46 protein-coding genes and 1 pseudogene (2 of these 47 running past the window's edge) are annotated in these 57671 nt (G+C 72.9%); 20 read left to right on the top strand and 27 right to left on the bottom strand.

What is annotated here, in order from left to right; genetic code table 11:
• Both AB0N17_RS27895 and AB0N17_RS27890 read right to left on the bottom strand, forming a co-directional pair.
• Positions 1–680, bottom strand: the start of a protein-coding gene (locus tag AB0N17_RS27895; protein WP_366014264.1) for a serine protease. It extends 1009 nt beyond the left edge of the window; 680 of the gene's 1689 nt are visible here — the first part of the coding sequence; the start codon lies at positions 678–680; the stop codon falls past the left edge of the window.
• 397 nt (positions 681–1077) lie between these two features.
• Entirely contained in the window at positions 1078–1719 is a 642-nt protein-coding gene (locus AB0N17_RS27890) for a phosphoribosyltransferase family protein (RefSeq protein WP_366014263.1), read from the bottom strand.
• Positions 1720–1873: 154 nt separating this feature from the next.
• On the opposite strand from AB0N17_RS27890, the gene AB0N17_RS27885 reads away from it, so the two are divergent.
• On the top strand, positions 1874–2653 hold the full coding sequence (locus AB0N17_RS27885) for a polysaccharide deacetylase family protein (protein WP_366014278.1): 780 nt from the start codon (positions 1874–1876) through the stop codon (positions 2651–2653).
• A gap of 142 nt (positions 2654–2795) precedes the next feature.
• Positions 2796–3236 (top strand): SRPBCC family protein, encoded by a 441-nt coding sequence (locus tag AB0N17_RS27880; RefSeq protein WP_366014262.1) that lies wholly within the window; start codon positions 2796–2798, stop codon positions 3234–3236.
• A gap of 12 nt (positions 3237–3248) precedes the next feature.
• Here the strand turns inward: AB0N17_RS27880 and AB0N17_RS27875 are convergent, their stop codons facing one another.
• The 6 genes from AB0N17_RS27875 to AB0N17_RS27850 form a co-directional block, all read right to left on the bottom strand.
• Positions 3249–3890, bottom strand: coding sequence for a LysE family translocator (locus tag AB0N17_RS27875; protein ID WP_366014261.1), 642 nt, complete (start codon positions 3888–3890; stop codon positions 3249–3251).
• Positions 3891–3947: 57 nt separating this feature from the next.
• A complete protein-coding gene (locus tag AB0N17_RS27870) occupies positions 3948–5099 on the bottom strand; it encodes an XdhC/CoxI family protein (RefSeq protein WP_366014260.1) in 1152 nt (383 codons plus the stop codon).
• A gap of 47 nt (positions 5100–5146) precedes the next feature.
• Entirely contained in the window at positions 5147–6613 is a 1467-nt protein-coding gene (locus AB0N17_RS27865; RefSeq protein WP_366014259.1) for an NCS2 family permease, read from the bottom strand.
• A 210-nt stretch (positions 6614–6823) separates the two neighbouring features.
• Positions 6824–9208, bottom strand: coding sequence for a molybdopterin cofactor-binding domain-containing protein (locus AB0N17_RS27860; protein WP_366014258.1), 2385 nt, complete (start codon positions 9206–9208; stop codon positions 6824–6826).
• A gap of 2 nt (positions 9209–9210) precedes the next feature.
• Positions 9211–9792: a (2Fe-2S)-binding protein gene (locus AB0N17_RS27855; RefSeq protein WP_366014257.1), complete on the bottom strand. Its 582-nt coding sequence runs from the start codon at positions 9790–9792 to the stop codon at positions 9211–9213.
• Positions 9792–10685: a xanthine dehydrogenase family protein subunit M gene (locus AB0N17_RS27850; protein WP_366014256.1), complete on the bottom strand. Its 894-nt coding sequence runs from the start codon at positions 10683–10685 to the stop codon at positions 9792–9794. Before AB0N17_RS27850 ends, AB0N17_RS27855 begins: the two co-directional genes overlap by 1 nt.
• Positions 10686–11030: 345 nt before the next feature.
• Here AB0N17_RS27850 and AB0N17_RS27845 point away from each other — a divergent pair, with 345 nt between their 5' ends.
• Together AB0N17_RS27845 and AB0N17_RS27840 are read left to right on the top strand one after the other, a co-directional pair.
• Positions 11031–12704, top strand: a complete 1674-nt coding sequence (locus AB0N17_RS27845; protein ID WP_366014255.1) for a PucR family transcriptional regulator ligand-binding domain-containing protein — start codon at positions 11031–11033, stop codon at positions 12702–12704.
• 152 nt (positions 12705–12856) lie between these two features.
• Positions 12857–13639, top strand: coding sequence for a hypothetical protein (locus tag AB0N17_RS27840; protein ID WP_366014254.1), 783 nt, complete (start codon positions 12857–12859; stop codon positions 13637–13639).
• Between the two features lie 533 nt (positions 13640–14172).
• Here the strand turns inward: AB0N17_RS27840 and AB0N17_RS27835 are convergent.
• Positions 14173–15015 (bottom strand): GntR family transcriptional regulator, encoded by an 843-nt coding sequence (locus tag AB0N17_RS27835; protein ID WP_366014253.1) that lies wholly within the window; start codon positions 15013–15015, stop codon positions 14173–14175.
• 167 nt (positions 15016–15182) lie between these two features.
• Between AB0N17_RS27835 and AB0N17_RS27830 the strand changes: the two genes are divergently transcribed.
• On the top strand, positions 15183–16025 hold the full coding sequence (locus tag AB0N17_RS27830) for a (2Fe-2S)-binding protein (protein ID WP_366014252.1): 843 nt from the start codon (positions 15183–15185) through the stop codon (positions 16023–16025).
• A 289-nt stretch (positions 16026–16314) separates the two neighbouring features.
• Entirely contained in the window at positions 16315–17364 is a 1050-nt protein-coding gene (locus AB0N17_RS27825) for a DUF2637 domain-containing protein (protein ID WP_366014251.1), read from the top strand.
• A 75-nt stretch (positions 17365–17439) separates the two neighbouring features.
• Here AB0N17_RS27825 and AB0N17_RS27820 read toward each other — a convergent pair whose 3' ends face one another.
• The 3 genes from AB0N17_RS27820 to AB0N17_RS27810 form a co-directional block, all read right to left on the bottom strand.
• Positions 17440–17877 carry an ATP-binding protein gene (locus tag AB0N17_RS27820; protein WP_366014249.1) on the bottom strand — a complete coding sequence of 146 codons (438 nt, stop codon included), beginning with the start codon at positions 17875–17877 and terminating at the stop codon, positions 17440–17442.
• Between the two features lie 344 nt (positions 17878–18221).
• On the bottom strand, positions 18222–19964 hold the full coding sequence (locus tag AB0N17_RS27815; RefSeq protein ID WP_366014248.1) for a pyruvate dehydrogenase: 1743 nt from the start codon (positions 19962–19964) through the stop codon (positions 18222–18224).
• A 68-nt stretch (positions 19965–20032) separates the two neighbouring features.
• Positions 20033–21469: a protein phosphatase 2C domain-containing protein gene (locus tag AB0N17_RS27810; RefSeq protein WP_366014247.1), complete on the bottom strand. Its 1437-nt coding sequence runs from the start codon at positions 21467–21469 to the stop codon at positions 20033–20035.
• A gap of 506 nt (positions 21470–21975) precedes the next feature.
• Between AB0N17_RS27810 and AB0N17_RS27805 the strand changes: the two genes are divergently transcribed.
• Positions 21976–22956 carry a helix-turn-helix domain-containing protein gene (locus AB0N17_RS27805; protein ID WP_366014246.1) on the top strand — a complete coding sequence of 327 codons (981 nt, stop codon included), beginning with the start codon at positions 21976–21978 and terminating at the stop codon, positions 22954–22956.
• A gap of 55 nt (positions 22957–23011) precedes the next feature.
• Here the strand turns inward: AB0N17_RS27805 and AB0N17_RS27800 are convergent, their stop codons facing one another.
• The 7 genes and pseudogenes from AB0N17_RS27800 to AB0N17_RS27770 form a co-directional block, all read right to left on the bottom strand.
• Positions 23012–24202 (bottom strand): SGNH/GDSL hydrolase family protein, encoded by a 1191-nt coding sequence (locus AB0N17_RS27800; RefSeq protein WP_366014245.1) that lies wholly within the window; start codon positions 24200–24202, stop codon positions 23012–23014.
• Between the two features lie 1089 nt (positions 24203–25291).
• A pseudogene (locus AB0N17_RS27795) lies at positions 25292–26688 on the bottom strand (AlkA N-terminal domain-containing protein).
• A gap of 195 nt (positions 26689–26883) precedes the next feature.
• Entirely contained in the window at positions 26884–27990 is a 1107-nt protein-coding gene (gene rsgA / locus AB0N17_RS27790) for a ribosome small subunit-dependent GTPase A (RefSeq protein WP_366014244.1), read from the bottom strand.
• Between the two features lie 299 nt (positions 27991–28289).
• A complete protein-coding gene (locus AB0N17_RS27785; RefSeq protein WP_366014243.1) occupies positions 28290–29306 on the bottom strand; it encodes a caspase family protein in 1017 nt (338 codons plus the stop codon).
• Positions 29307–29370: 64 nt separating this feature from the next.
• Positions 29371–29745, bottom strand: a complete 375-nt coding sequence (locus tag AB0N17_RS27780) for a hypothetical protein (RefSeq protein WP_366014242.1) — start codon at positions 29743–29745, stop codon at positions 29371–29373.
• Positions 29742–30911: a hypothetical protein gene (locus tag AB0N17_RS27775; RefSeq protein ID WP_366014241.1), complete on the bottom strand. Its 1170-nt coding sequence runs from the start codon at positions 30909–30911 to the stop codon at positions 29742–29744. Before AB0N17_RS27775 ends, AB0N17_RS27780 begins: the two co-directional genes overlap by 4 nt.
• Entirely contained in the window at positions 30908–31843 is a 936-nt protein-coding gene (locus AB0N17_RS27770; protein WP_366014240.1) for a hypothetical protein, read from the bottom strand. The genes AB0N17_RS27775 and AB0N17_RS27770 overlap by 4 nt, the downstream gene beginning before the upstream one ends.
• Before the next feature lie 284 nt (positions 31844–32127).
• Here AB0N17_RS27770 and AB0N17_RS27765 point away from each other — a divergent pair, with 284 nt between their 5' ends.
• From AB0N17_RS27765 to AB0N17_RS27755, 3 genes are all read left to right on the top strand, one after another.
• Positions 32128–34656, top strand: coding sequence for a helix-turn-helix domain-containing protein (locus AB0N17_RS27765; RefSeq protein ID WP_366014239.1), 2529 nt, complete (start codon positions 32128–32130; stop codon positions 34654–34656).
• A 223-nt stretch (positions 34657–34879) separates the two neighbouring features.
• Positions 34880–35083, top strand: a complete 204-nt coding sequence (locus tag AB0N17_RS27760; RefSeq protein ID WP_031161015.1) for a cold-shock protein — start codon at positions 34880–34882, stop codon at positions 35081–35083.
• Positions 35084–35299: 216 nt separating this feature from the next.
• Positions 35300–36919 carry a DEAD/DEAH box helicase gene (locus AB0N17_RS27755; protein WP_366014238.1) on the top strand — a complete coding sequence of 540 codons (1620 nt, stop codon included), beginning with the start codon at positions 35300–35302 and terminating at the stop codon, positions 36917–36919.
• 132 nt (positions 36920–37051) lie between these two features.
• Here AB0N17_RS27755 and AB0N17_RS27750 read toward each other — a convergent pair whose 3' ends face one another.
• The 3 genes from AB0N17_RS27750 to AB0N17_RS27740 form a co-directional block, all read right to left on the bottom strand.
• Entirely contained in the window at positions 37052–38560 is a 1509-nt protein-coding gene (locus AB0N17_RS27750; protein WP_366014237.1) for a cellulose binding domain-containing protein, read from the bottom strand.
• Between the two features lie 252 nt (positions 38561–38812).
• The gene (locus tag AB0N17_RS27745) at positions 38813–40156 is read right to left on the bottom strand and encodes a radical SAM protein (RefSeq protein WP_366014236.1); all 1344 of its coding nucleotides are present in this window, start codon (positions 40154–40156) and stop codon (positions 38813–38815) included.
• Positions 40157–40214: 58 nt separating this feature from the next.
• A complete protein-coding gene (locus AB0N17_RS27740; protein WP_366014235.1) occupies positions 40215–40889 on the bottom strand; it encodes a pyridoxamine 5'-phosphate oxidase family protein in 675 nt (224 codons plus the stop codon).
• Positions 40890–41048: 159 nt separating this feature from the next.
• Between AB0N17_RS27740 and AB0N17_RS27735 the strand changes: the two genes are divergently transcribed.
• The 4 genes from AB0N17_RS27735 to AB0N17_RS27720 all read left to right on the top strand — a co-directional run bounded on the left by AB0N17_RS27735 (position 41049) and on the right by AB0N17_RS27720 (position 48642).
• The gene (locus AB0N17_RS27735) at positions 41049–42311 is read left to right on the top strand and encodes an FAD-binding protein (RefSeq protein ID WP_366014234.1); all 1263 of its coding nucleotides are present in this window, start codon (positions 41049–41051) and stop codon (positions 42309–42311) included.
• Positions 42312–42460: 149 nt separating this feature from the next.
• Complete coding sequence (locus tag AB0N17_RS27730; protein ID WP_366014233.1) at positions 42461–43771, top strand: ROK family transcriptional regulator; 1311 nt, start codon at positions 42461–42463, stop codon at positions 43769–43771.
• Between the two features lie 62 nt (positions 43772–43833).
• Positions 43834–45642 carry a glycoside hydrolase gene (locus tag AB0N17_RS27725; RefSeq protein WP_366014232.1) on the top strand — a complete coding sequence of 603 codons (1809 nt, stop codon included), beginning with the start codon at positions 43834–43836 and terminating at the stop codon, positions 45640–45642.
• A gap of 108 nt (positions 45643–45750) precedes the next feature.
• Positions 45751–48642, top strand: coding sequence for a glycoside hydrolase family 2 TIM barrel-domain containing protein (locus tag AB0N17_RS27720; protein ID WP_366014231.1), 2892 nt, complete (start codon positions 45751–45753; stop codon positions 48640–48642).
• 122 nt (positions 48643–48764) lie between these two features.
• Here the strand turns inward: AB0N17_RS27720 and AB0N17_RS27715 are convergent, their stop codons facing one another.
• Complete coding sequence (locus tag AB0N17_RS27715; protein ID WP_366014230.1) at positions 48765–50012, bottom strand: MFS transporter; 1248 nt, start codon at positions 50010–50012, stop codon at positions 48765–48767.
• A gap of 185 nt (positions 50013–50197) precedes the next feature.
• Here AB0N17_RS27715 and AB0N17_RS27710 point away from each other — a divergent pair, with 185 nt between their 5' ends.
• The gene (locus tag AB0N17_RS27710) at positions 50198–50788 is read left to right on the top strand and encodes a TetR-like C-terminal domain-containing protein (protein ID WP_366014229.1); all 591 of its coding nucleotides are present in this window, start codon (positions 50198–50200) and stop codon (positions 50786–50788) included.
• Positions 50785–51501 (top strand): alpha/beta hydrolase, encoded by a 717-nt coding sequence (locus tag AB0N17_RS27705; protein WP_366014228.1) that lies wholly within the window; start codon positions 50785–50787, stop codon positions 51499–51501. Before AB0N17_RS27710 ends, AB0N17_RS27705 begins: the two co-directional genes overlap by 4 nt.
• On the opposite strand, the gene AB0N17_RS27700 is transcribed toward AB0N17_RS27705, so the two are convergent.
• The 4 genes from AB0N17_RS27700 to AB0N17_RS27685 form a co-directional block, all read right to left on the bottom strand.
• The gene (locus tag AB0N17_RS27700) at positions 51435–52244 is read right to left on the bottom strand and encodes an isocitrate lyase/phosphoenolpyruvate mutase family protein (protein ID WP_366014227.1); all 810 of its coding nucleotides are present in this window, start codon (positions 52242–52244) and stop codon (positions 51435–51437) included. The genes AB0N17_RS27705 and AB0N17_RS27700 overlap by 67 nt on opposite strands.
• A gap of 222 nt (positions 52245–52466) precedes the next feature.
• Positions 52467–52835, bottom strand: coding sequence for a VOC family protein (locus AB0N17_RS27695; RefSeq protein WP_366014226.1), 369 nt, complete (start codon positions 52833–52835; stop codon positions 52467–52469).
• A 113-nt stretch (positions 52836–52948) separates the two neighbouring features.
• The gene (locus AB0N17_RS27690; RefSeq protein ID WP_366014277.1) at positions 52949–54673 is read right to left on the bottom strand and encodes a DUF2264 domain-containing protein; all 1725 of its coding nucleotides are present in this window, start codon (positions 54671–54673) and stop codon (positions 52949–52951) included.
• Between the two features lie 200 nt (positions 54674–54873).
• Positions 54874–55353, bottom strand: coding sequence for a MarR family transcriptional regulator (locus AB0N17_RS27685; protein WP_366014225.1), 480 nt, complete (start codon positions 55351–55353; stop codon positions 54874–54876).
• 101 nt (positions 55354–55454) lie between these two features.
• Here AB0N17_RS27685 and AB0N17_RS27680 point away from each other — a divergent pair, with 101 nt between their 5' ends.
• From AB0N17_RS27680 to AB0N17_RS27665, 4 genes are all read left to right on the top strand, one after another.
• Positions 55455–56336, top strand: coding sequence for an NmrA/HSCARG family protein (locus AB0N17_RS27680; RefSeq protein ID WP_366014224.1), 882 nt, complete (start codon positions 55455–55457; stop codon positions 56334–56336).
• Between the two features lie 172 nt (positions 56337–56508).
• A complete protein-coding gene (locus AB0N17_RS27675) occupies positions 56509–56952 on the top strand; it encodes a MarR family winged helix-turn-helix transcriptional regulator (RefSeq protein WP_366014223.1) in 444 nt (147 codons plus the stop codon).
• A gap of 11 nt (positions 56953–56963) precedes the next feature.
• Positions 56964–57503, top strand: coding sequence for a helix-turn-helix domain-containing protein (locus AB0N17_RS27670; protein ID WP_366014222.1), 540 nt, complete (start codon positions 56964–56966; stop codon positions 57501–57503).
• A gap of 17 nt (positions 57504–57520) precedes the next feature.
• Positions 57521–57671 carry the 5' end (the start) of an MFS transporter gene (locus AB0N17_RS27665; RefSeq protein ID WP_366014276.1) on the top strand. It continues 1130 nt past the right edge of the window, so the window shows 151 of its 1281 coding nt (coding positions 1–151); the start codon lies at positions 57521–57523; its stop codon lies beyond the right edge, outside the window.

Genomic DNA, 57671 nt, shown 5'->3' with positions numbered 1-57671 from the left:
GCGGTGTCCGGGCCGGTCCTCAGCCGCGGGTCGACGGCCTCGGCGCCGTCGGTCCAGGCGGCGACCTGCGGCAGGTGGCTGAGGATGGTCTCGGTGGGGCTCATGTAGCTGAAGGCGGAGCCCGGGCCGCTGTCCACGCTGAGGACGACGCCGATCACCCGGTCGGTGGTGTCGTCGACAACTCCCCCGCCGCTGAAGCCGGGGGCGGCCAGTTCGCCCGGGGTCAGCGGGCGCAGCTGCACCTGGCTGTCCCGGCCGCGGGCGGCGACCAGGGTGGCGCCGTGCCACCGCCCGCCGTCGTCGCCGTCCGGGAATCCGTACATGCTCACGGGTCCGTGCGGCGAGGCGAGCCGGTACAGGCGGGTGGTGTGCTCGGCGGGCAGGGGCGTGGCCAGGCGGAGCAGGGCGAGGTCGCCGCTGCGGTCGCCGGAGGCGTCCTGCTGCTGTGGCACGTGCTCGTCCGCGCGGACACCGGCGGCCACCGCGTCGAGCCCGCGCACGCCGACGAGGCGGACCGCGTAGGGGCGTCCGGGCACGACGACGTGGGCGGCGGTGAGCACCCGGTCGGGGGCGAGCAGCACCCCGGCCCCCAGGACCCGCCCGTCCGGCGACTCGATGCGCGCGATCCAGGACGGTGTCCGTAACCGCGACTTGACGGCTCGTTCCCCCGTGCACGTCATGGCCCCGAGGTTACTCCGTGTACCGGCCCGGTACTACTGGTGTGCACGGGGTCGTGACGACGGGACGAGGGCCGGGGCGGGCGGGTGCCCGGTGGGGCGGCTGCGCCCGTGCACCGCCCGCGCCGGTGGCGTCACCGGGACCGTTCACCCGAGACCCCTCCGGTCACCGCACCGTACGCCCGAGACCCCTCCGGTCACCGCACCGTACGCCCGAGGCCCCTCCGGTCACCGCACCGTACGCCCCCTGAACACGGCCGTAGCCGTGCCGGCACCTCCCGGACCACAGCCGAAGCCGTGCCGGCAGCCCCCGGACGACCACGGCGCCCTCGGCCCCCTTCGCCCCTTCGCCCCTTCGCCCCCGAGCGGTACGGTCGCCGCTGCCGCGCCGGTCGCGGTGTCAGTGCCCGCGCAAAGCGGCCAGCACCTCGCTGTCGGTGAGCTGTTCGAAGTCGTCGTACCACTGGCCCACGGCCATGAAGCCGGCCGGCCGGTGCGGGCACAGGACCGTGTCGGCTTCGGCGGCGAGCGAGTCGAGGGAGTCGGGGGCGCCGACGGGGACGGCCAGGACGAGGTGCGCGGGGCCGCGGCGCCGGACGTGACGCAGGGCCGCGCGGGCGGTGGCGCCGGTGGCCAGTCCGTCGTCGACGACGATCACCGTGCGCCCGGCCAGGTCGGGGGGCGGCCGGTCGCCACGGTAGCGCTCCTCGCGGCGGCGCAGCTCGCGCCGCTCGCGGTCCACCACCGGGGCGAGGGAGTCCTCGGTGAGGCCGAGCCGGTCGAGGGTGTCGGCGTCGAAGAGAGGCGGGTCGTCCGCGACCAGCGCGCCGACGGCGAACTCCTCGTGGTGCGGGGCCCCGATCTTGCGGACGACGAGCACGTCGAGCGGGGCGTCGAGGGCCCGCGCGACCGGCTCGGCGACGGCGATGCCGCCGCGCGGCAGGGCGAGTACGACGGGGTCGGCGAGGTCGCCCTTCGCACGCAGGTCGGTGAGCAGTCCGGCGAGTTCCCGTCCGGCTTCGGCGCGGTCCCGGAAGCGCATGGCTGGTCCTCCTCCGCGGTGCCTCTCCCTCCATGGTGCTACGGCGGTGACACACTCCGGAAATTCGAACGCCCGCTCTATAAACTGAGTGTATAGTCCCGGCATGCCTCATTCGAGCGAGACGATCACGACCACGAAGCACGCGACCCGGAAGATGCGCGAAGCCGCCCGGAGGTTGCGTCCGGCCGCGCTCGCGTCGGCCGCGGCCTGCCTGGCCCTCACGCTGTCCGGCTGTGCGCAGGTCGACACGACCGCCCCGAGCACCGCCCGCGCCGAGGCGGCCCACGCCGGGGCGCACGGGGCACCGGCGGGATTCGGGTCCGTCGACTGCCGCCAGGCCAAGTGCATCGCGCTCACCTTCGACGCGGGCCCCAGCGAAAACTCCGCGCGGCTGCTCGACATCCTCAAGGAGAAGAAGGTCCCGGCCACCTTCTTCCTGCTGGGCAAGCGGCACATCGACAAGTACCCGGAGCTGGTCAGGCGGATGGCGGCCGAGGGCCACGAGGTCGCGAGCCACACCTGGGACCACAAGATCCTCACGCGGATATCGGACGCGCAGATACGCGAGGAGCTGAAGCGGCCGGACGACGCCATCGAGCGGCTCATCGGGCGCAGGCCCACGCTGATGCGCCCGCCGCAGGGCCGCACCGACAGCAACGTGCACCGGATCGCCAAGGAGGAGGGTCTGGCGGAGGTGCTGTGGAGCGTGACCGCCAAGGACTACACGACGAACGACTCCGCGCTGATCACCAAGCGGGTCCTCGACCAGGCCTCACGGGACGGGATCATCCTGCTGCACGACATCTACCCGGGCACCGTGCCCGCCGTGCCCGGCATCATCGACGCGCTGAAGCAGCGCGGCTACGTCTTCGTGACGGTCCCTCAGCTGCTGGCCCCCGGCAAGGCCGAACCAGGCAAGGTCTACCGGCCCTGAGACCGGGCCGGCCGGACCGAGCCCGCCGTGCCGGACCGCCCGGCGCCGGACCGCCCGGCACGGGACCGCCCGGCACTGGGCCGGCCGGGTGAGGCGACGGCGAACGGGCAGGCGAGCGGCGCCCATTGCCTACGATCGTGCCGTGCCCACCTTCTCCATCGAACGCACGGCCCCCCTCGCCCCGGACGAGGCATGGCGCCGGCTCACGCAGTGGCCCCGCCACGCCGACGCGGTACCGCTGACCCGGGTCCGGGTGCTCACCCCCGACCCGACCCGGGAGGGCACGCGTTTCGTCGCCCGTTCCGGTGTCGGCCCGTTCACCGTCGACGACGTCATGGAGGTGACGGTCTGGCGCCCGCCCGCCGACGGCGAGCCGGGCCTGTGCCGCCTGGAGAAACGCGGCCGGGTGGTCCTGGGCTGGGCCGAGATCGAGGTCGGGCCCGGGCCCGGCGGCCGCAGCCGGGTGGTGTGGCGCGAGGAGCTGCGGGTGCGCTTCCTGCCCCGCGCCTTCGACGGCGTCCTGGAGCACACGGCCCGCGCGATGTTCGGGCGGGCCGCGAACCACCTCCTGCGACGGTCCTGAAGGGCCGGTTCCTCAGTCCTTGCGGCCCGTGGCGGCGACCGTCACGCCCAGGCCGATCATCGTCAGCCCGCCGACCCCGCCGACCGCGGACAGCCGCCGGGGCGAACGGGCGAACCAGTTCCGGGCGGCCGAGGCGACCAGGCCCCAGAGGCTGTCCGAGGCGAGCGCGATGACGTTGAAGACCAGGCCCAGCAGCAGCATCTGCACCGGCACGCTCCCCTGGTCGCGGTCCACGAACTGGGGCAGTACGGCGGCGAAGAACACCATCGTCTTGGGGTTGGCGATTCCGACCGCGAACCCCTCCCAGAGGGTGCGCACGCCGCCGTGCGCCGGGCTGCCGGACTCCGTGAACGCGGCTCGCAGCGAGCCGCGCTGCCGCCATGCCCTGATCCCGAGGTACACCAGGTAGGCGGCGCCCGCGAGCTTCAGCACGGTGAAGACGAGGACGGAGCGCTCGACGACGGAGCCGATGCCGAGCGCGACGGCCGCGACGAGGACGTACGCGCCGAGCGTGTTGCCGACGACGGTGGTCAGCGCGGCACGGCGGCCGTGCGCCAGCGCCCGTCCGATCACGAAGAGCACGCTCGGACCGGGTACGACGATCAGCAGGAAGGACAGGGCCGCGAAGGCGAGCAGCCGGTCGGTGGACAGCATGGCCTCATGCAACACAGGGGCCGGAGCCGGCGGCAAGCCGTTTTCCCGGGGTCCGGGTCACGCCACCGAGCCGATCCGCCCCGCCGGCAGGGACACCGGGTCGTGGTGGATCGGGGTGTGCGCCCCGGTCAGCGAGATCCCGCTGCCGCCGCGCCGGTGCGCGACGATCTCCGCGCCGATGGACAGGGCCGTCTCCTCCGGCGTACGGGCGCCGAGGTCGAGGCCGATCGGGGAGCGCAGCCGGGCCAGTTCGAGTTCGGTGACGCCGACGTCGCGCAGGCGCTGGTTGCGCTCCAGGTGGGTGCGGCGGGAGCCCATGGCGCCGACGTAGGCGACCGGCAGCCGCAGCGCCAGCTTCAGCAGCGGGACGTCGAACTTGGCGTCGTGCGTGAGGACGCACAGGACGGTACGGCCGTCGACCTCGGTGCGCTCCAGGTACTGGTGCGGCCACTCGACGACGATCTCGTCGGCGTCGGGGAAGCGGGTCCTCGTGGCGAAGACCGGGCGGGCGTCGCACACGGTGACGTGGTAACCGAGGAACTTGCCGACGCGGACCAGCGCCGACGCGAAGTCGATGGCGCCGAAGACGATCATGCGGGGTGCGGGGACGGAGGATTCGACGAGGACGGTGAGCGGCGAGCCGCAGCGCGAGCCCTGCTCCCCGATCTCCAGGGTGCCGGTGCGGCCCGCGTCCAGGAAGGCGCCGGCCTCGGCGGCGACGGTGCGGTCCAGTTCGGGGTGGGCGCCGAAGCCGCCGTCCCGGGAGCCGTCGGGGCGGACCAGGAGGGCCCGGCCCCGCAGCTGCGCCGGTCCCTCCACGATCCGCGCGACCGCCGCCGCCTCCCCACGGGCGGCGGCGGCCAGCGCGGCCGCGACCACCGGCCGGGCGGGACCGTCCGCCCGGACCGGTGTGACGAGGATGTCGATGACGCCGCCGCAGGTGAGCCCGACGGCGAAGGCATCCTCGTCGCTGTAGCCGAAGCGTTCGAGCACGGTCTCCCCGTCCTCGAGCGCCTGCCGGCACAGCTCGTACACGGCGCCCTCCACGCATCCGCCGGAGACCGAACCGATGGCCGTGCCTTCGCTGTCGACGGCGAGCGCGGCGCCCGGCTGCCGGGGCGCGCTCCCGCCGACGGCCACCACGGTGGCGACGGCGAAGTCACGCCCCTGCTCGACCCACCGGTTCAGCTCGTCGGCGATGTCCAGCATGTTCGGCCTCCTGATCTGGTCACGCGGATGCGTGGAGGGCCCGGGCGTCAGTGGACGCCCAGCACGGCCCGGAGCGGATGGAGTGAGAAGTAGACGAGGAAGAGCGCCGTCAGACCCCACATGAAGGCGCCGATCTCCCGCCACTTGCCCTGCGCGAGCTTGATGACGACGTAGGAGATGACACCGGCGGCGACACCGGGGGTGATGGAGTAGGTGAACGGCATGATCACGACGGTCAGGAAGACCGGAATCGCGACGGACCGGTCGGCCCAGTCCACATGACGGGCGTTCATCATCATCATGGCGCCGATGGTCACGAGGGCGGCCGAGGCCACCTCGCGCGGCACGATCGCCGTGATCGGGGTGAAGAAGAGGCAGAGGGCGAAGAACCCGCCGGTGACGACCGAGGCCAGACCGGTACGGGCGCCCTCGCCGACGCCGGTCGCGGACTCGACGAACACGGACTGGCCGGAACCGCCCACGACACCGCCGACGACACCGCCGGCCCCGTCGATGAACAGCGCCTTGGACAGGCCGGGCATACGCCCCTGGGAGTCGGCGAGGTTGGCCTCGGCGCCGATGCCGATGATGGTGGCCATCGCGTCGAAGAAGCCCGCGAGGACCAGGGTGAAGACGATGAAGGTGACCGTCATGTAGCCGACGTCGCCCAGGCCGCCGAAGGACACCTTGCCGATGAGCGAGAAGTCCGGCATCGACACGGCGCTGCCGTGCAGTGCGGGACCCTCGCCGTTGGCCCAGGCCTTGTCGTCGGTGAGACCGGTCGCGTTGACGATCATCGCGAGGACGGTGCCGGTGACGATGCCGATGAGGATGGCGCCGGGGACCTTGCGGGACTGGAGCGCGAAGATGAGCAGCAGGGTGACGGCGAAGAGCAGGACGGGCCAGCCGACGAGCTCACCGCCGTTGCCCAGGGTGACCGGGGTCGCCGTGCCTGCGTGCACGAAACCGGCCTTGACCAGGCCGATGAACGCGATGAACAGGCCGATGCCGATCGTGATGCCGTGCTTGAGCGGCAGCGGGATCGCGTTCATGATCATCTCGCGGAGACCGGTGACCACCAGGAGCATGATCACGACGCCGTAGGCGACGCACATGCCGAGTCCCTGGGCCCACGTCAGGTCCTTGGTTCCCATGACCAGGCCGGCCAGTACACCGGACACGGAGAGTCCGGCGGCCATGGCGAGCGGCACCTTGCCGAACCAGCCCATGAGGAGAGTGGTGGCCGCCGCCCCGAGCGCGGTGGCCGTGATCAGAGCCTTCTGGCTCAGTGAGTCGCCGGACCTGTCCGCGCCACTGAGGATCACGGGGTTGAGCAGAAGGATGTACGCCATCGCCATGAAGGTGGTGACGCCACCGCGGACCTCGGTCCCGAAGGTGGATCCTCTTTCGGATATGTGGAAGTACCGGTCGAGCCACGACCTACCGGCCGGCGGACGCGAACCCGCGCCCGCTTCTTCGGCGGTGGTCGTCGGCTCCACTGACTGCTGGGTCATGGGGGCCATCTCCCAAGGTTCAAAGGGGCACCCGTACAACCGTCCTGACGGTCACGGGATTTGGGAATGGACGACCCGGGGGACGGCCCGAGACGAACGTATTTCCTGGTACTTCAAGGACCGCGAGCGGTGCGGAACTCAAAGAGGTTCCTCCGGGCGGCGCGGCGGAGTGTGTGACGTTCCCGGCGCCGCCCGGAGAGCTGTGGGGTGTTACACGGTCCCCGTGAGGTGCTCGGGCCGTACCGGAGTGCGGTTGAGTTCCAGCCCGGTCGCGTTCCGGATCGCCGCGAGGACGGCCGGGGTGGACGACAGGGTCGGGGCCTCGCCGATGCCACGGAGCCCGTACGGGGCGTGGTCGTCGGCGAGTTCGAGCACGTCGACCGGGATGGTCGGCGTGTCGAGGATCGTGGGGATCAGGTAGTCCGTGAAGGAGGGGTTCCTGACCTTGGCCGTCTTGGGGTCGACGATGATCTCCTCCATCACGGCCACGCCCAGGCCCTGGGTCGTGCCGCCCTGGATCTGGCCGATGACGGAGAGCGGGTTGAGCGCCTTGCCGACGTCCTGGGCGCAGGCCAGTTCGATGACCTTGACCAGGCCGAGCTCGGTGTCGACCTCGACGACCGCGCGGTGGGCGGCGAAGGAGTACTGGACGTGTCCGTTGCCCTGGCCGGTGCGCAGGTCGAAGGCCTCGGTCGGCCGGTGCCGCCACTCCTCCTCGATCTCCACGACCTCGCCCTCCAGGACGTCGGCCAGGTCGCCGAGGACCTCGCCGCCGTCGGTGACGACCTTGCCGCCCTCCAGCAGGAGTTCGGCGGTCGCCCAGGCCGGGTGGTAGGAGCCGAACTTTCGGCGCCCGATCTCCAGGACCTTCTCGCGGACCAGCTCACAGGTGTTCTTCACGGCGCCGCCGGTGACGTACGTCTGCCGGGAGGCCGAGGTGGAGCCGGCGGAGCCGACCTGGGTGTCGGCCGGGTGGATGGTCACCTGGGTGACGCCCAGCTCCGTGCGGGCGATCTGGGCGTGGACGGTGACACCGCCCTGGCCGACCTCCGCCATCGCGGTGTGCACGGTCACGACCGGCTCGCCGCCGATGACCTCCATGCGCACCTTGGCGGTGGAGTAGTCGTCGAAGCCCTCGGAGAAGCCGACGTTCTTGATGCCGACGGCGATGCCGACGCCGCGTACGACGCTCTCGCCGTGCGTGGTGTTGGACAGACCGCCGGGCAGCTGCCGGACGTCGGCGCCCTCGCTGGACTCCCACTGGCGCTCCGGCGGCATCGGCATCGCCTTGACGCGGCGCAGCAGTTCGGCGACCGGGGCCGGGGAGTCGACCGGCTGCCCGGTCGGCATGATCGTGCCCTGTTCCATCGCGTTCAGCTGCCGGAACTCCACCGGGTCCATGCCCAGCTTCTTCGCCAGCTTGTCCATCTGCGCCTCGTAGGCGAAGCACGCCTGGACCGCGCCGAAGCCGCGCATGGCGCCGCAGGGCGGGTTGTTGCTGTAGAGGGCGATGGCCTCGATGTCGACGTCGTCGACGACGTAGGGGCCGACGCTCAGCGAGGAGGCGTTGCCGACGACCGCCGGGGAGGCGGAGGCGTAGGCGCCGCCGTCCAGGACGATCTTGCACTTCATGTGCGTGAGCTTGCCGTCCTTGGTGGCGCCGTGCTCGTAGTAGAGCTTCGCCGGGTGCCGGTGGACGTGTCCGAAGAAGGACTCGAACCGGTTGTAGACGATCTTGACGGGCTTGCCGGTGCGCAGCGCGAGCAGGCAGGCGTGGATCTGCATCGACAGGTCCTCGCGGCCGCCGAACGCGCCGCCGACGCCGGAGAGCGTCATGCGCACCTTCTCCTCGGGCAGGCCGAGGACGGGGGCGATCTGCTTGAGGTCCGAGTGCAGCCACTGGGTGGCGACGTAGAGGTGGACTCCGCCGTCCTCCTCGGGCACGGCGAGGCCGGACTCGGGGCCGAGGAAGGCCTGGTCCTGCATGCCGAAGGTGTACTCGCCCTCGACGATCACGTCGGCCCGCTTGCGCGCCTCCTCCACGTTGCCGCGGATGATCGGCTGGCGGTGCACGATGTTCGGGTGCGGGACGTGGCCCGAGTGATGGTCGTCGCGGTTCTCGTGCACGAGGATCGCGTCCGGTGCGGTCGCGGAGGCCTCGTCGGTGATGACCGGGAGTTCCCGGTAGTCGACCTTGATCTTGGCGGCGGCGCGGCGGGCCGTCTCCGGGTGGTCCGCGGCGACGAGCGCGACCGGCTCGCCGTGGTGGCGTACCTTGCCGTGCGCGAGGACCGGGGTGTCCTGGATCTCCAGGCCGTAGTTCTTCACGTCGGCGGGCAGGTCGTCGTAGGTCAGGACGGCGTACACGCCCGCCATGGCGAGGGCCTCGGAGATGTCGATCGAGACGATCTCGGCGTGCGCGACGGTGGAGCGCAGGATCTGGCCCCACAGCATGTCCTCGTGCCACATGTCGGACGAGTACGCGAACTCACCGGTGACCTTGAGGGTGCCGTCGGGGCGCAGCGTGGACTCGCCGATGCCGCCCTTGGTCTGGGATCCCTGCGTGATCTTCGTAGGGGCGCCGTTGGTGGGCATCGTCAGACCTCCTCGGACTGGCGGGCGGCCGCCAGGCGGACCGCGTCCATGATCTTCTCGTAGCCCGTGCAGCGGCACAGGTTGCCCGACAGCGCCTCGCGGATGTCCGCGTCGGACGGGTTCGGGTTGCGCTCCAGGAGTTCGTCGGAGGCGACGAGCAGGCCCGGGGTGCAGAAGCCGCACTGGACGGCGCCGGCGTCGATGAACGCCTGCTGGATCGGCGAGAGTTCGGTGCCCTCACCGGTCTGGGAGTCGGTGCCCTTGGCCTCCCACTGCTGGGCGTCCTGGAGCGTCGTACCGCAGGCGCCGGACGCGCAGCCGCCCTCGGCGCGCTGCCTGGCGAAGTCCGCCAGGCCCTCGACGGTCACGACGTCGCGGCCCTCGGCCTGCCCGGCGGCGACCAGGCAGGAGCAGACCGGGACGCCGTCCAGGCGCACGGTGCAGGAGCCGCACTCGCCCTGCTCGCAGGCGTTCTTCGAGCCCGGCAGGCCGAGGCGCTCGCGCAGGACGTACAGCAGGGACTCGCCCTCCCAGACGTCGTCGGCCTCCTGCGGACGTCCGTTGACGGTGAAGTTGACGCGCATTACGCAGCTCCCTCAGATGCGCGGCGGGCGCCGCGGTAGGACTCCCAGGTCCAGGTGAGCGTCCGGCGGGCCATCACGCCGACCGCGTGGCGGCGGTAGCTCGCGGTGCCCCGGACGTCGTCGATCGGGTTGCAGGACCCGGAGCACAGCTCCGCGAACTGCTTGGCGACCGACGGGGTGATGATCTTTCCGTTGTCCCAGAAGCCGCCCTCCTCCAGGGCCGCGTTCAGGAACTCCTCGGCGGCCTTGGCCCGCACCGGGGTCGGGGCGGCCGAGCCGATGCCGGTCCGGACGGTACGGGTCTCGGGGTGCAGGGCGAGCCCGAAGGCGCACACGGCGATGACCATGGCGTTGCGGGTGCCGACCTTCGAGTACTGCTGCGGGCCGTCCGCCTTCTTGACGTGCACGGCGCGGATCAGCTCGTCGGGCTGGAGCGCGTTGCGCTTGACGCCCGTGTAGAACTCGTCGATCGGGATCAGGCGGGTGCCGCGGGCCGCCGACTCCGCCTCGACCTCGGCGCCGGCCGCGAGGAGCGCGGGGTGGGCGTCACCGGCGGGCGAGGCCGTGCCGAGGTTGCCGCCGACGCCGCCGCGGTTGCGGATCTGCGGGGAGGCGACCGTGTGCGAGGCGAGCGCGAGGCCCGGCAGCTCGGCACGGAGGTTTTCCATGATCTTCGTGTACGGGACGGAGGCACCCAGCCGTACGCTCTCCTCGCCGACCTCCCACTCGGTGAGGTCGCCGATGCGGTTCAGGTCGAGCAGGTACTCGGGCCGGCGGTGGTCGAAGTTGATCTCGACCATCACATCGGTGCCACCCGCAATCGGCACAGCGGTGGGGTGCTCTGCCTTAGCGGCGAGCGCCTCCTCCCAGCTGGCGGGGCGAAGGAAGTCCATGACCGGCTCTCTTCTTCTTCGTCTCGTGGGTCGTGCATATTGAGCCAATCCGTGTGCGGCGGGCCCGGCTCGTTCATGTGCTGTTAACGCGGAGTGGACTCAGTACACCGCTCCGTACTCCGGCGGGGTCAGTCACCGAAACCATGAAGGAGTTGGCTGGCCAGGCCAGGCATCTTGTAGATTCGTATGAACGGGGGTCATCGGTAACCTCTCCGTTTTCCTGGAGAAACGCAGGAAACACCGCGGAGACCCCGGCGTGCGCCCCTTGTGCGCCCTGCTCCGGGCGCCTCCCGCACATCCCCAAGATCCATCGTAGGTTTCGAGACAAAGAACGGCGGCGACGAGATGCGGCTGCGCGCACTGCTGGACACCGACGCGCTGGGCCTGCGGCTGCTCGGCGGCGAGGACGAGCTGGACCGCTCGGTACGCGGTGTCATGACCACCGACCTGCGCGACCCGAGTCGCTACTTGTCCGGCGGTGAGCTGGTGCTCACGGGACTGGCCTGGCGCCGGGACGCCGACGACTCCGAGCCGTTCGTGCGCACCCTCGTGCAGGCCGGGGTGGCGGCCCTCGCGGCCGGCGAGGCCGAGCTGGGCGACGTGCCGGACGACCTGGTGCTGGCCTGCGCGCGGCACCGGCTGCCGCTGTTCGCGGTGCACGAGTCGGTGGCGTTCGCGACGATCACCGAACACGTCGTCCGGCAGGTCTCCGGCGAGCGCGCCGGGGACCTGGCGGCCGTGGTGGACCGGCACCGCAGGATGATGACCTCGGGCCCGGCGGGCGGCGGCCCGGACGTGGTCCTGGACCTGCTCGGCTCCGACCTGGACCTGCGCGCCTGGGTGCTCTCGCCCACCGGCCGGCTGATCGCCGGCTCCAAGGCCACGGCCCCGGCGCTGCCCGCCGAGACCTGCGCGAAGCTCGCCGCCGAGCACCTGGCCGCCACCCGCACCGGCCGGCGCGGCCCGCACCGGTTCCCGCTGGGCGGTGCGACGTACTCGCTCTTCCCGATCCGCTCCTCCGGCCGCTCCCCGCAGGCCTCCCGCGACGTGCGCGAGACGGTGCTGTCGGACTGGCTGCTGGCCGTCGAGGCGGACGCCGGCGACTGGCCCGAGGAGCGCCTGGACCTGCTCCAGGGCGTCACCCAGCTGATCGCGGTCGAGCGGGACCGCCGGGACGCGGCCCGCACGGTCCGGCGCCGGCTCGCCCAGGAGGTGCTGGAGCTGGTGCAGACGGGTGCCGCGCCCGCCGAGATCGCGGCCCGCCTGCGGGTGGCCGCCCCGGTGCTGCTGCCCGGGCTCGGCGCCGCCCCGCACTGGCAGGTGGTCGTGGCGCGCGTGGAGTGGGACGGCGACGGCGTCGAGGGCGGCCCGGTCGCCCAGTCCCTGCTGGAGGAGGTGCTGGTCGACCCGCTGGCGACCGGCCCGGAGCCGTCGGACCGGATCGCCGTGGCACACACCGGCGACGAGGCGATCGCCCTGGTCCCGCTGCCCGCCGTCTCCTCCGAGCACGACGGCTCCGAGACCGGCCTGCTGGCCGACGCGCTGCTGCAGTCCGTGCGGGAGCCGCTGTCGGCCGGCCTCGACGGCGACGGCCGGCTCACCCTCGGCGTCAGCGCGGCCGTGCACTCGGCGGAAGGGCTGCGCGGCGCCCTGGAGGAGGCCCGGCACGCCCGCCGGGTGGCCGCGGCCCGCCCCGGCCGGGTCTGCGCGGCCGGCCACCAGGAACTGGCCAGCCACGTCCTGCTGCTGCCGTTCGTCCCCGACGACGTCCGCCGCGCCTTCACGGCCCGTCTGCTCGATCCGCTGAAGGACTACGACCGCCGGCACCGGGCCGAGCTGATCCCGACCCTGGAGGCGTTCCTGGACTGCGACGGCTCCTGGACCCGCTGTGCCACCCGGCTCCACCTGCACGTCAACACCCTGCGCTACCGGGTGGGCCGCATCGAGCAGTTGACGGGACGGGACCTGTCGCGCCTGGAGGACAAGCTGGACTTCTTCCTCGCGCTGCGCATGAGCTGAGGTCAGTGGGGGCGCGCGGCGGCCAAACCCGGTCACGCCCCCGCCCCACGACTTTGTGAAATCTTTCACCCACCCTCTTGGCCCGGCGCCGCGATCAGTGCTGGAATGCGGCCACCACTCAACAGCTCGATGGCGTGCTCGGGGAGGGCAACGTGGCGCATACCGCCATGTCTGGTAACGGAACGACCGCCGGTGACGATCCGCTCCAGACCGCGGTGTGGCGGCTGCGCTCGCGGGCCTGCTGGGCGGACGCGGCGGCCCTGCTGCCACCCGACACGCCCGGGTCGGCCCTGCAGCGGGCCACGCTGCTGGTCGAGCGGTGCCTGTACACCGAGCGGGGCTGGGAGGACGCGGAGGACGCCCTGCGGACGGCCGAGGCGCAGGCGCACACCGACGAGGAGCGGGGGGCCGCCGCCTGCGAGCGCGGCCAACTCGCCTACGCGGCGACGCTGCACGGGGTGCGGGACCGGGCCGACGAGGCGCGGGCCGCGCTGGGCCGCGCGGCGGCGCTGATCCCTCCGGGGGCGGCGGGGCGGGCCCTGCTGGACTTCCGCCGGGGGCTGCTCGCCGAGAACCTGACCCGCTCCCCGCAGGCGGCGCGGGCCGCGTACCGCCGGGCCCACGCGGGCGCCGCCGCGCACGCGGACCCGTTGCTGCTGTCGTTCACCTGGCGGCACCTGGCCGGACTGGCCCTGCGGGACGGCGAGGTGACGGAGGCCCGGCACGGGTTCGCCGAATCGCTGCGCATCCGCGAGGAGTTGGGCTACCTGGTGGGCACGGCGCCCGCGCTCGCCTCCCTGGCCGACGCGGAGTCCGAACCGGAGGCCTCACGCCTGCGCGAGGAGGCCCGCCGGCTGTTCCGGCTCCTGGGCGGCGTACCGACCTGGCTGGCCCGCCAGTTGGCCCCGCCGGCACCGGGCGCCGCCACGGCCTGACGCCCGGCCTCCGCCAGACGCTCACCGGCACCGGAGCGTCGCGGGCCCACGACGCCCTGCGGGAAGCCCCCCCCCGGAGGGGGAACAGCGGGGCTCGGGGTCGTCTCGGGGTACGGGGCCGTGACGATGCGCGGGACCGTGACGATGCGCAGGGCCGTGACGATGCGCAGGGCCGTGACGATGCGCAGGGCCGTGACGATGCGCAGGGCCGTGACGATGCGCGGGACCGTGACGATGCGCGGGACCGTGACGATGCGCGTGACCGGCCGGTACCTCGATGCGCGGCCGCGCCGCGTGAGCACGACCGGCCGGGACCGGCCCGCACCCGCCGGGGGGGCGACCGGAACCGGGGCGGAGCCGCCCCGCTCAGTTCGCGCCGGCGAAGTGCTCCCCGACGAGCGCCCGCACCACGTCCAGGTCCCGGTCGATCAGCACGTCCAGCAGGGCCACATGCTCCGCCGCGTGAGCACGACCGGCCGGGACCGGCCCGCACCCGCCGGGGGGCGACCGGAACCGGGGCGGAGCCGACCCGCTCAGTTCGCGCCGGCGAAGTGCTCCCCGACGAGCGCCCGCACCACGTCCAGGTCCCGGTCGATCAGCGCGTCCAGCAGGGCCACATGCTCCGCCGCGTCCGCCACCAGCTCGGCCCGCCCGTGCCGCACCGGTCCCCCGACCAGCGGCCACTGGGCGCGCCGGTGCAGGTCCTCCGCGATCCGGACCAGCTGCCCGTTGCCCGACAGGCCGAGCAGGGCCCGGTGGAAGGCCCGGTCGGACTCCGCGTACGTCGCCGCGCAGCCGGAGGCCGCCGCGCGGACCGTCTCCTCCGCGAGCGGCCGGAGTCCGGCCCACCGCTCGGCCGGCACGGTGCGGGCGAGCCGCAGCATCACCGGCACCTCGATCAGCGCCCGGACCTCCGCCAGTTCGGCCAGCTCCCGGGTCCCCCGCTCCACGACCCGGAAGCCGCGGTTGGGCACGACCTCGACGGCGCCCTCCAGGGCCAGCTGCTGCATCGCCTCCCGCACGGGCGTCGCCGAGACACCGAAGCGCTCGCCCAGCACCGGCGCCGAGTAGACCTCGCCCGGTTTCAGCTCGCCCGCCACCAGCGCGGTGCGCAGCGCGTCCAGGATCTGCCCGCGCACCGAGGACCGCTGCACCGGGGACCGCTGCGCCGAGACCTGTGACACCGGCAGCCACGGCTGCGGGATCGGCGGCTCGCTGTGGGTGTGCTCACCCCGCGCCCCCGGCGACCCCTCGCCCCGTTCCCGGACGCCGTCCGGGGCGGCCGGCACGCGCTGCTGCCGCGGCACCCGGGCCACGCCCGGCGCCCCGCCCTCCGGTACGCCCGCCCCGGCGGAACCCTGCACGCCCTGCTTCACGGGTCCTCCCGGCGGCTTGTCGGTACTTGGGGTCATTAACGACGGCTTGTCACTTGTCCGTCAAGCACCTTAGGGGCACCGGGCGGGACTTCCAATTCAGGCACGAGTTACTAAGGTTAGGCTTACCTGCGTCGCCCTGACCGTGATCAAGGATCGGTGGTTCCGTCATGCCCGCCGCACCCTCGCCCCTCGCCGCCGCCTACGACCGCCTCACCGCGGCCTGCCCGGGCCTGGCCGTCACCGAGCTGGACCCGCACGCCCCGGCACCCGGGGGCGGGGCCTGGACGGGCGCCGCGGGGCTCGCGGCGGGCGGTGCGGAGCTGGACGCCTTCCTCGCCCGGGACGAGGCACAGGTGCTGCGGGACCACGGCCGGCGGGCCCGCCCCGACGTCGTGGCGAGCTTCGGCCTGCACCGCTACGCCTGGCCCGCCTGCCTGCTGATCACCGTGCCGTGGTTCCTGCTGCGCCGGGTGCCCCGGCTGCCCGTGACGCATGTCTCGTACGACCGCGCCGCCGGACGGATGGCCGTGCGCCGTCCGGTGTCGTTCTCCTGCCTGCCCGGCGACCCGGCGGCGGCGCTGCCGGGCGCCGTCGTCGTACCGGACGAGGAGGCGCTGCGGGCCGAGGTGCGGGCGGCGGCCGCCGAGCACCTGGAACCGGTGCTGGCCGCCTTCGGGCCGCGGATGCGCAGGCGCGGGCGGGCGCTGTGGGGCATGGCGACGGACGAGATCGTGGAGGGGCTCTGGTACGTCGCCCACCTGCTCGGCGAGACCGAGGAGCGGCGGGCCGTGCGGGAGCTGGAGCTGCTGCTGCCCGGCTCGACCCGGCCGTACGCCGGCTCCGCCGCGTTCCGCGTGCTGACCGGCCCGGACGGCGAACCGCTGCCCACCCGCGACCGGGTGAGCTGCTGCATGTTCTACACCGTGCGCCCCGAGGACACCTGCGTCACGTGCCCGCGCACCTGCGACGCCGACCGGATCGCGAAACTCACGGCTGCTGCGGCGGCTTGAGGGACCGTCAGGGAAGGAGCACGCCCCCGACCCGCTAAGATCGCCGCGGTCCCGGACAAGTGATTCACACCTTCCTCACCCGCCACGGGAACTTTTCCGGGAACCACCCGTACGGGTAGTCTTATTCGAACTCAACTCCCGCCCCTCACGCGGCAGTTCGAGCAGAACGCCGCCTCGGGCATCCCCTTGCACGTTATTGGCGGCCTCTTGCCCCGAAACCCCCTGAGGGCCGTCGGGAGTGGGCCACTATGGCGGGCGTTACGCCCTATCCCAATGCAAGGGACCCCTGATGAGACTGACCGACATATCGCTGAACTGGCTGCTTCCGGGCGCCGTGCTGCTCCTGGGGATGCTGGCGGCGGTGGCGGTGCTCGCGCGCGGCAAGCGCACCTCCGGGGAGAGTGCGAGTGCCGACGACTCGTGGGAGCGCAGCGAGGAGCGCCGGCGGCGCAAGGAGGCCGTCTACGGCACCGCCTCCTACGTGCTCCTGTTCTGCTGTGCGGCGGTGGCGGCAGCCCTGTCCTTCCACGGCCTGGTCGGCTTCGGCGAACAGAACCTGGGGCTGACCGACGGCTGGCAGTACCTGGTGCCGTTCGGCCTGGACGGCGCGGCGATGTTCTGCTCCGTGCTCGCGGTGCGCGAGGCCAGCCACGGTGACGCGGCCCTCGGCTCCCGGATGCTCGTGTGGATGTTCGCCGCGGCGGCCGCCTGGTTCAACTGGGTGCACGCGCCCCGGGGCGCCGACCACGCGGGCGCGCCGCAGTTCTTCTCCGGCATGTCCCTGTCGGCGGCCGTCCTGTTCGACCGGGCGCTGAAGCAGACCCGCCGGGCCGCGCTGCGCGAGCAGGGCCTGGTGCCGCGTCCGCTGCCGCAGATCCGTGTGGTCCGCTGGATGCGGGCCCCCCGCGAGACCTACCGGGCCTGGTCGCTGATGCTCCTGGAGGGCGTGCGCAGCCTCGACGAGGCGGTCGAGGAGGTCCGCGAGGACAAGCGGCAGAAGGACGAGACGCGGCAGCGGCGGCGCGACCAGGAGCGCCTGGACCGGGCCCAGCTCAAGGCCATCAGCCGCGGCCACCGCGGCTTCGTCGGCCGGACCGTCGGCCGACAGGTCGAGGTCGAGGTGCAGGCGGTCGAGCGCGGCCCGTCCCCGGCCACCGCGGAGCCTGCCATATCTACCGCGGAGCAACTGCCCGTACGCGCGCGTCCCTCCCTGCAGCCGGTCCGGAGCGGGTCTGAGCCGGTGACCGTCGACCTCACGGCGGAGGACGACACCATGGCCCTGCCACGCCTGGACTCCCTGGAGCGCAAGCTGAAGGACCTCGAGCAGCAGTTCGGCTAGCCCGGCCGATACAAGGGCTCGATCCGGGCCGGGGGCGTGACCACGCGGGTCACGCCCCCGGCCCGTGTCCGCCGCTCACGCGGCCTCGGCGCCCAGCTCGAACCAGACCGATTTGCCGACCCCGTGCGGCCGTACGCCCCAGGCGTCCGCGAGGGACTGCACCAGCACCAGGCCCCGGCCGTGGGTGTCGTCCTGCGCGTCCGGCGCGCGCAGCTCGGGTCTGCGGGCCATGAAGTCCCGTACCTCCACGCGCAGTCCGCCCGGTTCGACGACGGCCGTGAGGACCGCCTCGTCGTCGGTGTGGAGCAGCGCGTTGGTGACGAGTTCGCTGGTGAGCAGTTCGGCGATCTCCGAGCGGCCCGGCTTGCCCCAGTGCCGCAGCAGTTCGCGCAGTTCCCGGCGCGCCTCGGGCACCGCCCTCAGGTCCGCCCGGCCCAGCCTGCGCCGGAACCGGTGCGCGTGTTCCGTGATGGTGTCGGCCTCTTCCCCCGCCTTCGCCGGGAACACCCCCATGGTCCCGGATCCGCCCCCTCGCGCCTGCCTCTTCATGACCCCCGCCCGCACGCCGCCGGTCCCTGCCCCTCCTGGTCGAACACGTTCACGGGGGATGCTTGCCCAGCAGGCTCCCGGGCAGTCCTGACCCCGGCCCGATGGCGGTCGGTTCGGCCACGGCCGTACGGTGTCCGGGCCGGCCGCCCGGCCGGGCCGCAGCCGTGTCCCGGGCCTCCCGCACACCCCTGGGCGCCCCCGACGCCCCGGTACGGCAGGGCAGTTGCGCCCGGCACCGGCTGTCGGCACGCCGTCACGTCCCGTGAAAGTGGCCGAAAATCGATCACGGGTGCGCCTCCCCGCGCGTGTCAGGGCCGGGGCACGTTGCGCAGGTTGGAGCGGGCCATCTGGAGCATGCGGCCGACTCCGCCGTCCAGCACGATCTTCGACGCGGACAGGGCGAACCCGGTGACCATGTCGGCGCTGATCTTCGGCGGGATGGAAAGGGCGTTGGGATCGGTGACGATGTCCACCAGTGCCGGGCCCTTGTGTCTGAAGGCGTCCTTCAGGGCCCCGGCGAGCTGCTTGGGCTTCTCCACCCGTACCCCGTAGGCGCCGCAGGCCCGCGCGACGGCGGCGAAGTCGGGGTTGGTGTTGGTGGTGCCGTACGAGGGCAGCCCGGCGACCAGCATCTCCAACTCGACCATTCCGAGGGAGGAGTTGTTGAACAGTACGACCTTCACGGGGAGGTCGTACTGCACGAGCGTCAGGAAGTCGCCCATCAGCATGGAGAATCCGCCGTCGCCGGACAGGGAGACCACCTGCCGGCGCCGGTCGGTGAACTGGGCGCCGATCGCCATGGGCAGCGCGTTCGCCATCGAGCCGTGCGAGAACGAACCGATGATCCGGCGCCGCCCGTTGGGCGAGAGGTACCGGGCTGCCCAGACGTTGCACATGCCGGTGTCGACGGTGAAGACCGCCTGGTCGTCGGCGGTCTCGTCCAGCACCGCCGCCACGTACTCGGGGTGGATCGGGACGTGCTTGTCGACCTTCCTGGTGTACGCCTTGACGACGCCCTCCAGCGCGTCGGCGTGCTTCTTCAGCATCCGGTCGAGGAAACGCCGGTTCGTCTTCTCCTTCACCCGCGGGATCAGACAGCGCAGCGTCTCCCGGACGTCCCCCCAGACGGCGAGGTCCAGCCGGGAGCGGCGGCCGAGCACCTCGGGCCGCACGTCGATCTGCGCGATCCGCACGTCGTCGGGCAGGAAGGCGTTGTACGGGAAGTCGGTCCCGAGCAGGATCAGCAGATCGCACTCGTGGGTGGCCTCGTAGGCGGCGCCGTAGCCGAGCAGCCCGCTCATGCCGACGTCGAACTTGTTGTCGTACTGGATGAACTCCTTGCCGCGCAGGGCGTGTCCCACCGGCGACTTGACCTTCTGAGCGAACTCCATCACCTCGGCGTGCGCGCCGGCCGTGCCCGCGCCGCAGAACAGGGTGACCTTCCCGGCCGTGTCGATCATCTCCACCAGGGCGTCGATCTCGGCGTCGCCGGGCCGGACGGTGGGCCGGGAGGTGACGAGGGCGCTCTGCGGGGCCTTCTCCGGGGCCGGTTCGTCGGCGATGTCACCGGGCAGCGCGACCACGCTCACCCCGCTCCGGCCGACGGCGTGCTGGATGGCGGTCTGCAGCAGCCGGGGCATCTGCCGCGGACTGGAGATCAGCTCGCTGTAGTGGCTGCACTCCTGGAACAGCCGGTCCGGGTGGGTCTCCTGGAAGTAGCCGAGCCCGATCTCGCCGGAGGGGATGTGCGAGGCGAGCGCGAGCACCGGGGCCATGGAACGGTGCGCGTCGTACAGGCCGTTGATCAGGTGCAGGTTGCCCGGGCCGCAGGAACCGGCGCAGGCCGCCAGCTTCCCGGTGACCTGGGCCTCCGCGCCGGCCGCGAAGGCGGCGGTCTCCTCGTGGCGGACGTGGATCCAGTCGATGGCGGCGTTGCGGCGGACGGCGTCCACGACCGGGTTCAGGCTGTCGCCGACGACGCCGTACAGACGGCGCACCCCGGCGCGGACGAGGATGTCGACGAACTGCTCGGCGACGTTCTGTTTGGCCATGACCGCCGTCTGCCCCTTCGCTGTCCGGGATACGACCCTGTCGTCCCATGAAGTCACAGGGGCGGCGGTTACGCCTCCCACACGGCCGCCGCCGTACGGTCGTCGGCGTACCCCTTCACCCGCACCTGCACGTCGGCGAGGAACGCGGCGAGACCGGGCGCGGCACGGCCGGACCAGCGGCGGGCCAGATAGGCGCAGAGGGCGGGTTCACCGCGCAGCGGCTCGGCCAGGCCCGCGCTGCACATCACCAGCGCATCACCCGGGTGGGCTACCGAGGCGCGGAACCGGAACGGTTCGCGGGGCGGCTCGGCGGGCGGACCCGCCTGCTCGAACGGGCTCGGTGGGGTCGGGATGCCGAGGTCCATGGTGAGCCGGTCGCCCTCGGGGGTCCGGTCCGGCCGTGTGCCGAGGCCGCCTTCGGCGGGTGCGCCGGCGGCGCCCGTGACGGGTGGCTGCGGCTCGATGTCCTGCCACTCGCCGTCCCGCAGCCGGAACAGCCCGCCCTCGCCGACGCCGAAGAACACCCGTGCACGGCAGTCCCGGTCGGCGGGCAGCAGCAGACAGCGCAGCCCCGCCGTGTACTCCTCGGGGTCGATGCCCTGCTCGGCCGCGCTCGCCCGGAGCCTGCCGAGGGTGCGGTCGGTCAGCCGGTGCAGCCCCGACTTCAGGTCGCCGCGCCGGCCCGCCCTCACGTCCGCCACGAGCCGCTGATGGCTGCGGCCGACGGCCCGTCCGATCCACCGGCACGCCTCGGCCGCCGCCAGGTGCGCGCCCGGCGTGCCCCGGGCGCCGGTCGCCATCGCGACCAGGACCAGCGCCTGCTCCCCCGTGCCGAACCGCGCGGTGAGCAGCGCGTCCCGGCGCGGCTCGCCCCGGTACCGCGCCGAGTCCCCGCGCAACGACACGGCCCGCAGCGTGCACGCCCCGTACCGGGCGCCGTCCAGGACGGTGTCCGCGACCAGCTCGCCCAGGTCGTCCGGGTCGGCGGCCGGGAGCGCGGTGGGTTCGGGGTCGTAGGTGGGGGGCCCGGAGCCGACGTAGTCGAGGGAGGTGGAGGGCGGGGGCGGCGGGATCGGCGGTACGGCCGGCGCGGGGGCGGACTCGGGCATCCCCAGGGGTGCGGTGAGCGGCGCGGGTGGTGCGGAGGGCGGCGCGGGAGGCTCGGTGGGCGCGGGAGGCGGGGTGACCGGTTCCGGCGGCTCGACGGGTGCCGCTCCTCCGGCCGGCGGGGCGCCGAGCGGGTCCGGGGCCGGGCGCTGGGCCGGCACGGACGGCTCCCGGGGCGGTGGTCCGCTGCCGCCGACGCCCTCCCCGCCGGTGTCCGGTGTCCTGTCGGGCGGCGGCGGCTCTGTCGGCCGTCCCGCCACCGCGCTGCGCGCCGAGCTGAAGCGGTCGTCCAGGGAATCGGGTGCGGCCGTCGGTCCGGTGTCCTCGGCGGAGTCGTCGTACAACTGCCCCCACCAGTCGTCGTCCCGACGGGCGGGACTTCCCCCCTGCTGGCTCATGTCCCTGATTGTCCACCGCACGGGCCGCGGGGAAACGGGGCATCGGGAAAATACGGCGCCCTCGCCCGCCTCGAACGGCGCATCGAGTGACGTCCCGAACTGCCGTACGACAGACGGTGGATGGCCACCGGGCGGGACGGCGGGTGTCCACCGGGCGAGACCGTGGGTGGCCGCCGGGCGGTCCCACCCCCCACGGGAGGACCGCCCGGCGGCATCCGAAGTGGCCCGGCCCCGGATCCCCTTCGTGTGTGCGCACACGTCCGGGCCCGGGCCACCGTCCGGGGACCGTGCCGCGGCGGGCACCGGTCCGATGGCCGGATCATGGCGTGTTTTCCCGGGACGCGGCCGTGAGCCGGCCGCACGGCCTCGCGTCCCGCGGTGCCGCCACCTTGGCAGACGCACCGTCGGTACGGCGATGATGTCCTGCGGCGGGTTTGCGCCGTGACCGCTTTCCGCCATCCGGTGGTGTTTCCGTCGAGGTGTTCCCAGGGGAGGGACGAGAGCCGATGCTGGCGGCGATAGGGCTGGACGAGACGCACGAGGCGGCGTACCGGGCGCTGGTGTCCGCCGGCGCGGCCGACGTATCCGATCTGGCGCGGCACCTGACGCTGGCCGAGCAGGACACCGAGCGGGCGCTGCGCGGACTGGAACGGCAGGGCCTCGCGGCCCGCTCCTCGGCGCGCCCGGGCCGCTGGGTGGCGGCCCCGCCCGGGGTGGCGCTGGGCGCGCTGCTCACCCGGCAGCGGCACGAACTGGAACAGGCCGAGCTGGCGGCGGCGGTGCTCGCGGAGGAGTACCGGGCGGCGGCGGCCGAGCCGGCGGTGCACGACCTGGTGGAGGTGGTGACCGGCGCCCCGGCGGTCGCCCAGCGCTTCCTGCAGCTGCAGCTGGGCGCGGCCGACGAGGTGTGCGCCCTGGTCACCGGCAACCCGGTGGTCGTGTCCGGCATGGAGAACGAGGCGGAGGAGCAGGCGGCCGGGCGCGGGGTGCGCTACCGGGTCGTGGTGGAGCGGGCGGTGCTGGAACTGCCGCACGGGCTCACCGAGCTGACGGCGGCGCTGGGCCGCGACGAGCGGGTGCGGGTGGTGGAACGGGTGCCGACGAAGCTGGTGGTGGCCGACCGCTCGCTGGCGATGGTGCCGCTGACCTCACGGACGGCGGAACCGGCCGCGCTGGTGGTGCACGCCAGCGGACTGCTGGAGCTGCTGTCCGGGCTGTTCGAGTCGGTGTGGCGGGAGGCGCTGCCGCTGCGCCTGGGCGCCGACGGGGTGAGCGAGGAGCGGCCGGACGGCCCGGACGGCACCGATCTGGAGGTGCTGTCGCTGCTGCTGGCCGGGCTGACCGACGCGAGCGTGGCCAAGCAGCTCGACCTGGGCCTGCGGACCGTGCAGCGCCGGGTGAAACGGCTGATGGAGCTGGCCGGGGTGTCGACCCGGCTGCAACTGGGCTGGCACGCCCGCGAACGCGGCTGGGTGACCCGCTCCTAGACGCCCGCCGGCCAGCCCGCGCGGTGCCCGTCGGTGCCGGCGGGCCGCCGGTCGGTCACCGGTGCGCGGTGAGCGCCGCGCGCACCGTCTCGGCGACGGCGGCCATGCCCGCGTCGTTGAAGTGCAGGTGGTCGCCGGGGTCGTAGGCCGTGCGGATGCGGGTCGGGTCGGCCGGGTCGCGCACGGCGGTGTCCGCGTCGGCGACCGCGTCGAAGGCGCCGCCGGTGCGGATGAAGGCGTTCACCTGCCGGCGTACGGCCTCGCCCGCGGCGGTGTAGGCGGGGAAGCCGCCGTACGGGGTGAGGGTGACGCCGACGACCCGGATGCCGCGGGCGTGGGCGCGGGCGACGAGCGTGCGGTAGGCGTCGGCGTAGGCGGTGACGTCGTCGGCCACCGGGGTGCCCTTGATGTCGTTGATGCCCTCCAGGACGACCAGCTGCCGGACCCCGGCCCGGTCCAGGGCGTCGGCGTCCAGCCGGGCGAGGGCGCGCGGGCCGACGCCGTCACGCAGCAGCCGGTTGCCGCCGATGCCGGCGTTGAGCACACCGAGCCGGTCCCGGCGCAGCCGCTCGGCGAGCCGGTCGGGCCAGCGGTGGTTGGTGTCGGGGGTGGAGCCGTTCCCGTCGGTGAGGGAGTCGCCGAACGCGACGACGCTGCCCGCGGCGGTGCCGAGGACGTCGACGCCGGTGACGTAGTACCAGCGGCTGATGGTGGTCGTGTACGCGGTCCCCGCCTCGTCGGCGGCCCGGCCCGCGCCGGCCGGGGCGATGTAGCTGGTCTGCAGGGCGGTCTGGTGGAAGGTCGCCAGCCCGTCGTCGTCGGGGGTGTACACGGTGACGAGGAGGTCGGCGCCCGCGGCCACGGGCAGCCGCACCGGGTCGGAGACCGTGTCCTCGCCGGGCGGGACGGTGACGGTGGCGGCGCCGCCGAAGGTGGCGGTGTGCAGGGTGCCGGGCTCGGCGCCGGGGCCGGCGGCCCAGCGCGGGGCGACGGTGACCGCTCCGAGCCGCAGCGGCCTGGTGCCGAGCCGGTTGCTGAGCCGGACCCGCACGGCGGTGCCGCCGACGCTGAGGTGGACGACGTTGCGGACGGCGGCGCCGGGCAGCGCGGGAGCGGTTCCCGACGGGGCCGTCTCCCAGCTGCCGGTCCAGCTCGGCGGGGCCGCCGGTGCGGCGGCGGCCGCCGTCGTCGTGCCCGGCAGCGCCGCCAGCAGGAGAACCGCGAGAACCCGTCCGACCTTGGCCATGTGTACGCCGCCCTTCCGCGCTGCTCGTCGGAGGCGACCGTGCCACACGGCGGAGCCGCGCCCCCGGAACCCCGGAAAGGGTCCACCCGCTCGGCGCAACAGGGGGTGAGGCGCGGGCCGGACCAACGCACCGTCGGCAGGCCGCGCTCGGCGGTGTCCATGAAGTCCAGCACCAGGCGGTTGGTCCGCTCCGCGTGGTCGATCTGCGGTCCGTGACCGGCGACGCCCTCGCCGCTCAGCCGTTCATCAGGGACCCCGACGCCGCGGAGGCCACGGTGACGGCGCTGCTCGGGCAGGCGGCGGATGCCGGTCTGCTCCGGGACGGAGTGGATCCCGGGGCCGAGGCGGCCGGACTGCTGGCCCGGTCCGCGGGGCTCGGCACCGGCGTCCTGGTCGGCCGGCGCAGCCCGGAGTCGGCCACCGGCGTGCTCACCTACCACCTGGACCGCGTCTTCCTCCCCCAGCCGGCCGGCGCGCCCCCGCGGCACCGGTGGCCGGCCTTCCGCCGGAACACCCGCGGCACCCCGGTCGGCGGCCCGTTCGCACCGGCCGCCGGGGGACCGCAGCGCACGCGGGGCGGCAGGGTGCACCGGGCGGCCCTCCTGCCACTCGGGACCCGCGCGGGGCGCGTGCCGGTCGACGCGGGCGGGCTCACCGGGGCCGGCGGGCTCACCGGGACGACGGCTCCGTCCGGCGCCGGCGCCGTACGGCGGCGCGGCCGGACGGTTCACGGCCTCCCCCGCCTCCCGGCCCGGCACAAACAAGGCAGGACCGGCACCCACGCTCACCCACCGCGCGCCGATCCACGCACCGCCCTCACCCCGGCCCCGGCCCCGGCCCCGGCTCCGGCTCTGGATGCGGCTCCGGCTCTGGATGCGGCGCCGGCGCCGTACGGTGGCGCGGCCGGACGGTCCACGGCCTCCCCCGCCTCCCGGCCCGGCACAAACAAGGCAGGACCGGCACCCACGCTCACCCACCGCGCGCCGATCCACGCACCGCCCTCACCGTGGCTCCGGCTCCCGGCGCCGTACGGCGGCTCGGCCGGCACGGCCTCCGTACGGCAGCGCGGTCTGGATCAGGGCGCGGCCGTCACCAGGGGCGCTCTCCCGCCACCCGCAGGTGCTGCACGGCGTACGACCGCCACGGCCGCCAGGCATCGGGGACGTCGGCGCCGGGCGGGGCCACGTCCGGGTCGCCGAGGGCACGGGTCCGGAGGGCGGCGACGGTGGCCGGGTCCATGCCGGGCAGGGCCAGCAGGGTCTCCTGGGCGTCCTCCCGGTCGGCGCCCGGGTCCAGCCGCAGGGTGCCGTCGGCGACGGCCGCGGCGAGCGCGCCCAGCGGGCCGTGGGGCTCGGCCCCGCGGCGAGGACGGCGGCCTCCGGGAAGAGGTGCGTCAGGCTGCCGCAGGGCGCGTCGAGCGCCTTGCCGTACCGCCGCACCAGCGCCTGGGCGCCCTCCCGGCCGGCCAGGGCGCGCACGGCGGGCTCCAGCGGGTCCACGGCACCCGGCGAGCGCAGCCCGGGCCGAGCTGCGACCAGCCGGGCGAGCCGGGGATCGGCGCCGAGCCGCTCGTCGACGGCGTACGGATCGGCGTCGAGGTCGAACAGCCGGCGCAGCCGCTGCACGGCGGTGGTGAGGTCCCGGGGGTCGGTGAGGTGCAGCCGCGCGTCGAGCCAGCCGCCCGGTCGGGTACCGGTTCCGGCCCGCGCGGTCCGTACCGGCTCCTCGACGGCGACCAGCGCGGTACCGTACGGCAGCCGCAGGGTGCGCCGGTAGGTACGGCCGCCCGGCGTCCCGGACACCTCCTCGACCCCGGCCACCGCCTCCCGTTCGAGCTGGTCGAAGACGGCGGCGGACTGATAGGGGCCCCGGTGGGCGAGGCGCAGCGGGATGCCCGCGGCCGGCGTGGCCCGGCGGGCGCCGCGGCCGCGGGGGGCGGCGGCCCGCACCTCGGTCGGTGTCGCGTCGTACACCTCGCGGATCGTGTCGTTGAACTGGCGCACGCTGGCGAACCCGGACGCGAAGGCGATCTCGGTGACCGGCAGGTCCGTGGTCTGCAGCAGCACCCGCGCGGTGTGCGCCCGCTGGGCCCGGGCGAGCGCGACGGGCCCGGCGCCCAGCTCTGCGGTGAGCTGCCGCTGCACCTGCCGGGCGCTGTAGCCGAGCCGCGTGGCGAGCCCGGCGACGCCCTCACGGTCCACGACGCCGTCGCCGATCAGGCGCATGGCCCGGCCGACGACGTCCGCGCGCACGTTCCACTCCGCCGAGCCCGGCACTGCGTCCGGGCGGCACCGCCGGCAGGCCCGGAACCCGGAGCCCTGCGCGGCGGCGGCCGTCGCGAAGAACCGCACGTTGCGCCGTTTCGGCGTCACCGCCGGGCAGCTGGGCCGGCAGTAGATCCCGGTGGTCTCGACGGCGAAGAAGAACGCTCCGTCGAACCGGCCGTCCCGGCTGCGCACGGCCTCGTACCTGGTGTCCTCGTCCATCACGGTTCCAGTGTGGGACGGGGACCGAGGGCCGGGCCAGCGGAAATCGGACATGCACCCGGCCCGCGTCGCCGGCCGTCCGCCCGGGCCCGGCGGTCAGCCCGTCAGGGGGTCAGGGGGTCAGGGGTCAGGCCGTCGGCGGGCCGGCCCGTCACGTCCGATGCGCTTCACCATGTCCGCCTCGCCTCCGTCGGGTTACCTCCGGCGCCCGCGCTTGGCGTCCATCGCCGCCCGCCCCTCGGCGCCCTTGCGCTTCCACTCCCGCCGCAGCTCCGCACGGACCCTCGCATCGGTCTTGGCGACGATCCACTGGTTCTCGCGCATCAGCTTGCGGTAGCTCTCCAGCCGCCGTCCGGGAAGTTCCCCCTCCTCGACGGCGGAGCGCACCGCGCAGCCCGGCTCGCTCTCGTGCGCGCAGTCGTGGAAACGGCACCGCCCGGCCAGTTCCTCGATCTCGGCGAACACCTGCCCGACGCCGCTCCCGGCGTCGTACAGGCCGACGCCCCGCAGCCCGGGGGTGTCGATGAGCACGCCGCCGGTGGGCAGGGCGAGCAGGTTGCGGGTGGTCGTGGTGTGCCGGCCCTTGCCGTCGATGTCCCGGGCGGCCCGTACGTCCATGACGTCGTCGCCGACGAGGGCGTTGGCCAGGGTGGACTTGCCCGCGCCGGACTGGCCGAGCAGCACGCTCGTCCCGGAGCCGACGAGGCCGGTGAGCACGCCGAGCCCCTCGCCGTGCAGGGCGCTGACGGTCAGCACCGGCACGCCGGGCGCCGTGGTCTCCACGTCCTGGACGAGGTGGCCCAGGGTGACCGGGTCCGGTACGAGGTCGGCCTTGGTGAGGACGACGACGGGCTGCGCGCCGGACTCCCAGGCGAGCGCCAGGAAGCGCTCGACGCGGGCGAGGTCCAGCTCGACCGCGAGGGACACGGCGACGACGGCGTGGTCGACGTTGGCGGCGAGGATCTGCCCGTCGGACCGCTTGGAGGAGGTGGAGCGGACGAAGGCGGTGCGGCGCGGCAGATACGCGCGGACGTAGCGGGGGTTGCCGCCGGGGTCGACGGCGACCCAGTCGCCGGTGCACACCACCCGCATCGGGTCGTGCGGGGTGACGAAGGCGGTGTCGGCACGGACGACCCCGCCGGCCGTCATGACGTCGCACAGGCCACGGTCGACCCGTACGACACGGCCGGGCAGGAGGCCCTGCTCGGCGTACGGAGCGAACTCCGACTCCCAGACCTCGTCCCAGCCATAAGGGGCGAGCGGGTGCGACGAAGTCGAAGTCGGATGAGCAGAGGAAGACAAGGGGTGACCCTTCACATGGGTGGCCCCGGCACCGTGCCCTCGGACACGGAACGAAACGGGTGAGGTCAGCCGGCGGCCACAGGGGTGGACTTGACGAACTTTCGGATGCGGGCAATGCCCGTCACAGCGACAGTCATCGGTCAACACCTCCCAGGAGACAGCCGGCGGACAGCGGCGCTACGGAGCGGCCGCGGGAACGAGCACGACCCTAGCCACCCACCGCCACGAGGCACCAGCGGTTTTTTCAGCACGGCACCTCGGCATGGCGAGGTCGCTCCGGCGCGCGGTCGGTGATGCGATCAGGCGGTACGGCCCTGCCAGTGGTCGTGGCTGGCTCGTACCGCGTCGAGTTCCGCATCGCCCGGGGGCGCGATGGACTCCCAGTCGGCGACGATCCGCTTCAGCAGGGCGCAGGCTCGGCCCGGTTCGCCGGACTCACCCGTCGCGGCGGCGTACGCGTGCCGGTAGAGCAGTGTTTCGCGGTGGGTCGGGCCGAGTTCCCTCACCGCGTCGGTGACGATGTCCTCGAAGAGGCGGACCGCCTGCGCCACGCGCCGAGGGCGTCCTGTGAGCCCGAGCGCCTTGACCTGCTCGGCGAAGCGTGCGCGTGCGAGCAGTCCCTGGCCGGTGCATGCCGTCCCGTGGGCGGGATTGCGGGCCAGGGCGAGGTCGCCGCTGGCACCGAAGGCCCGCTGCACGGGGGGCGGGAGGCCGGCGCCGGGAAGGATGACGGCGAGGCGGCGATAGATCGTGGTGAGGTCGAGGTGCTCGGGCTCTTCCGGTACGCCTTCGGTCAGCAACCTCAGCAGCTCGCCGGTGAATCCGGTGTACTCCTGGCTCTCGGGGCTCAGCGCCTTCCTGTTGCGGCCCACCGCGGTCAGCAGATGAATGTCGGCTGCTTGCGGGGCATCGAGGGCCCGGCCGGCGGAGCAGCAGTCGATGACGGCGACTTTGTGCGCGGCCCGTACCCGCCGCATGGCCTGGAAGACGGCGGCGACCGGCAGTGAGGTGTGCTCCGTGCTCTTCTCGTCGTCCACCGAGCCGGGCAGAGCCAGGCACAGCCGCTCGTCCTCGCCCAGCATGCCGTGCCCCGCGAAGTAGAAGAGACACAGGTCGAGTTCATCGCCGGCGGTGGCCGGAAGCAAGGTCAACGCATCGGCGGGAACCTGCGGGTCGATCCGGCAGTGCACGGCGCTGGGGTCGAGCAGACCGAGCGGCCCGGTGAGCGCGGCGGCGAGGCCGGCGACGTTCGCCACCGCCTGCGGAAGCGGTGGCAGCGTGCTCGGCACGACATGGGTGGCCGTACCGATCAGCACCGCGGCCGACCTCGGTCGGCCCGGGAGGAGCGGAGGCCATCCCCTCGGGATCACGACGCCCCGCTCAGCTCCGGTCACCGGGGTACAGGAACTGCCGCATCTGCTGCTGTACGGCAGCGGCTTCCTGCGCGGTGCCCGCCGACAGCTCGATCCGGGTGCCGTCCGGCCTGGTCACCTTGAAGCTCACCCGCCGGGACCTGGCCCGCTCGGTGACCCAGACGGCGAGCCCGCCGACCAGAGCGTCCAACAGCGGGCCCACGGCGCTCAGTACCTCCGCGGCATCCGCCACACCGCCCTGTTCGCCCGGTGCGGGCGGCACCATGCGGAGCCGGGTCGAGCCGCTCAGGTCCTCGTCGTCGTTCAGCCACTTGGCGAGGGAGCGGGCGAGTTCGTCGGCCTCGTTCACGTGGCCCACGAACTCGAAGACGATCGTGTTCAAGAAAGGTCTCCTCCTCGGAATGTCGGAGCGTGCGGGTCGCCTTGTCCGGGCACGGTGGCCGGCTGTTCCCGTGCCGCACCGCCCCGACGGGCCGTGGCGAACAGCGCCGGACGGCCCGGGATCTCATAGGGGAAACGAAAGGCGGCCGAAGCCTGCGGCAGGTCGACCAAGTCGGCCAGGACCCTCTCCCGCTCACCCAGCGGCTGAGGCACCTCCTGCCGGTAGGTGGCGTCCAGCCAGGTGCGGTGCAGGCCGGCGACGTTGGCCCAGGCCTGCGCGGTCTCATGTGCGGGGACCACTCTGGCCACTGCCCTGCCCTCGGCCGTGGCGGCGGGAGGACAGACCGTGGCCGCCACCAGCTCGGCAAGGTGCAGTGGGACCGTGGCCGCGGCGGCCAGCGAGATCCGCATCCGGTAGGTGCGGCCGGACAGGGTGCGCAGCGCATCCTGGTAGAGCGACGTGGCCCCCGGCGCGAAGGGGTCGGGCGCTACGTACTGCTGGAAGACGGGGTTCGGCCGGCCCGGCTGGGAGAGCCTGCCGTATTCCCGGGTCAAGAAGCGCACGTAGGAGACCAGGTCCTGGGGCGGTGCATAAGGCTCGACACACACGCCGATCACCGTCGGAGTCTCTTGGCGGGCCAGCGCATCCCACACCGGCTCCCAGCTGACCGCCTCCCCGACGAGTGGGGCGACCGCCACCCCGAGGGGGAAATCAGTGTCCCGGCGGCTCAACCAGGCCCAGGTGACGAGCTTGCGCACCTCGGCGAGACCCAGCGGGGCTCGCTCGAAGGGCACGAGCGCCGCGTACAGTTCCCCGGTGTCCTCGATCGGCTCGGCACGCACGTGGCGGGGAGCGATCGCCAGGGTGGCGCGCAGGGCGCCGACGGCGGCCGCGGCCGCGGCGGCATCCGCTCCGTACGCCCGGCACAACAGAGTGCAGGAGACGCCGTCCGCGGGCGAGTTGCTGTACCGGATCTCGAAGCTGCGCCCGTCGGGCCTCCAGTGCTGTGACAGCCAGACCTGTTCGAGGGAGGCCGCCTCGATGCGCCGCTGGGTTTCCGGCAAGCCGACGAAGGCGCCGTTCTCGGAGATGGCCGGTTCCGGTTCGAGCCGCAGCCCGGCCCAGGCCCAGGCTCCCCCCGGACCGGCAGAGACGAGTGTGCTCATTCGCCGTTGAGGTGCCCGGCATCCGCACCCCACTGTGGACGCCCTGGTTGTTCCGGGAACTGCCCGACGCCCGGGGAGACGGTCGGTGGGGCGACCGGGGAGACGGTCGGTGGGGCGACCGGGGGCGGTGGGACATGCCCCGGAAAGGGCTGACGGACATGCCCGGGCCCCTGCGGCACACTCTCGATGGCGACCATCAGCCCTTCACGGCACGCCAGATGGACGGCCTCGCGCATGGCGCGGGCTCCTTCGCTGCGCAGCATCTGATGCTCGATACCGTTCTCGCCCCTGAAGCTGCGCACCAGGTCGCCGAGGAACTGGCCGACGAGTTCCGTACCTCGGCGTGAGCGCCACATCATCCAGCCCAGATAGAGACTGCTGCCGTAGTTGAACACGGAGACGTAGGCCGTGTACGAGCGCTCGCTGAGCGTCATCCGGGTGCCGAAGCTTCTCGGAGAGATCGGGTAGCCGCGGGTGCCGAGGGTGCCCGCGATCGTCGCGTAGACCGTTTCGGCCCGCTCGTAGCGGTCGGCGAGCAGTACGCGCCACTCGCCCACAGGCTCGGCCACCCTGGACACGAGCAGCACGACCCAGAAGGCGGCGAACGCGGCCAGCGACGCGAACATCAGCAAGGCGGTGGCGCTGCCGATGCTGTTCGGGGGCTCTGCGTCATTGCCGAGGGAAGGGGAGGAGGAGGTCGCCCACTCACCCAGGCCCGACAGCAGGAGGACGCAACCGATGTAGCCGGGGACCAGGTAAACGAGGAACGAGATAACGGCGGCCCGCAGCCACAGCCGGAAAATGATCTTTCCGTCGACGCTCTCGTTGAGGGCCATCTCGATGTGCTGGTGGCGCAGAGTCTTGTCGAGATACGCGGCATTGCCGTCACCGCCCCGCCAGCCGGGAAGCGGCGCGCCGTCACCAGTGATCACGGATGGCCCCCGAGACCGCCACGACGAACCGAGCCGCCGTGCCCGGCATCCGACGAATGCGTGGACTCCCTCGTCCTTGTCACCATGACTCCCGTGCTCTCCCTTTCCTGCTCGTGAGATTTCCCTGCGGACGGCCCGACGGCCGTCATCCGCACACGCCTCCGCCGGTCCTGCTCAGCGGAGCGATTGACCTTGAGCTTGGGAGACGGCGAGGGTTGTTCGCCACTCCGCACGAGCAGCCATAATCAACCGATCAATCTGAACGTCCGAGGGGATGGGAAGAGTTGGCAGGCAGGCCGGGGCGCCGGGAACAGCCGCTCGATCCACAGGCGGGTCCGCTGGAACGCTTCGCGCTGGGGCTGCGCGCACTCCGTGACAGGGCCGGACTCACCTACACGGCGATGGCCGACGAGGCCCATTTCTCCCCCAGCACCCTGTCCCAGGCCGCCGCTGGGCAGCGGCTGCCCACCCGAGAGGTACTCCGTGCCTACGTCCGTGCCTGCGGCGGGGATCCGCATGCGTGGGACGAGCGCTGGGAGCAGGTACGGCGCGGACTGTACGGGCCTGAGGTGCAAGAGAACGCCGTCCACGCCGTCCACGCCGTCCCGTACGACTTCGGTCAGGTGGAAGCCACCAGTTTCGTGGGCCGTGAGCCCGAGCTGGCCGCCGGCGGTGCCCTGTTGGAGCAATGCCGGCTGGTCACGCTGGTCGGGACCGGCGGTGTGGGCAAGACGCGGCTGGCCAAGCGCATCGTCCGTGAGGTGGCTGATCGATTCGCGGACGGCACGTACTGTGCGGAGCTGGCCGATCTCGGCAGCGACCACGCCGTCGCCGAGGCGGTCGCCTCCGCCGTCGGCGTGCTTGCCGGGTCGAGGCAGGACCCGTTGTCCGCACTGGCCGGGGCGTTACGGGGACGTAGCGTCCTCATCCTGCTCGACAACTGTGAGCATGTATTGGACGGATGCGTGCGTACCGTCCGGGACTTGCTCGCGCTCTTGCCGGACCTACGCGTCCTCGCCACCAGCCGGCAGCCCCTCGACATCGGTGCCGAGCACGTGCTGCAGGTGAGACCCCTGGGTCTGCCTGCCCTGGTGAAGGGGGGCCCGCACGAGACGGCCGCCGTGGACGAGGGGGCCGTGACCTCGCCGGCCGTGACCCTCTTCGTGGACCGCGCCGAGGCTGCCGTCCCGGGTTTCCGGGGCAGCGAGGCGAACGGGCACACCGTTGCTCGTGTGTGCCAGAGGCTGGACGGCCTGCCCCTCGCCCTGGAGATCGCCGCACGACGGCTGCGCACCCTGACCGTCGACGAACTTCTGGAACGACTCGACCACCGGTTCCGCCTGCTCGGCCCGGGCTGCGGCGACCGCGCCGCACACCCTCGCCACCAGGCGCTGCGCGCGCTCTTCGACTGGAGCTACGAGCTGTGCACCGAGGCCGAGCGAACGGCCTGGCAGCAGCTGTCGCTGTGCTCCGGCGGTGTGCTGCTCACCGATGCCGAGCAACTCTGCGGACGCGTCGACGATGGCGGGGGCCCCGACGACTCCGCACCTGACGACGCTTTCGACGCCCTGGCCGGGCTCGTGGACAAGTCACTCCTCACCAGCGTCGAAACAGGCGGCCGCACCCGCCTGTACATGCTCGAAACCGTTCGTGCGTACGGGCAGGAACGCCTGGTGGAGAGCGGCCGAGCGCAGCTCGCTCTGCGGCGCCATCGTGCGTGGTATCTCGGTCTTGCCGCACAGGCGGGAGCCGCTTACGGCTCCTTCGAACAGGCCGAGTGGCTGCGCCGCCTGCGCCCCGAGCACCCCAACCTGCGGCAGATCGTCACCGCACCGCCACCGGCCGGTGAGCCCGCGGAGGCCGTGCTGCGCGCGTCCCTCGGCTTCTGGCTGCACTGTCTGACGTCGGCCAATGTGGGAGAGGGCGCACACTGGATGCGGAAGATCCTCGAACGGCATCCCCGACCGCCCTCCCCCGAGGCCACCGCCACCTGGTGCCGAGCCGCATGGGTCGCCGGCTTCTTGCTGCTCCTCCACGGAGATCACGACAGCACCCACGAGGTGATCCGCCGCAGCGAACAAGTCCTCGGCGACATGCCCACCGCGTCCGGCCCGGCGAACTCCCCTGCGCAGCGGGAGACCAGGGCCGAACTCACCGCCGCGTTCCTGCAGTTGCGGAGCCTCGCGGCACTGGTCACCGGGGACACGGAGACCGCGGCACGGCACGCGGACTCCTCCCTGGCGGCCGGGCACTGGTCCGCCCCGCTGCTGACACGACAGCAGTGCATCGCCCAACTCGGCTTCGCCGCCGTTCTCCAGGGCGACCGCACTCGCTCCACCACCCTGCTCGAACAAGCACTGGCGCTGTCCGAGGCCCAGGGAAACGCCTGGCACGCGTGCTACCTGCTGTGGGCCCTCGCCGTCGACCACGGCGAAGCCGGGCAACCGGAGATCGCCCTGCAACTCCTCCACCGTGCGCTCCAGCACACCAGGAAGATCGACGAACACCTGGGAGAAGCGACGCTCAGCGAGACCCTGGCCTGGGTACTCTCCTCCCACGGCGACGCACGCTCGGCGGCGGTCCTGCTGGGAGCGGTGGACCGCGTGTGGCACCCGTCCGGCACTCCTCGGCTCTTCGGTTTCGCCCTCTTGACCGCCCACCGGGAACGCGGGCTCGAAAATGCCCGCAGGTCACTAGGCGAGATCGAGTACACGCGTGCGTACCAGGAAGGCCAGAGCCTCGGTCTTCGCCGTGCGCTGGAGAGGACGATCCGGGACAACGCCTACGTGCTTCCGGGAGCTGATCCGGGCTGAGGCATCCGGGCCGACACGGCATCCGCGCAGGTGAGGGCTGTGTCTTGCGAGGCGCCGCTCAGGGACGCGGTGTCGGCCCGCCGAGGTGTGCTAAGGTTTCGGAGTTGCAGTTGTGGTACCCATGAACCTATGTGCGCCTGACAGGAATGTTTTCCCTTCAGGCGCATTATTTGTTTTACCGGCGTCTCCGGATGGGGCCTCTGCCTACAGAACGGAGAAGGTCATGGCACAGGGAACCGTGAAGTGGTTCAACGCCGAAAAGGGTTTCGGCTTCATCGCGCAGGACGGCGGCGGCCCCGACGTCTTCGCCCACTACTCGAACATCGCGACCCAGGGCTTCCGTGAGCTCCAGGAGGGCCAGCGGGTCTCCTTCGACGTCACGCAGGGCCAGAAGGGCCCGCAGGCGGAGAACATCGTCCCCGCCTGACAGCCGGACGCGTATCCACTCACCGGGGTCCGCACCGTCACGGTGCGGACCTCGGTTTGTGCTGTTTCCAGGAAGGCAGATCACCGCATGTCCCGCAGGCCCCAGAAGTCGAACCGGCGCGCCTCGTCGTCCCCACCGTCCACGTCGTCGCCGAGGGAATTCCGGCTGCCGGAGAGCACGACACCCGCGCTTCCCCCCGTCGAGGACTTCGCCGGTATGGAGATGCCCGCGGGACTGCTCAAGACCCTCACCGCCCAGGGCGTCACCACCCCGTTTCCCATCCAGGCCGCCACGCTGCCCAACTCGCTCGCCGGCCGGGACCTGTTGGGACGGGGACGCACCGGCTCGGGCAAGACGCTCGCGTTCGGGCTGGCGCTGCTGGCCCGCACGGCCGGGCTGCGCGCTGAGCCCAAGGCGCCCCTCGCCCTCGTGCTGGTGCCCACCCGGGAACTCGCCCAGCAGGTGACGGACGCGCTGACCCCCTACGCGACGGCGGTGAACCTCAAGCTGGCCACCGTGGTCGGCGGACTGTCCATCGCCAAGCAGGCCGGTGCGCTGCGGCGCGGCGCCGAGGTGCTCGTGGCGACTCCGGGCCGGCTCAACGACCTGGTGGAGCAGGGGCACTGCGTGCTCGACGACGTTCGCATCACGGTGCTGGACGAAGCCGACCAGATGACCGACATGGGCTTCCTGCCGCAGATCACCAAGCTGATCCAGCGCGTACGGCCCGACGGGCAGCGGATGCTCTTCTCGGCCACCCTGGACCGCAACATCGACCGTCTGGTGCAGCGCTTCCTGACCGATCCCGTGGTGCACTCCGTGGACCCGTCCGCGGGAGCGGTGACCACCATGGAGCACCACGTGCTCCACGTCCTGGACGAGACCGACAAGAAGGCGGTCACCACGCGCATCGCCGCCCGTGACGGCCGGGTCATCCTCTTCCTGGACACCAAGAGGTCCGCCGACCGGCTCGCCAAGCGGCTCCTGGCCGTCGGTGTGCGCGCCGCGGCACTGCACGGAGGCCGCTCCCAGCCGCAGCGCAATCGCACCCTGGAACAGTTCAAGAACGGCCAGGTCACGGCGCTGGTGGCGACGAACGTCGCGGCCCGGGGCATACATGTCGACGACCTCGACCTCGTCGTGAACGTCGATCCCCCCACCGATCACAAGGACTACGTCCACCGGGGCGGCCGCACGGCCCGCGCCGGCGGCTCCGGCAGCGTGGTCACGCTGGTCCTGCCGGACCAGAAGCGGGACGTCACCCGGCTCATGTCGGACGCGGGCATCCGCCCCCGGACGGCCCGCGTCACGTCGAGCGATCCGGCGCTGGCCACCCTCACCGGTGCCCGCGAGCCCTCCGGCGTGCCCGTCGTCATCGAGCTCCCCCGGCCGGCGACACCGAGCGCGTCCGGCCCGGACCGGAAGACCGACGCCAAGCCCGGCCGGCGGTCCGGCCGCCGGCGCCGCAGCGGCGACGGCCCCGCGGCGGCGGGTGCTGCCACCCAGGCGGGTAGTGCCACCCAGGCGGGAAGCCGGGGCTCCGACCGCCGGGGCTCCGCCGGGACGGCGGCGCCCGGTGGCGCTTCCGCGGGCGGCGGGCGCGGTTCCGCCCGCCGGGCGGGAGCCGCCAGTGCCTCGGGCGGTGCCGGCGGCACGGGCGGCCGCGGTGCCGACCGCCGGGCCGCGTCCGGTGCGGCGAGCGGCGCCGCGGCCGACAAGAACGCCCGCGGATCCCGCCGGCGCGCGACGTCCGGCGGAGCCACCGGCGGCGCCGGGGCCACCGGCGGCCGTACCTCCGACCGCCGGGGCGGCCGCCGCACCTCGGCCGGCCAGTAGCACCTCACCCGCCGGGTGGGGTGCCGGGCACCCCGCGCCCGGTCGGTGCCCCTGCGCCCGGTCGGTGCCCCTGCGCCGGTCGGTCACCCGGGCACCGGCCCGCGCCGGTCGGCCGGACGCCGGCCGGGCCGTTCAGTTCACCGAGCAGGGCGCCCCGTTCAGCGTGAAGTCGTACGGCGCACGGTTCCCGCCCTGCCAGGAGGCGATGAAGCCGAAGGACAGGGTGCCGTGTGCGGCGACGGTGCTGTCGTAGTCGGCGGCGGTGGCGGTGACGCGGGAGCCGTTCTGATGGGCGGTGGCGTCCCACATCCGGCCGACCTGCTGGCCGTCGCGGAAGGACCAGGACATGCTCCAGCCGGTGAGGGCCTTGGCGGTGGTGGCGGTGACGGTGGCCTGGAAGCCGTCGGGCCACTGGTCCACCAGGTCGTAGGTGACGTGGCAGGCGGGCTCTTCGGTGCCCGCGGGGCCGCCCGGGCCACCGGGGCGCGGGGCGGCGGAGGTACTGCCCTGCGGCTCGGGGTCGGGGCGCCCGCGGCCCGCTTCCGTCGTCCGGGCCGCTCCCGCCGTCCGGGCGGCTCCCGTCTTCGGGACGGGGGCGGAGGGGGTGGGCGAGGGCGAACGGGTCACCGCCGGGCGGGTCGTGGCGGTGCCCGGGACGTCCGGGTCGGCGACCGGCCGGCTGTCGTCGCGGGCTGCGGCGGTATCGCCGCCGGAGCCGCCGAACGGCATCAGCGACACGCCGAGCGCCAGCGCCGACAGCAGTACGGCGGCCGCGAGCAGACCGTGCCGCAGCGCCTTGCCGCGGCCCGTGCCCTCCTCGGGCTCGCCGGGGCCGGTGGCGCCGGGGCGGCCCGCGCCGAGCCGGACCTCGGCGGCGCGGCGGCGGCGTTCCAGATAGGCGAGACCGCCCCAGCCGATCACCCCGCCCGCCAGCGCGGCGGGCAGTCCGCCGCCGTGCAGGCGCAGACAGGCGCCGGCCTCGGCGCACCGCGCACAGGTCGCGAGGTGCCGGGAGAGGTCGTCGGGGGTCTCGGCGGCGGGCGAGCGGGTGACCGCGTCCAGCAGGCGGGCGTAGGAGCGGCACTCCGCGTCCATCGGACTGTCGAGGTGGGCGCGGTGACAGCGGTCGCGGAACAGGGTGCGGACCGCGTCGAGTTCGTCGCCTGCGGTGGCCGGGTCCAGACCGAGCCGCCGGGCGACGGTGCGCAGGGGCAGCGACTCCACCTCGGCCAGCCACAGCAGCGAGGCGTCGGCCTCCTGCAGGTCCCGCAGGCCCCGCAGCGCGACCGGCCGCTGCAGCGGCGGTCCGGAAAAGCGGGCGGCCTTCCCGGAGTTGAGCCACAGCCGGAGGTCGGGGTCGAGCCGGTCCCCGTGCCCGTCGGCCTCCCAGGCGGCAGCGGTGTCGCGTACGGCGGTGAGCAGCGCCGGGACGGCCGGCAGCCGTACGGCGCGCCGCCCCGCCCCGCGCACCGGGGCGGCGGCCCGCAGCTCGCGCATGCCGAGCGTGAACGCCTCGGTCGCCAGCTGATGGGCCGTCAGGGACCCGGCGGTGCACAGGTCCGCGTACGAGAGCACCGCGTCCCAGCACTCCGAGAACAGCTCGGTCTCGGTGGCGTCCTGGGGGGTCGGCAGGTCGGGCATGGGACTCCTGCATCCACGTGCGAGGTCAACTCATCATAGAGAGACGGGAGTTGCATGGAACCCCGCGGCAGGACACCGAGCCTTTCACGTCGCCGACACAACTGACAAGCGGCCTGTTCGCATCCGGTCACCGAACGTGTCGGGGCGGATGCGCGCCGCTGCGAGCCCACAACTCCGCCCTTCGATACGGACGCGGGGGCGGTCCGTCTCACCGCCCCCGGCGGTCCGGTGCGCGCCGCCCGATGCGCGCACTCAGGCCTCGGCCGGTTCCTCCGCGGCTTCGCCCGCCGGTTCGGCCGCGGGGAGGCTGTCCATGAAGGAGCTGACGGAGAAGACCGCGCGGCCGGGCCCGGGCGGGCCGTAGCCGGGCGGGGAGGACAGGCCGAAGTCGTCCATGGTGGCGCGGTAGGCCTCCAGCAGCCGGATGTGGTACTCCAGCGGCGCGCCCTGCGGGTTGGCCTTGCCCAGCGGGGTGGTGGGCTCCGGGCACCAGGTGGTGAAGCGGGGCGTGATGCCGTGCGACATGAAGAAGCGCAGCCCCTCCGTGGTGGAGGCGATGGCCTCGTCCACGGTGGTGAAGCCGAACGGCTCCGCCATCTCCACGCCGGCCACGAAGTTCGGGATCACGTTGCGCGCGCCGAACACGTCGGCGGAGTCCAGGATCCGCTTGTGCCACTCGTCCCGGCCGACGTAGCGCTCCTTGCCGGGGCAGTACAGCTCGAACAGCCGCCGGTCCCACACCTCGAAGTTGGGGTGGTAGATCTGCACGCCGTAGTCCTTGAACCGCTGCACGTCCGCCTTGGACAGCGCCTGCGCCACGACCTTGCCGATCCAGCGGCCCGGGAAGCGCTCCTCGATGGCCTTGGCGTACAGGCCGTAGAAGTCGGCCTCGTCCCGTCCGGCGACCGTCTTGGTGATCGCTCCGCCGGTCAGCGTGTACGCGGTGGACGCCTTCTGGGTGTCGTACCGGTCGATGATCTCCAGGGCTTCGAGGACCTCCTCGACGTCCTTGACCCCTGTGTACGGCCGGCCGGCGGCCTTGTGCTGGCGCCAGTTGTGGTTGATGTCGCAGTACTGGCACTCCTCCTTGGCGCCGAAGTACTGGCAGACCCGGAAGACGGTCAGGTAGATCAGGTAGCCCCACTGGATGGTGGGGGCCACCTCCATCACGGACTTCCCGTTGGAGAGGGTGTGCCGGTAGTACTCCGGCATGGGCGGCACTCCGACGTCGGCGATGCGCCGGCCGTCCAGGTAGAGACCGAGCCGCCCCTCCTCGTCGGCGGCGACCCGGTACGGCGAGGCGGGGTTCACCCGTACGGAGACCACCGTGCGGCGCAGGTCGTACGGGCCGCCCGTGAGGATGATCTCCTCCGGGGGCCGGCGCAGCGCGGCCTCGCCCAGCTCGGGCAGGGTGCCGTGGTCGAAGGAGAAGATGAAGTACGACTTCGGCTTGACGTCGCCGTCCTCGTTGTCACTGAGGGCGGAGCGGTCGAAGGCGACACCGCCCCGGAGCAGGTCCTCCTTGAAAACGGCTTCCCGTGGCACATGCGGGAACCGCTCCATCAGATCCTCGACCAGCGCGGTGCGACTGCCCATCCGTCTTTCTCCTCCCGGCTCAGGCGTTCGCCTCTCACCGTATGCCCCCGCCTCCGGCTCAGCCGTGCCGGGTCCCCGCGCGGCGCGCGAGGTGGTCCGGTACGGCGATGCCGGGCGGCAGCGCCGGGTCGGGCCGCGGGGCGCCCCAGGCCGTGGTGAGCGGCAGGACGCCCGCCCACAGGCCGAGGGCCGCATCGGGGCCGTCGCCGTCGTCCGGGGCGCCGGCGCGGATCTTCACGGAGGCCTCTTCGAGGGAGAGGGCGAGGAGGGTGGTGGCGGCCAGCTCCTTGCGGTTCGGGCGGCGGGCGTACGACCACTGGCCCGGCGCGGAGTGCTCGGTGAGCAGGCGCAGACCCTCCAGCTTCTCCTCGGGGTCGGTGACCTTGCGGGCCGTGCCGTGGATCATGGCGCTGCGGTAGTTCACACCGTGCTCGAAGACGGACCGGGCGACGACGAGCCCGTCGACGTGCGTGACGGTCACGCACACCGGTACGTCCGGGGCGAGACTGCGGCTGGCCACGGAGCCGTGCAGGTACAGCCACCGGTCGTCCCGGCCGTACACCGTGGGCACGACGACCGGGCGCCCCTCGGTCACCACGCCCAGATGGCAGACGAACCCGGCGTCGAGGATCGCCTCCAGCTCCGACCGGTCCAGGCTGCCCTGCTCGCGCAGACGGCGGTGGCGGGTGCGGTCGGTGACCGGGAGGCGAGCGGAAAGCGGTTCCGTGGTCATGGGCCGTAACGATATGCGATATCACCAGATCATCGCTAGAGAATTTGCGAATATCGCATCAGTGCGCCGCATGAACGACGAAATCCGCAGAGTGCCCTTACAGCGCCTCACTCCGGTGAGAAGGTCGCCGGACACGCACTCTCCGGGAGGACCGCACGGATGACAGAGGCAGCGCAGACCGCGGGACCAGTCACCAACTGGGCGCGCACCATCACCTACACCGCCAAGGAGTTCCACCGGCCGCGCACGCTCGACGCGCTCAGGGCACTGGTCTCGGCCGGGGCGCGGGTGCGGGTGCTGGGCAGCGGGCACTCCTTCAACCGGATCGCCGACCCGGGCGCGGACGGCGTCCTGGTCTCCACCGCCGCTCTGCCGCCGGTGCTCGAGGTGGACACGGCGGCGCGCACGGTACGGGTGTCGGGCGGGGTCCGCTACGCCGAACTGGCCGACGCGGTGCACGCGCACGGCCTCGCCCTGCCCAACATGGCGTCGCTGCCGCACATCTCGGTGGCCGGGTCGGTGGCGACCGGCACCCACGGCTCGGGCGTCGGCAACGCGCCGCTGGCATCGGCCGTCCGGGAGGTGGAGCTGGTCGTCGCGGACGGTTCGACGGTGACGATCACCCGGGGTGACGCGCGCTTCGACGGCGCCGTGACCTCGCTGGGCGCGCTCGGCGTCGTCACCGCGCTCACCCTGGACCTGGAGCCGGCCTACCGGGTGGAACAGCACCTGTTCACCGAACTCCCGCTGTACGGGCTGGACTTCGACGCCGTGATGGCCGCCGGGTACAGCGTCAGTCTGTTCACCGACTGGCGGGAGCCGGGCTTCCGGCAGGTGTGGGTCAAGCGGCGCACCGACCGGCCGGCGCTGCGTTTCCCATGGGCGGCGCCCGCGACGGGGCCGCTGCACCCGGTGCCGGGCATGCCGGCGACCTACTGCACCGAGCAGCAGGGCGTGCCCGGGCCGTGGCACGAGCGGCTGCCGCACTTCCGGGCGGAGTTCACGCCGAGCAGCGGGGAGGAGATCCAGTCGGAGTATCTGCTGCCGCGGTCGACCGCGGTCGATGCACTGTATGCAATCGACGGTATCCGGTCGACGGTCGCCGGTGTACTGCAGACCTGCGAGGTGCGGACGGTCGCCGCCGACGCGCAGTGGCTCAGCCCGGCGCACGGGCGGGACTCGGTCGCGCTGCACTTCACCTGGGTGCGGGACGAGGCGGCCGTACGGCCGGTGGTACGGCGGCTGGAGGAGGCGCTGGCGCCGTTCGAACCGCGCCCGCACTGGGGGAAGGTGTACGACATCCCGTCGACGGTCGTCCGTGGACGGTATGCACGCCTCGACGACTTCCGGACCCTCGCCCGCTCCCTCGACCCGGCCGGCATCTTCACCAACGCCTTCGTACGAAACCTGCTCGACGACTGACGGAGGCCTCCCGCTCTCGGACTCCCGCCGCTTCCTCCACCCCCTTTCCTAACCCCTTGTCGAAAGTCCCTCCCAGCCCCTAGCCTGGCGCCCGCGCCGGTGCTCGACGTGGCATCGGCCCGGCCTGGACGGGAGGGAGGGGCAGCCGCGTGAAGCGCACATCACGTGACATCCGCACCGCGAACCGCTACGAGGTGCTGCGCCAGATCATCGCCGAATCCCCGACGTCCCGGCAGGAGTTGGCCGCCGCCACCGGGCTGAGCCTGGCCACGGTCGCCACGCTCGTCGGCGAGCTGCTGGACCTGCGCATGATCACCGAGGTCGGGTTCGAGGACTCATCCGGCGGCCGGCCGCGCGGCCTGGTCGCCGTCAACGCGTCGGGCGGTGCGCTGATCGGCGTGGACATCGCCGAGACGTACGTCCACGTCGAACTGTTCGACCTTGCCCTGAACGTGCTGGCCCGCGCCGAGGAGGACATACGGCCGGGTGAGAGCCGCCCGGAGCGGGTGGTCGGCCATGTGGCCGCCGCCGTCGGCTCGGTCGTCGCCCAGGCCGGGGTCGAGGCGGCGCGCGTCCTCGGCGTCGGGGTGAGCGTGCCGGGCCAGGTGGACCGGGACACCGGCGTCGCCGTGTACGCCCCCAACTTCGACTGGCGCGACGTACCGCTGCTCGACCTGCTCGCCGAGCACATCACCTTCCCGCTGTACCTGGACAACCCGCTGCGCGCCTGCACGGTGGCCGAGCTGTGGTTCGGGGCGGCGCGGGGCCGCGGGGACGCCGTGGTGGTGAACCTCGGCACCGGGGTCGGCGCCGGGCTGGCCCTCGGCGGCGGGCTGCACCGGGGCGTGAGCAACAGTGCCGGCGAGTGGGGGCACACCACGCTCGTGCTCGACGGACGGCTGTGCCACTGCGGCGACCACGGCTGTGTCGAGACGTACGTCGGCGCCCCCGGCATCATGCAGAACCTGCGCGAACTGAGCCCTCGGTCCGCCCTGTTGCACCCCGAGGACCAGACCGCCACCATCGCCGCGCTGGCCCGTGCGGTCGCCGCGAACGACCCCGTCGCGGTCAAGGTCGTCCAGGACACCGCCCGTTACCTCGGCGCCGGTGTCTCCGATCTGATCAACCTCCTCAACCCCGAAGTGGTCGTGCTCAGCAGCTGGGTGGCCTCCCGGCTGGGCGAGCCGCTGCTGGACGAGGTCCGCCGGGCCGTCGCCCGGCACGCGCTGCGCCGGCCGCTGGCTGCCACCGAGATCGTCCTCTCCCCGATCCCCACCGACCCGGTGTCCCTCGGCGCGGCCACGTTCGCGCTGGAGGGCGCGCTGCAGTCCGTCGGGCTGCGGGGCTCGAAGCGTCCCTCGAAAGAAACGAACACGCAGGCGGGCACCGGCAACGGCATCACCGACGACACCATCAGGCGCACCACCCCCGCAAGGAGCCGTACCGCACCGCCTTCATGACGACGGAAGGGTTGCACGTGTCTCAGCCCCGCACCGCTCACCTCCGCGCAAGGTCCCTGCTGATGGCGGTCCCGGCCGCGCTGGCCGTCACCGCGGCCCTGCTCACCGCCCCGGCCGCGGGTGCCACCGACGCCCCGGCCGCCGCGGAGGTCTCCCCGCACGCCGCCCAGACGATCGACGACATCGGCGTCTCGGGCGCCTGGTGGGTCAACGACCTCCAGCACTTCGACCCCGCGGTCCAGGCCCGGGTCGCCCGGCTCCTCTTCTCCCCGCAGGGGCTGGACCTGAGCGCGTACCGCTACAACATCGGCGGCGGCGGTACCGCGGTCACCACCCCCGCACGCGCCGCCGAGGACTTCCTCGCACCCGACGGCTCCTACGACTGGAGCAGGGACGAGGGCGGCCGCACGTTCCTCACGTACGCCGCGCGGTACGGCGTCGAGGACCTGATCGGCTTCGTCAACAGCGCCCCCGCCCGGTGGACGACGAACGGCAAGAGCTGCGGCGGCCGGCTGAAGGCGGAGAACGAGGCCGACTTCGCCACGTACGTCGCGGACGTCACGGACCACTTCGCGCGCCAGGGCGTGAAGTTCGACTACATCAGCCCGTTCAACGAGCCGGACAACAGCTTCGCCGACTGCGGCCAGGAAGGCATGCCGGTCCCGGTCGAGCAGCGTGACGACATCGTGCGCGCGCTGGGCGCCGAGCAGCGGGCCCGGCACCTGAAGACCGGCATCATCGCGGACGAGTCGAGCCGGACGACGCAGTTCACCGGCGAAGTGCCGCAGTGGATCGCGCAGCCGGGCACCGCGCCGTACGTGTCCAAGCTGGCGCACCACACGTACGACAACCCCGACGACGGTCGGCTCGGCAACGTCTACGAGACGTCGAAGTCGGTCGGCAAGACGTCCTGGGCCACCGAGATCTGCTGCTTCGGCAAGGGCGGCACGGGCTGGAACCAGGAGTACGACCCGACCATCGACAACGCCCTGCTGATGTCGAGGATCGTCTACAAGGACTTCGCGACCTCGCACGACTCGGCGTTCCAGTGGTGGGTGGCGCTCGCCGGCGGCTACGGCGGCGACCCGGCCACGAAGAACGACGAGGGCTGGAACGACGGCCTGATCTACTACGACCCCGACTACGCGTCGAACGGCGACCAGAAGCTGTACTTCACCAAGCGGTACTACGCGCTGGGCCAGTACAGCAAGTTCGTCCGGCCCGGCGCGGTCGCGCACAACGTCACGGGGGCACCGGCGGGCGTGGAGGTGTCGGCGTACGACCGCGACGGCAGGTGGGTCGTCGTGGTCAACAACCACAACACCACGGGCACGGCCCTGAATCTGCACTTCAACAGCGCGACCCCGGTGCGGTCGGCACAGGCGGTACGGACCTCCGCCGACGAGGACTGGGCGAAGGTCGCCGAACCGTCGGTCAGCGGCGGATCCCTGTCCGCCACCCTCGCGCCCCGCTCGATCACGACGTACGTCCTCGACCAGAAGGGTCACGGCAGTTCGGCGCTGACCGGCGCGCTGGCGGGGCGGCAGTCGGGCAAGTGCCTGACCGCCGACGCCGCCGGGGCCGCGATCGCCTCCTGCACGGGCGCGCCGGGCCAGTCCTGGACGTACGACGCGCGGGGCACCCTGAAGGGCGTCAACGGCTATCTGACGGCCGGTGGTTCAGGGCCGGTGACCAGCGGCACGGCCACCGGTGACGGGACGCAGCGCTGGCTGCTCAACTCCGACGGGCAGATCGTGAACGAGGCGTCGGGCAAGTGCCTCGACGTCAGCGGACAGGGGACCGCCGACGGCAGCACGGTGATCCTGTACAGCTGCAACGGCGGTCCCAACGAGGCCTGGTCCAGGCAGTAGCGCACCCCGCCCCCGCACCGAGGGCCGCCGGGCACCTGAGCCGCAGCCGCATTCCGGCAGACAACGACGTCAGCATGCCGGCACCGAGCACCAGCAACGAGGAGACCGATGTCCTTGCGCACCCGCACCGCGACCGACTACGTCGAGGACGTCTCACCGGGCACCGGGGCACTGCCGCCCCGCGCCTGGTACGCGTCCTCGGACGCCGTGTCCCTGTCCCTGAACGGAAGCTGGCGCTTCCGGCTGTCGCCGACCGCCGACGCCGAGGACGACTCCTTCGCCACGGAGGGGTACGACGCCGGTGACTGGGCGCAGATCGCGGTCCCCGGCCACTGGGTCCTCCAGGGGCACGGCTCCCCGATCTACACCAACCACCTCTACCCGTTCCCGGTGGACCCGCCGCGGGTGCCCACCGAGAACCCGACCGGCGACCATCTGCGGGTCTTCGACCTGCCGCAGGACTGGCCCGAGCTCACCGAGGGCGGAGCCGTACTGCGCTTCGACGGGGTGGAGTCCTGCGCCCGCGTGTGGCTGAACGGCACGGACCTCGGCGAGTTCAAGGGCTCCCGGCTGCCGCACGAGTTCGCGGTCGGCCATCTGCTGAAGACTGTCGGCAATGTACTGGCGGTCCGGGTCCACCAGTGGTCGGCGGGCTCGTACCTGGAGGACCAGGACCAGTGGTGGCTGCCCGGGATCTTCCGGGACGTCACCCTGCTGCACCGCCCGGCGGGCAGCGCCCACGACTTCTTCGTGCACGCGTCCTACGACCACCTGGCCGGCACCGGCACCCTGCGGGTCGACTCCGGCGTGGACGGCCGGGTCACCGTCCCGGACCTCGGCATCGACATGGCGACCGGCGACAGCGTGACCGTGCCCGTCGAACCGTGGTCGGCGGAGACACCGCGGCTGTACACGGGCGAGCTGGCCACCGAGGGCGAGCGGGTGCCGCTGCGCGTCGGTTTCCGTACCGTGGAGCAGGCCGACGGCCTGATCAAGGTCAACGGCACGCCCGTGCTCTTCCGGGGCGTCAACCGGCACGAATGGCACCCGGAGAAGGGACGCGCCCTCGACCTCGCCACCATGCGCGAGGACGTGCTGCTGATGAAGCGGCACAACATCAACGCCGTCCGCACCTCGCACTATCCGCCGCACCCCGCCTTCCTCGACCTGTGCGACGCGTACGGGCTGTGGGTGATCGACGAGTGCGACCTGGAGACCCACGGGTTCACCGAGCAGGCCTGGCGGGACAACCCCGTCGACGACGACCGCTGGACCCCGGCCCTGCTGGACCGGGCGGCCCGCACCGTCGAGCGGGACAAGAACCATCCCTCGGTGGTGATCTGGTCCCTCGGCAACGAGGCCGGCACCGGACGCGGTCTGACCGCGATGGCCGAGTGGATCCACGGCCGTGACCCCTCCCGGCCGGTGCACTACGAGGGCGACCTCACCTGCCGCGACACGGACGTGTACTCACGGATGTACGCCGACCACGCCGAGGTCGAGCGGATCGGCCAGGGCCTGGACGGCGGGCCCGGGAAACGCCGTGAACTCCCCTTCATCCTCTGCGAGTACGGTCACGCCATGGGCAACGGCCCCGGCGGACTCGCCGACTACCAGCGGCTGTTCGAGACGTACGACCGGCTGCAGGGCGGATTCGTCTGGGAGTGGATCGACCACGGCATCGCGCATCCGGAACTGGGCTACGCCTACGGCGGCGACTTCGGCGAGGAGCTGCACGACGGCAACTTCGTCTGCGACGGCCTGCTCTTCCCGGACCGGCGGCCCTCTCCCGGCCTGGTCGAGTACAAGAAGGTCATCGAGCCGGTCGGCATCGCGGGCGACGGCACGGACGGCACGGTCCGCGTCACCAACAAGTACGACTTCGCCGACCTGTCGGCGCTGGACTTCGTCTGGTCGTACCAGGTCGACGGGGAGACCGTGGACTCCGGCACCCTGGCGGTGCCCGCGCTGGCGCCCGGCGAGTCCGCCGACGTCAAACTGCCCGCACCGCCCGCCGGCGCGCCGGCCGGCGAGGCCCACTGGACGGTCCGGGCCGTGCCGGCCGCGGACACCTCGTGGGCGCCGAAGGACCACGTCGTCGCCTGGGGCCAGGTCCGGGTGTCCGAGCGCCGGGTGCCGTCGCTCGCGGCGACCGCCCGGCCGGAGCCCGGCGACGGCGTGATCAGGCTCGGGCCGGGCACCTTCGACGCCCGCACCGGCGCCCTGACGTCCGTCGGTTCCGTGGGCGTGTCGGGTCTGCGCCTCGACGTGTGGCGGGCCACCACCGACAACGACGACGGCGCCGCCTGGCAGTCCGACCTCCGCTACGGCCTGCTGTGGCGCAAGCTGGGCCTGCACCGGATGCGGCACCGGCTGGACGCGGTCGAGGTCGGCGAGGACGCGCTGACCGTCCGCACCCGGGTGGCGCCGGCCGCGCGGGACATGGGGTTGTCGACGGTATACCGCTGGACGTCGGACGGCGACCGTCTGCGGTTGACCGTATGCACCATCCCGGACGGTGACTGGAGCGTCCCCCTCCCCCGGCTCGGCATCCGCTTCGGACTGTCGGCCGCCGACCGTGTGCAGTGGTACGGCGGCGGGCCCGGTGAGGCGTATCCGGACACCAGGATGGCGTCTGCGATCGGCCGTTGGCAGTCGACCGTGGACGGTATGCAGACGCCGTACGTCCGTCCCCAGGAGAACGGCGCCCGCATCGACGTCCGCTGGGCCGAGCTCGGCGGTCTGCGGATCGAGGGCGACCCGGCGTTCTTCCTCACGGCCCGTCGCTGGACCACCGAGCAGCTGGACGCGGCCACCCACCGCACGGATCTGGTGCCCGGCGCCGCGTCCGGCAGCGGGTCCGCCGCGGGGGTCTGGGTCAACCTCGACCACGGCCAGCACGGCATCGGCTCCCAGTCCTGCGGCCCGGCCCCGCTGCCGCAGTACCACCTGCGGGCCGAGCCCGCGGAGTTCTCCTTCGTCTTCTCGCGGACCGGCTGACCGACCGGCACACTCCTGGCGCACCCCGCGGCCGGCCGGCTCTCCACCCGGCCGGCCTTGGACGCGCCGTGCGCAGGCTGTCGCCCTCGTCGGCGCCGGCGACGGGGCACCGGCGCCGGAGGTCAGGCCGTGCGGATCGGGGTGAGCAGGGCCGCGAGGGCGATGAGGACGCACGCGCCCCCCGCGGTCAGGGCTGCCGGTGTGGTGCCCCACTGTTCGGCGGCCCAGGTGAGGAGAGCGGCGCCGACGGGGGCCGCGGAGTACTGCAGGGTCCAGTAGGCGGAGGTGACCCTGCCGAGCAGGCGCTCGGGGGTGACCTCCTGGCGCAGGGACATCGAGCACGTGCCCGCGATGCCGGCGCCGGCCAGGAAGGCGGCGCTGAGCACGGCGACCCCGGACACCGTGCGGACCGGGCCCAGGGCGGCGCAGACCAGTCCGCACAGTGCGATCGCGCCGATCCAGGTGGGTCCGAAGCCGAGCAGGCGGCGGACGCGGGCGACGAGCAGGGAACCGGCGATAGTGCCGACCGCGCCTGCCGCCATGACGGTGCCCACGGTGCCGTCGTCGTGGCCGAGATCGTGCTTGAGGTGGTAGATGACCAGGTCGGTCAGGCCGAGGGTAAGGAAGCTGAAGCCGAACAGCAGCACGGTGAGCGCGCGCAGCAGCGGGTGCCGGCGCAGGAACGAGATCCCGGTGCGCAGGTCCTCGCGGACGGTGCGACCACCCGGGGCGGGTGTGTCGTCGCCGGTCCGCGCGCCCAGTCGTACTCCTCGCAGACAGAGGGCGGAGACCGCGAAGCTGGCCGCGTCGACGGCGATGGCCGTGGCAGGACCGGTCCGGGCGGCGACCAGGCCCGCGCACAGCGGTCCGAGCACGCCGGCCGCCGCCGCGGTGGCGTTCAGCAGGCCGTTGGCCTCGGTGAGACGGGCGGTGCCGACGAGGCCGCGGACGACGGTGACGTAACCGACCGCGAAGAACATGCCGACGGCCTCGCAGACGGGCAGCACCGCGTACAGCAGCCAGATGTGGGGGTCGAACGCCCACACGAGCGGGATCAGGCCGTAGAGCGCCATGCGGACGAGGTCGCAGCCGATGAGGAGCCGGCGCCGGTCCACCCGGTCCACCACGGTGCCGGCGAAGACCGCGGCGAGGACGGCGGCGGCCCCGCCCACTGCGGTCAGCAACCCCATGCGGGCCACCGACCCGGTGGTCTCCAGGACCAGCAGGGGCAGGGCGATCAGGGCGAAGGAGTCGCCGAGCACGGAGAGGGTCTGCGCGACCCAGAAGACGGTGAAGTCTCCTTGCCGCCAAAGGGGTTGGGATCCGTCACGGTCAGACGCGTTCGCCGGTCTGCCCGTTCCTCGCTTCACTCGCTTCTCTCGTTTCACCGTTCCCCCCTTCGCAGCGTCCGGCCACCTTAAGCCGCCGGGCCCGGCCGGGAGGACGCCGCTTCCGTTGCCCGTCCCTTCGGGCGACGGATCGTCAGTTTCCCGATTCCTGGTGTACCTAGGCTGTAACCTAGGATGACTAGGAAACTGAGGGAAGGGCAGACGCCATGGCCAGAGCGGGCCTCACCGCCGACCGCGTCGTCGCGGCCGCCGCCGAACTCGCCGACGAGGCCGGGTTCGAGAACGTCACCCTGTCCGCGCTGGCCCGCCGCTTCGGCGTGAAGGACGCGAGCCTGTACTCGCACGTCCGGGGCCTGGACGACCTGCGCTCCCGGCTGGCGCTGCGCGCGGGCGGTGAGCTGATCGACCGGATCGCGGTGGCCGTGGCGGGCCGCGCGGGCAAGGACGCGCTGGCCGCCTTCGCCGACGCCTACCGCGCCTACTCCCTAGAGCACCCCGGCCGGTACGCCGCCACCCAGATCCGCATCGACCAGTCCCTGATCGCCGACTCCCCGGCGCTGCGCCGCACCGCCGAGATCACCTACGGGATGCTGCGCGGTTACGGCCTCGGAGAACCGGACCTGACGGACGCCGTGCGCCTGCTGCGCAGCACCTTCCACGGCTACTGCGTCCTGGAGTCCGCCGGCGGCTTCGGCGCGGACCGGGACGTACGGGCGTCCTGGGAGAAGGCGATCGACGCCCTGCACCTGACCCTCGTCCACTGGCCGCGCGAGACGACCGGAGAAGACCGACGATGACCGAACCGCCCTTCCACGACATCACCGGCAGCGGCCCCGTGCTGCTGATCGTCCCGGGCGGTGCCGGGCACCCCATGGGGCTCGGGCCGCTGACCGAGCGGCTGGCGTCGGGCTTCACCGTGGTGACGTACGACCCGCTCGGCCTCGCCCACGGCCGGCTCGGGAAACCGGTGCCCGAGCAGCGCGTGGCCGACTGGAGCGACGGGGCGCACCGGGTGCTGGAGGCGGTGCTGCCCGCCGGCGAGTCCGCGTACGTGTTCGGGACCAGTTCCGGCGGTATCGCGGCCTTGGAGCTGCTCGCCCGGCATCCGGAGCGGCTGGCCCATGTGGTCGCGCACGAGCCGCCGTGCGTGACACTGCTGCCGGACGGCGCAGAGCGGCGGGCCGAGCTGATCGACCACCTGGACGGGCCCGAACGGCCGCCCGCTCAGGGTGAGTCGGCCACCCCGATGGGGGTCTTTCTGGCCCGTGTGCTGCGCCCGTTCAGCGCCCATGTGCCCGCCTTCACCGCGGACCCCGGCCGGCTGAGCCTCGTGGCCGGCTCCGACTCGCGGGGTCAACTCCTCCACCGGACGACGGAAGTCCTCGCCGAACGGCTGGGCGGCGCGTTCGCGGAGTTCCCGGGCGGGCATCTGGGCACACTGGATCACCCGGTGGAGTTCGCCGACCTGCTCGCCGAGACGCTGCGCTCCAGCGCGCGGACCTCGGCGTAGGAGGGGGTCGTACCGGCGGGGGCGCGTCCCTCGGCGATGTCGGCCACCGCGTCCAGTGCCGCGCCGAGCGCCCGCCGGTACAGCAGTGAACCGAGACTGACCCGGCGGACGCCGAGGTCGGCGAGCTGGCGGACGGTCGGCCCGGCAGGCGAGTAGAGGATGTTGAGCGGCGCCCCGAGGTGACGTACGAGGGCGGCGATCCGGTCCGGGTCGGTCAGCCCGGGCACGAACAGCCCGTCGGCACCGGCCTGCTGGTAGACGTCGAGCCGCCGCCGAGTCTCCCGTTCGTCTCCGTCGCCCGACCAGTAGGTGTCGGTTCGGGCGTTGACGAACAACTCCGGTACGGCCGCCTTCACGGCGGAGATCTTCGCGGCGTGCCGGTCGCTCGGCCCCAGACCGTCCTCGAGATTGATGCCGGCCACCCCCACGGCCCACAACTGCCGTGCCAGCTCGGCCGCGTCGTCCGGATCCTCACTGAAGCCGGCCTCTGCGTCGACCGAGAGGAGGTACGGCTCCGAGCCGAGCGCCGTCGCGAGGTCCAGCGTGCGCTCGCGGGTCGCCGCCTCCCCGTCGGGCAGGCCGACCGCCGCCGCCACGGCGAGGCTCGTCGTGCCGATCGCGGGAAAGCCCCGGGCGGCGAGGGCGGCGGCCGAGGCGTGGTCCCAGGCGTTGGGCAACAGCAGGGGCTCGCCCGGGCGGTGGTGGAGTCCGGCGAAGGACGTCACGGTGGGGTCTGCGGTCATACGGTCAGGCTAGGCACGGGACTGTTCGGCGCCGACCTAACCATGCCGGCCGTATACCGGCTACCGGCTACCGGCTACCGGCTACCGGCTACCGGCTACGACAGGATGACCACGGGATACAGCCTGCCGGCGAGTGAAGATCGCATACAGGCTCCGGACCACCGGCGACCGCATCCTGCATACCGACTACGGTCGGCCGAAGCCCCCCCCTCGGGCGTCCCACTACCCCTCACGCTCCCCCGCACTCCGCTCCACACAGAACTCGTTGCCCTCGGGATCGGCGAGGACCGCCCACCCCGTGCCGTCGGCCTTCCGCCGGTCGTCGACCAGGGTGGCGCCCAGCCCGAGCAGGCGCTCGACCTCAGCGTCCCGGCCGTGGTCCTGCGGCTGGAGATCGAGGTGGAGGCGGTTCTTGACGGACTTGGCGTCCGGCACGGTGACGAAGAGCAGACCCGCGCCCTCGATCAGCGCCATCTCGTCACCCGGATGATCGTCCTCGTGCAGGGGTTCGCCCAGCACCCTCGACCAGAAGGTACCGAGGGCGTAGGCGTCGGCGCAGTCGATCGTCACATGGCGGATCCGGGAGGTCATGCCGGGATTCTCACGGACAGCCGCGCCGCACGGCAACGTGCGTCGCAACCATTTCCGGCCTACGCCCATCTCCTCCCCCCTCCCGTCGCCTCCCCTCCTTCGCCAAGGCAAGCTCACCGGACCGTCACCGACCACCCCGCGTCCGCTGATCGCCCGTCCGGCTCCGTGAACCGGATAGCGCGGGCCGCGCCGGACGCCCAGCCGACGCTCAGCTCGTAGCCGTCGCGCATCCGCACGTCCACCAGGTCCGTGAGGGGGCGGGGATCCGGTTCACCGGTCAGTCGGGCGAGCGCCACGAACAGGGTGGCCTCGGCCGTGCCCGTCTGCCCGGCCAGGTCTTCCGACAGGCCGGAGACGGGGGTGAGTTCGCACCGGAGCCCGGCGAGCCCGTCCCGCACCGCGGCCCAGCCCGTGATCCGCACCGGGGTCCCGGGCGGGGCACCGGCGACGAGGTGGGCCCGCACCTCCACCGCGCCCTCGGCGAGCACGAGGCTGGTCACGGTGATGCCTTCGCGCACGGCGTGCCGGGAGGCGATCCAGCCCTCGCCGGTGCCCAGCGGTTCGATCCCGGTACGGCTCGGGTCGCCGTCGACGATCACGCTGTTGTCGTACGTCGCCGTGGGCACGGTGGCCGTGGAGTAGGCGAGGCGCGTGTAGTAGGGGTCGTAGCGGGCGTCCTCGCTGCCGTGGTTGTGCAGCCGGACCAGTCCGTCGGAACGGGTGGACTGCAGCAGCCAGTTGGGGACGGGTACGGGCCGTACCACGTCGGCGCGTTCGGCCGGGCCGGGTTGCTCCGGGGCCGTCCACACCTCGTGCTCGGCGGGCAGCAGCAGGCCGAGGAAACCCTTGCTCGCCCAGTACGGGGAGGCCGGGCCCGAGTAGTTCTGGACGACCGACTCGTCGGGGCCGAGCCAGCCGAGCGGGAGCAGGCCCCGTCGGTCGACCGCGCCGCCGTCGAGGAAGTACCGGAGCGCACCGGAGGCCAGGCGCCGGGTCTCCCCCGGGGGCAGCGGCGTGTGCCCGGTGAGGGCGCCGAGCCAGAGCGGGGCCGCGGTCGCGAAGCGGTAGGTCAGGGAGCGGCCCTGGTGCAGCGGGGCGCCGTCGGCGCCGAACAGGTGGGCGTAGTCGACGAGATGGGAGTGGAGCCGGCCGCCGTAGAGGTCGAGGAGGTCCTGGTCGCCGGACAGCCAGGCGTGCAGCACCGGGTAGAGGTGCATGGCCCAGCCGTTGTAGTAGTCGAATTTGCGGCCGTCGCCGTCGGTGTACCAGCCGTGGCCGAGGTACCAGCCCTCGATCCGTTCCAGGCCGTGGTCGACGGCCTTGCGCGCCGCGTCCGTGCGGTAGCCGATGTCCTGCAGGAATCCGCCGACGGTGACGGGGAAGAGTTCCCAGTTGCACGGCCATGCCTCGGCGGTGAGTGCGTCCGCCAGCCAGGCCGCCGTCCGCTCGCGTACCGGGTCGTCCAGACGGTCCCACAGCAGCGGCCGGGTCAGCCGGAGGGCGAGCGCGATCGAGGCGGCCTCGACGAGCGGCTGACCGCGGTGTCCGATGTGCGGCCAGACGCCGCCGGGGCCGGTCGCGAGGCCGTCGGCGTACCGGCCGAGGGCGGTCTCGTCGCGGCGGAAGGCGGCGAGCAGCAGGGTGCGGGCGTATCCCTCCAGGCCGTCGGAGAGGTGGCCGGAGTGGCTCACGTGGTCGCCGGGGAGGTGGTAGAGGGCGCGGTCGGGGGTGGCGTAGGGCTCCACGGCGGCCAGCAGGGCGTCGGCGGCGGCTTCCCAGTGGGCGCGGGTGTAGCCGGTCAGGGGGCTGGAGTCGCGGTCGTCGGGGGGCAGTTGGATCACGGCGGTGGCTGTCCTTCCTGGCGGTGCCCGGGGCGCCCCGGTTCCGGTGGGGGCGACAAGGGCTCGTCCCGTCCGCACGATGCCTTCGGGAACCGGATGCTGGGTGAGGAGCGGTCGCGGACCAGGCGCGCCGCGCAGGCGGTCGCGCCGTGTGCCATCTCATCGGCGTCCGGCCGGGGACATGGCGTTTCCCAGGCTCAGTCCGGCTTCGGCCGGGACCGCAAGCGCTGCATCTGGGCGTGGCTGAGGTCGTGTGCCCGTCGCATGTGCCGGGTGATCACCTCGAGTTCGTCCTCGGTGTGATCGTCGAGGAGGGCCTGCCAGGTCTGGCCGAGGTCGTCCCATACCGCGGTGACCCGGGCGATGCGCTCCGGCACCGGACTGACCAGCACGCGACGGCGGTCCTGCGGGTCGGGGGCGCGGAGCACGTAGCCGCCGCGTTCGAGCCGGTCGACCAGGCGTGTGGCCGAGCCGGTGGTCAGGCCCGTCATGTCGGCGATCTGCTTGACCGTGAGGGGCCCGGGCTCTGCGGTCAGCAGGCTCAGACACTGCACGTCGGTGGGGTGCAGTCCGAGATGGTCGGCGATGGCCTGGTTGAACAGCACGTAGGCCGCCAGGTAGCGGCGGGACTCCTTCGACAACTCCTCGTACAGCCGGGCCCGACGTGAGTCTGTCATCTGGATCACACTCCCAATCGCTGCGCGACGCAGCAATCTTCCCTAGTCTTCTGCGTGGCGCAGTTAATGCGTCACGCAGCAATACTACCAAGGGGAGAATCATGCTCACCGTCGCCGTCACCGGAGCCACCGGAGCCCAGGGCGGAGCCACCGCCCGCGCCCTGCTGGCAGCTGGACACCGGGTGCGCGCACTCACCCGCCGTCCCGACTCGCCCGCGGCCCACACATTGCGCGGCCTCGGTGCCGAGGTGCGCCATGCCGACTTCGACGACCGCCCGTCGCTGGAGACCGCCCTCACCGGAGCGGACTCCCTCTTCGCGGTCACCACCCCGTTCGGCACCGACACCGCGACCGAAGTCCGGCAGGGCAAGGCCCTGGTCGATGCCGCGGCAGAGGCCGGCCTCGGACACATCGTGTTCACGTCCGCCGCCCACGCCGACCGGCGCACGGGCGTCCCGCATTACGAGAGCAAGCGCCTGATCGAACGGCACCTGCGTGCAGCCGGGGTGCCCTGGACAGTGATCGCCCCGGCGGCGTTCATGGACAACTACGCCGACGGCTGGACCCTCGACGGGCTGCGCGACGGCACCTTCGCCTGGCCCATGCCCGTCGACCGGCCCCTCACGCTCATCCCCGCCGCCGACATCGGCGCGTTCGCCGCGCTGTCCCTCCAGCGCCGTGACGACTTCGCCGGCCACCGCATCGACATCGCCTCCGACGAGTGCACCCCCGGCCAGATGGCGGAGATCCTGGAGACCGTCATCGGCCTCCCGGTCGCCCATCAGGAAGTACCCCTGGCCTACGTCCGGACCCGATCGGCCGACCTGGCAGACATGTTCGAGTACTTCACCACCGTCGGCCTCGACGTCGACGTCACCGGGCTACGACGTGACCACCCCGATATCAGGTGGCACAGCTTCACCGACTGGGCCGTCGCCCAGGACTGGCCCGCCCTCCTGTCCCACACGCCCACGCCCCAGTGACATATACGCCGGCGGCTGTGGCCCGGGGCCGGCCACGTCCGCGGGTTTCCACCGGCAACGCCCCTCGCCTCGCGCACTTCGGCGCGCCGACACCGCCATGCCGGCGGCCACCGACTCACACCGTTGCCCGGTTGAGGCCGGACACACAGTAAACCAGCGAAGGAGCACGCTCATGAAACCGATCGGCTACTGGCTCAACCGCGCCGACAAGGCCCTCACCTGCTACATGAACGGCATGCTGGAGGAGTTCGGCCTCACCCGAATCGCCTGGCAGGTCCTTAACGTCATCCAGGACAGCCCCGAGGTCACCGACACCGAAGTCCTGTCGGCCCTCGCCGCCAATGCCGACATCGCCACGCCGGCCGGCGCCGTCGACACCGTTGTCGCCGACGGCTGGGCGGACCGCCCCGCACCGAACCGGCTCGCCCTCACGCCTGATGGCCGCCGGCGCCTCACCGACGTGGCCGCGCGCGTCGACGCGTTCCGCGAGCTGTCCATGACCGGGATCTCCGTGGACGAGTACCGCACAGCCGTCCGCGTCCTGGAACGCATGAGCCACAACCTTGACGTGGCGACGAGCGCCGAAACCCCTTGCCTAATGGTCAAGAATCGTTGACCATTGCTCGCATGGCTACCGATGATCTGCCCGAGACGTTTCACGTCACCACGGACGAACAGCTGCGCGCCGTCTCCAATCTCACGCGTCACCGGATCATGGCCGTGCTCCGCTTCGAGCCGGCGACGATCACGCAGATCGCCGAGCGGGTCGGCCTCGCGAAGGGGAGTTCCAGCTATCACGTGCGGCTGCTGGAGCGGGCCGGCCTGGTGAAGGTGGTGCGGACACGGAAAGTGCGGGGGGTCACCGAGCGGTACTACGCGATGGCCGCACGGTCGATCGAGCTGCCGGATCCCGGGGTGGGGCAGCCCGATGTCCTGATGCGGCATGCGGTGGCGGACCTGGAGGCATCGCCGGCGGATGGCGAGCGGTACGTACGGATGGCCCATCTGCGCCTCACCGACGAGCAGTTCGCGCAGCTCGGTGCCCGGTTGGAGGCACTGGCGGACGAGTACCGGGCGCTGTCCGATCCGTCGCTGCCGGACGTGTCGCTCGCCTTCGCACTGTTCAGGCCGGCGCCGCGCGAGCAGGCAGAGGGGGACTCCAAGTGACGCCTACCGACGCGAAGTTGCCGGCCGGATTCGGACGACTGTGGACCGCTCAGACGATCTCCTCGCTCGGTGACGGGGTGATGCAGGCCGCACTGCCGCTGCTCGCGCTGACGTTGACGCGGGATCCGATGGCGCTCGCCGTCGTCACGGCCGCCGGCACGCTGCCGT

Source organism: Streptomyces sp. NPDC051133, from assembly GCF_040682635.1.
GTDB lineage: Bacteria > Actinomycetota > Actinomycetes > Streptomycetales > Streptomycetaceae > Streptomyces.
This window is presented reverse-complemented; position numbering and strand designations above follow the sequence as displayed.

Excerpts from the sequence above, each read along its gene's own strand:
- AB0N17_RS27890 (WP_366014263.1), bottom strand. The coding sequence starts at position 1,719 with ATGCGCTTCCGGGACCGCGCCGAAGCCGGACGGGAACTCGCCGGACTG.
- AB0N17_RS27885 (WP_366014278.1), top strand. The coding sequence starts at position 1,874 with ATGCGCGAAGCCGCCCGGAGGTTGCGTCCGGCCGCGCTCGCGTCGGCC.
- AB0N17_RS27875 (WP_366014261.1), bottom strand. The coding sequence starts at position 3,890 with ATGCTGTCCACCGACCGGCTGCTCGCCTTCGCGGCCCTGTCCTTCCTG.
- AB0N17_RS27870 (WP_366014260.1), bottom strand. The coding sequence starts at position 5,099 with ATGCTGGACATCGCCGACGAGCTGAACCGGTGGGTCGAGCAGGGGCGT.
- AB0N17_RS27865 (WP_366014259.1), bottom strand. The coding sequence starts at position 6,613 with ATGACCCAGCAGTCAGTGGAGCCGACGACCACCGCCGAAGAAGCGGGC.
- AB0N17_RS27860 (WP_366014258.1), bottom strand. The coding sequence starts at position 9,208 with ATGCCCACCAACGGCGCCCCTACGAAGATCACGCAGGGATCCCAGACC.
- AB0N17_RS27855 (WP_366014257.1), bottom strand. The coding sequence starts at position 9,792 with ATGCGCGTCAACTTCACCGTCAACGGACGTCCGCAGGAGGCCGACGAC.
- AB0N17_RS27850 (WP_366014256.1), bottom strand. The coding sequence starts at position 10,685 with ATGGACTTCCTTCGCCCCGCCAGCTGGGAGGAGGCGCTCGCCGCTAAG.
- AB0N17_RS27845 (WP_366014255.1), top strand. The coding sequence starts at position 11,031 with ATGCGGCTGCGCGCACTGCTGGACACCGACGCGCTGGGCCTGCGGCTG.
- AB0N17_RS27830 (WP_366014252.1), top strand. The coding sequence starts at position 15,183 with ATGCCCGCCGCACCCTCGCCCCTCGCCGCCGCCTACGACCGCCTCACC.
- AB0N17_RS27825 (WP_366014251.1), top strand. The coding sequence starts at position 16,315 with ATGAGACTGACCGACATATCGCTGAACTGGCTGCTTCCGGGCGCCGTG.
- AB0N17_RS27820 (WP_366014249.1), bottom strand. The coding sequence starts at position 17,877 with ATGGGGGTGTTCCCGGCGAAGGCGGGGGAAGAGGCCGACACCATCACG.
- AB0N17_RS27815 (WP_366014248.1), bottom strand. The coding sequence starts at position 19,964 with ATGGCCAAACAGAACGTCGCCGAGCAGTTCGTCGACATCCTCGTCCGC.
- AB0N17_RS27810 (WP_366014247.1), bottom strand. The coding sequence starts at position 21,469 with ATGAGCCAGCAGGGGGGAAGTCCCGCCCGTCGGGACGACGACTGGTGG.
- AB0N17_RS27805 (WP_366014246.1), top strand. The coding sequence starts at position 21,976 with ATGCTGGCGGCGATAGGGCTGGACGAGACGCACGAGGCGGCGTACCGG.
- AB0N17_RS27800 (WP_366014245.1), bottom strand. The coding sequence starts at position 24,202 with ATGGCCAAGGTCGGACGGGTTCTCGCGGTTCTCCTGCTGGCGGCGCTG.
- AB0N17_RS27775 (WP_366014241.1), bottom strand. The coding sequence starts at position 30,911 with ATGAGCACACTCGTCTCTGCCGGTCCGGGGGGAGCCTGGGCCTGGGCC.
- AB0N17_RS27760 (WP_031161015.1), top strand. The coding sequence starts at position 34,880 with ATGGCACAGGGAACCGTGAAGTGGTTCAACGCCGAAAAGGGTTTCGGC.
- AB0N17_RS27755 (WP_366014238.1), top strand. The coding sequence starts at position 35,300 with ATGGAGATGCCCGCGGGACTGCTCAAGACCCTCACCGCCCAGGGCGTC.
- AB0N17_RS27750 (WP_366014237.1), bottom strand. The coding sequence starts at position 38,560 with ATGCCCGACCTGCCGACCCCCCAGGACGCCACCGAGACCGAGCTGTTC.
- AB0N17_RS27745 (WP_366014236.1), bottom strand. The coding sequence starts at position 40,156 with ATGGGCAGTCGCACCGCGCTGGTCGAGGATCTGATGGAGCGGTTCCCG.
- AB0N17_RS27740 (WP_366014235.1), bottom strand. The coding sequence starts at position 40,889 with ATGACCACGGAACCGCTTTCCGCTCGCCTCCCGGTCACCGACCGCACC.
- AB0N17_RS27735 (WP_366014234.1), top strand. The coding sequence starts at position 41,049 with ATGACAGAGGCAGCGCAGACCGCGGGACCAGTCACCAACTGGGCGCGC.
- AB0N17_RS27725 (WP_366014232.1), top strand. The coding sequence starts at position 43,834 with ATGGCGGTCCCGGCCGCGCTGGCCGTCACCGCGGCCCTGCTCACCGCC.
- AB0N17_RS27720 (WP_366014231.1), top strand. The coding sequence starts at position 45,751 with ATGTCCTTGCGCACCCGCACCGCGACCGACTACGTCGAGGACGTCTCA.
- AB0N17_RS27710 (WP_366014229.1), top strand. The coding sequence starts at position 50,198 with ATGGCCAGAGCGGGCCTCACCGCCGACCGCGTCGTCGCGGCCGCCGCC.
- AB0N17_RS27705 (WP_366014228.1), top strand. The coding sequence starts at position 50,785 with ATGACCGAACCGCCCTTCCACGACATCACCGGCAGCGGCCCCGTGCTG.
- AB0N17_RS27700 (WP_366014227.1), bottom strand. The coding sequence starts at position 52,244 with ATGACCGCAGACCCCACCGTGACGTCCTTCGCCGGACTCCACCACCGC.
- AB0N17_RS27695 (WP_366014226.1), bottom strand. The coding sequence starts at position 52,835 with ATGACCTCCCGGATCCGCCATGTGACGATCGACTGCGCCGACGCCTAC.
- AB0N17_RS27685 (WP_366014225.1), bottom strand. The coding sequence starts at position 55,353 with ATGACAGACTCACGTCGGGCCCGGCTGTACGAGGAGTTGTCGAAGGAG.
- AB0N17_RS27680 (WP_366014224.1), top strand. The coding sequence starts at position 55,455 with ATGCTCACCGTCGCCGTCACCGGAGCCACCGGAGCCCAGGGCGGAGCC.
- AB0N17_RS27675 (WP_366014223.1), top strand. The coding sequence starts at position 56,509 with ATGAAACCGATCGGCTACTGGCTCAACCGCGCCGACAAGGCCCTCACC.
- AB0N17_RS27670 (WP_366014222.1), top strand. The coding sequence starts at position 56,964 with ATGGCTACCGATGATCTGCCCGAGACGTTTCACGTCACCACGGACGAA.